This window comes from Comamonas odontotermitis (genome assembly GCF_040396735.1).
Taxonomy (GTDB): domain Bacteria; phylum Pseudomonadota; class Gammaproteobacteria; order Burkholderiales; family Burkholderiaceae_C; genus Comamonas; species Comamonas odontotermitis_C.
In genome coordinates this window covers 1-51807 of sequence record NZ_JBEBNZ010000025.1, presented here as the reverse complement: position 1 = coordinate 51807, position 51807 = coordinate 1, and the positions used below count along the sequence as shown (strand labels likewise).

At 63.8% G+C, this 51807-nt stretch carries 43 protein-coding genes and 1 pseudogene; 17 read left to right on the top strand and 27 right to left on the bottom strand.

All coding sequences use genetic code 11. From position 1 onward, the window contains the following. Positions 1-233 precede the first annotated feature (233 nt). On the bottom strand, positions 234-764 hold the full coding sequence (locus ACH2DG_RS17490; protein WP_395027674.1) for a DUF3617 domain-containing protein: 531 nt from the start codon (positions 762-764) through the stop codon (positions 234-236). A 173-nt stretch (positions 765-937) separates the two neighbouring features. Then, positions 938-1819, bottom strand: a complete 882-nt coding sequence (locus ACH2DG_RS17485) for a LysR family transcriptional regulator (protein WP_395027672.1) — start codon at positions 1817-1819, stop codon at positions 938-940. Positions 1820-1933: 114 nt separating this feature from the next. On the opposite strand from ACH2DG_RS17485, the gene bla reads away from it, so the two are divergent. Beyond that, positions 1934-2824 carry a class A beta-lactamase gene (bla, locus tag ACH2DG_RS17480; RefSeq protein ID WP_395027670.1) on the top strand — a complete coding sequence of 297 codons (891 nt, stop codon included), beginning with the start codon at positions 1934-1936 and terminating at the stop codon, positions 2822-2824. Between the two features lie 21 nt (positions 2825-2845). Here bla and argA read toward each other — a convergent pair whose 3' ends face one another. Continuing rightward, positions 2846-4192, bottom strand: coding sequence for an amino-acid N-acetyltransferase (gene argA, locus ACH2DG_RS17475; protein WP_224152066.1), 1347 nt, complete (start codon positions 4190-4192; stop codon positions 2846-2848). A gap of 285 nt (positions 4193-4477) precedes the next feature. On the opposite strand from argA, the gene ACH2DG_RS17470 reads away from it, so the two are divergent. Further along, the gene (locus ACH2DG_RS17470; RefSeq protein ID WP_395027668.1) at positions 4478-5458 is read left to right on the top strand and encodes a Bug family tripartite tricarboxylate transporter substrate binding protein; all 981 of its coding nucleotides are present in this window, start codon (positions 4478-4480) and stop codon (positions 5456-5458) included. A 78-nt stretch (positions 5459-5536) separates the two neighbouring features. Next, a complete protein-coding gene (locus ACH2DG_RS17465) occupies positions 5537-6154 on the top strand; it encodes a flavin reductase family protein (RefSeq protein ID WP_395027667.1) in 618 nt (205 codons plus the stop codon). Between the two features lie 90 nt (positions 6155-6244). Here the strand turns inward: ACH2DG_RS17465 and ACH2DG_RS17460 are convergent, their stop codons facing one another. From ACH2DG_RS17460 to ACH2DG_RS17450, 3 genes are all read right to left on the bottom strand, one after another. Next, positions 6245-6538, bottom strand: a complete 294-nt coding sequence (locus ACH2DG_RS17460) for a pentapeptide MXKDX repeat protein (RefSeq protein ID WP_395027665.1) — start codon at positions 6536-6538, stop codon at positions 6245-6247. A gap of 93 nt (positions 6539-6631) precedes the next feature. Then, positions 6632-7414, bottom strand: coding sequence for a molybdopterin-dependent oxidoreductase (locus ACH2DG_RS17455; protein WP_395027664.1), 783 nt, complete (start codon positions 7412-7414; stop codon positions 6632-6634). Then, complete coding sequence (locus tag ACH2DG_RS17450) at positions 7411-8073, bottom strand: cytochrome b/b6 domain-containing protein (RefSeq protein ID WP_395027663.1); 663 nt, start codon at positions 8071-8073, stop codon at positions 7411-7413. The genes ACH2DG_RS17455 and ACH2DG_RS17450 overlap by 4 nt, the downstream gene beginning before the upstream one ends. 95 nt (positions 8074-8168) lie before the next feature. Here ACH2DG_RS17450 and ACH2DG_RS17445 point away from each other — a divergent pair, with 95 nt between their 5' ends. The 3 genes from ACH2DG_RS17445 to ACH2DG_RS17435 all read left to right on the top strand — a co-directional run bounded on the left by ACH2DG_RS17445 (position 8169) and on the right by ACH2DG_RS17435 (position 11289). Next, the gene (locus ACH2DG_RS17445) at positions 8169-8879 is read left to right on the top strand and encodes a response regulator transcription factor (protein WP_395027661.1); all 711 of its coding nucleotides are present in this window, start codon (positions 8169-8171) and stop codon (positions 8877-8879) included. A 29-nt stretch (positions 8880-8908) separates the two neighbouring features. Then, complete coding sequence (locus ACH2DG_RS17440) at positions 8909-10372, top strand: sensor histidine kinase (protein ID WP_395027677.1); 1464 nt, start codon at positions 8909-8911, stop codon at positions 10370-10372. An 89-nt stretch (positions 10373-10461) separates the two neighbouring features. After that, complete coding sequence (locus tag ACH2DG_RS17435) at positions 10462-11289, top strand: glycine-rich domain-containing protein (RefSeq protein ID WP_395027660.1); 828 nt, start codon at positions 10462-10464, stop codon at positions 11287-11289. A 9-nt stretch (positions 11290-11298) separates the two neighbouring features. Here ACH2DG_RS17435 and ACH2DG_RS17430 read toward each other — a convergent pair whose 3' ends face one another. The 3 genes from ACH2DG_RS17430 to ACH2DG_RS17420 are packed head-to-tail and all read right to left on the bottom strand — an operon-like array spanning position 11299 to position 14242. Continuing rightward, on the bottom strand, positions 11299-11499 hold the full coding sequence (locus tag ACH2DG_RS17430; protein WP_395027658.1) for a DUF2783 domain-containing protein: 201 nt from the start codon (positions 11497-11499) through the stop codon (positions 11299-11301). 11 nt (positions 11500-11510) lie between these two features. Then, entirely contained in the window at positions 11511-13259 is a 1749-nt protein-coding gene (locus ACH2DG_RS17425; RefSeq protein ID WP_395027656.1) for an FAD-dependent oxidoreductase, read from the bottom strand. Between the two features lie 26 nt (positions 13260-13285). Next, positions 13286-14242, bottom strand: a complete 957-nt coding sequence (locus tag ACH2DG_RS17420) for an MBL fold metallo-hydrolase (protein ID WP_395027655.1) — start codon at positions 14240-14242, stop codon at positions 13286-13288. A 235-nt stretch (positions 14243-14477) separates the two neighbouring features. Here ACH2DG_RS17420 and ACH2DG_RS17415 point away from each other — a divergent pair, with 235 nt between their 5' ends. Together ACH2DG_RS17415 and hrpA are read left to right on the top strand one after the other, a co-directional pair. Further along, the gene (locus tag ACH2DG_RS17415) at positions 14478-15284 is read left to right on the top strand and encodes an IclR family transcriptional regulator (RefSeq protein ID WP_395027653.1); all 807 of its coding nucleotides are present in this window, start codon (positions 14478-14480) and stop codon (positions 15282-15284) included. A 171-nt stretch (positions 15285-15455) separates the two neighbouring features. Beyond that, complete coding sequence (hrpA, locus tag ACH2DG_RS17410) at positions 15456-19607, top strand: ATP-dependent RNA helicase HrpA (RefSeq protein WP_395027651.1); 4152 nt, start codon at positions 15456-15458, stop codon at positions 19605-19607. 76 nt (positions 19608-19683) lie between these two features. Here hrpA and ACH2DG_RS17405 read toward each other — a convergent pair whose 3' ends face one another. Beyond that, positions 19684-20607 carry a LysR family transcriptional regulator gene (locus tag ACH2DG_RS17405; RefSeq protein WP_395027649.1) on the bottom strand — a complete coding sequence of 308 codons (924 nt, stop codon included), beginning with the start codon at positions 20605-20607 and terminating at the stop codon, positions 19684-19686. 176 nt (positions 20608-20783) lie between these two features. Here ACH2DG_RS17405 and ACH2DG_RS17400 point away from each other — a divergent pair, with 176 nt between their 5' ends. The 4 genes from ACH2DG_RS17400 (at position 20784) to ACH2DG_RS17385 (ending at position 27791) form a co-directional block, all read left to right on the top strand. Next, on the top strand, positions 20784-21620 hold the full coding sequence (locus ACH2DG_RS17400; protein ID WP_395027648.1) for an alpha/beta hydrolase: 837 nt from the start codon (positions 20784-20786) through the stop codon (positions 21618-21620). Between the two features lie 192 nt (positions 21621-21812). Beyond that, positions 21813-23054: an efflux RND transporter periplasmic adaptor subunit gene (locus ACH2DG_RS17395; RefSeq protein WP_395027646.1), complete on the top strand. Its 1242-nt coding sequence runs from the start codon at positions 21813-21815 to the stop codon at positions 23052-23054. Positions 23055-23077: 23 nt separating this feature from the next. Continuing rightward, entirely contained in the window at positions 23078-26308 is a 3231-nt protein-coding gene (locus ACH2DG_RS17390; RefSeq protein ID WP_395027645.1) for an efflux RND transporter permease subunit, read from the top strand. 13 nt (positions 26309-26321) lie between these two features. Beyond that, positions 26322-27791 carry an efflux transporter outer membrane subunit gene (locus ACH2DG_RS17385; protein WP_395027644.1) on the top strand — a complete coding sequence of 490 codons (1470 nt, stop codon included), beginning with the start codon at positions 26322-26324 and terminating at the stop codon, positions 27789-27791. A 153-nt stretch (positions 27792-27944) separates the two neighbouring features. On the opposite strand, the gene ACH2DG_RS17380 is transcribed toward ACH2DG_RS17385, so the two are convergent. Beyond that, on the bottom strand, positions 27945-28955 hold the full coding sequence (locus ACH2DG_RS17380) for a pyridoxamine 5'-phosphate oxidase family protein (protein WP_395027642.1): 1011 nt from the start codon (positions 28953-28955) through the stop codon (positions 27945-27947). Continuing rightward, positions 28952-29581: a glutathione S-transferase family protein gene (locus tag ACH2DG_RS17375; RefSeq protein WP_395027641.1), complete on the bottom strand. Its 630-nt coding sequence runs from the start codon at positions 29579-29581 to the stop codon at positions 28952-28954. Before ACH2DG_RS17375 ends, ACH2DG_RS17380 begins: the two co-directional genes overlap by 4 nt. A gap of 107 nt (positions 29582-29688) precedes the next feature. Between ACH2DG_RS17375 and ACH2DG_RS17370 the strand changes: the two genes are divergently transcribed. Beyond that, a complete protein-coding gene (locus tag ACH2DG_RS17370) occupies positions 29689-30624 on the top strand; it encodes a LysR family transcriptional regulator (protein WP_395027640.1) in 936 nt (311 codons plus the stop codon). A gap of 31 nt (positions 30625-30655) precedes the next feature. Here ACH2DG_RS17370 and ACH2DG_RS17365 read toward each other — a convergent pair whose 3' ends face one another. Genes ACH2DG_RS17365 through ACH2DG_RS17350 form a run of 4 tightly spaced genes read right to left on the bottom strand, consistent with a single transcriptional unit; the run spans position 30656 to position 33999 of the window. Then, positions 30656-31321, bottom strand: coding sequence for an isochorismatase family protein (locus ACH2DG_RS17365; protein ID WP_395027639.1), 666 nt, complete (start codon positions 31319-31321; stop codon positions 30656-30658). Positions 31322-31344: 23 nt separating this feature from the next. Next, positions 31345-32187: an ABC transporter permease gene (locus ACH2DG_RS17360; RefSeq protein ID WP_395027638.1), complete on the bottom strand. Its 843-nt coding sequence runs from the start codon at positions 32185-32187 to the stop codon at positions 31345-31347. A gap of 2 nt (positions 32188-32189) precedes the next feature. Beyond that, complete coding sequence (locus ACH2DG_RS17355) at positions 32190-32978, bottom strand: ABC transporter ATP-binding protein (RefSeq protein WP_395027636.1); 789 nt, start codon at positions 32976-32978, stop codon at positions 32190-32192. Positions 32979-32988: 10 nt separating this feature from the next. Further along, entirely contained in the window at positions 32989-33999 is a 1011-nt protein-coding gene (locus tag ACH2DG_RS17350) for an ABC transporter substrate-binding protein (protein WP_395027634.1), read from the bottom strand. A 316-nt stretch (positions 34000-34315) separates the two neighbouring features. Between ACH2DG_RS17350 and ACH2DG_RS17345 the strand changes: the two genes are divergently transcribed. Further along, positions 34316-34909, top strand: a complete 594-nt coding sequence (locus ACH2DG_RS17345; protein WP_395027633.1) for a hypothetical protein — start codon at positions 34316-34318, stop codon at positions 34907-34909. A 102-nt stretch (positions 34910-35011) separates the two neighbouring features. Next, positions 35012-36760 (top strand): long-chain fatty acid--CoA ligase, encoded by a 1749-nt coding sequence (locus tag ACH2DG_RS17340; protein ID WP_395027631.1) that lies wholly within the window; start codon positions 35012-35014, stop codon positions 36758-36760. Positions 36761-36814: 54 nt separating this feature from the next. On the opposite strand, the gene ACH2DG_RS17335 is transcribed toward ACH2DG_RS17340, so the two are convergent. Together ACH2DG_RS17335 and ACH2DG_RS17330 are read right to left on the bottom strand one after the other, a co-directional pair. Next, positions 36815-37129: a cupin gene (locus tag ACH2DG_RS17335; protein ID WP_395027629.1), complete on the bottom strand. Its 315-nt coding sequence runs from the start codon at positions 37127-37129 to the stop codon at positions 36815-36817. Positions 37130-37177: 48 nt separating this feature from the next. Continuing rightward, positions 37178-39244 (bottom strand): ABC-F family ATP-binding cassette domain-containing protein, encoded by a 2067-nt coding sequence (locus ACH2DG_RS17330; protein ID WP_395027627.1) that lies wholly within the window; start codon positions 39242-39244, stop codon positions 37178-37180. A 332-nt stretch (positions 39245-39576) separates the two neighbouring features. Here ACH2DG_RS17330 and ACH2DG_RS17325 point away from each other — a divergent pair, with 332 nt between their 5' ends. Next, entirely contained in the window at positions 39577-40449 is an 873-nt protein-coding gene (locus ACH2DG_RS17325) for a ferritin-like domain-containing protein (protein ID WP_395027626.1), read from the top strand. Positions 40450-40575: 126 nt separating this feature from the next. Here ACH2DG_RS17325 and prmB read toward each other — a convergent pair whose 3' ends face one another. The 9 genes from prmB to ACH2DG_RS17280 form a co-directional block, all read right to left on the bottom strand. Then, complete coding sequence (gene prmB, locus ACH2DG_RS17320; RefSeq protein ID WP_395027624.1) at positions 40576-41487, bottom strand: 50S ribosomal protein L3 N(5)-glutamine methyltransferase; 912 nt, start codon at positions 41485-41487, stop codon at positions 40576-40578. Positions 41488-41592: 105 nt separating this feature from the next. Beyond that, positions 41593-42741, bottom strand: a complete 1149-nt coding sequence (dapE, locus tag ACH2DG_RS17315; protein ID WP_395027623.1) for a succinyl-diaminopimelate desuccinylase — start codon at positions 42739-42741, stop codon at positions 41593-41595. 115 nt (positions 42742-42856) lie between these two features. Then, the gene (locus ACH2DG_RS17310; protein ID WP_395027622.1) at positions 42857-44017 is read right to left on the bottom strand and encodes a PilT/PilU family type 4a pilus ATPase; all 1161 of its coding nucleotides are present in this window, start codon (positions 44015-44017) and stop codon (positions 42857-42859) included. A 192-nt stretch (positions 44018-44209) separates the two neighbouring features. Next, positions 44210-45034, bottom strand: a complete 825-nt coding sequence (gene dapD, locus ACH2DG_RS17305) for a 2,3,4,5-tetrahydropyridine-2,6-dicarboxylate N-succinyltransferase (RefSeq protein WP_224152097.1) — start codon at positions 45032-45034, stop codon at positions 44210-44212. A 3-nt stretch (positions 45035-45037) separates the two neighbouring features. Continuing rightward, positions 45038-46246, bottom strand: coding sequence for a succinyldiaminopimelate transaminase (gene dapC, locus ACH2DG_RS17300; RefSeq protein WP_395027620.1), 1209 nt, complete (start codon positions 46244-46246; stop codon positions 45038-45040). Between the two features lie 93 nt (positions 46247-46339). Beyond that, on the bottom strand, positions 46340-47089 hold the full coding sequence (gene rsxB / locus ACH2DG_RS17295) for an electron transport complex subunit RsxB (RefSeq protein WP_395027675.1): 750 nt from the start codon (positions 47087-47089) through the stop codon (positions 46340-46342). Positions 47090-47127: 38 nt separating this feature from the next. Further along, positions 47128-48456, bottom strand: a complete 1329-nt coding sequence (locus ACH2DG_RS17290; RefSeq protein WP_395027619.1) for a polyhydroxyalkanoate depolymerase — start codon at positions 48454-48456, stop codon at positions 47128-47130. Between the two features lie 184 nt (positions 48457-48640). Beyond that, positions 48641-49714, bottom strand: coding sequence for a GTP pyrophosphokinase family protein (locus tag ACH2DG_RS17285; RefSeq protein WP_395027617.1), 1074 nt, complete (start codon positions 49712-49714; stop codon positions 48641-48643). A 21-nt stretch (positions 49715-49735) separates the two neighbouring features. Further along, positions 49736-50827 carry an AI-2E family transporter gene (locus tag ACH2DG_RS17280; RefSeq protein WP_395027616.1) on the bottom strand — a complete coding sequence of 364 codons (1092 nt, stop codon included), beginning with the start codon at positions 50825-50827 and terminating at the stop codon, positions 49736-49738. A gap of 246 nt (positions 50828-51073) precedes the next feature. Here ACH2DG_RS17280 and sucA point away from each other — a divergent pair. Continuing rightward, positions 51074-51807: pseudogene (sucA, locus tag ACH2DG_RS17275) on the top strand (2-oxoglutarate dehydrogenase E1 component); the annotation flags it as partial.

Genomic DNA, 51807 nt, shown 5'->3' with positions numbered 1-51807 from the left:
ACTCTGGCAAATCGATGAACTGGTAAAGCGCGGCGGTAAGGTATTGCTGGGACATGGGGCCAAGATGATAGCGCCCGGGCCGTGCTGGGGTGGTTTGCATGGTTTAAAAGCCGCCCGGTCTGCCGCGCTATCTGCCACTGGTTTGCGCTGCATCGAACGGGCTTTCATTGCCAGTTGACGGCAACGAAAAAGCCCGGCAGGGCCGGGCTTGGGTGCGCGTGCGTACTGGCAGCTTATTTGGCCTGCAGCCCGGTGATATCGTAGAAGTTGATCTTGTTGCCATCCGGGAACATGCGGTCGCCGGGCTTCATGCCAGCGGGGCAGGCGCCCATGTATTCGCCCTTGATGTTGCGCGTGGTCTCGACGATCTGGCCGTCGGGCATCTGCTGCTTGGTGACCGAGAGCACATGGAAGTTGGTCTGGAAATCGCCGGTGATCTTGCGGCTGGTTTCGATGCGCTGTTCGGTCTGGCCGACCTTGCAGTTGGAGGTGAACTGCCAGCCATTGCTGTCCTTGTTGCTGCCGGTCTGGCATTGCTGGACGTCGTGCTTGGCCTTTTGCAGCTCGCGGGTCTTGTAGAAGGTGTCCTTGTCCATGCAGTCCTGGAACGTCACGGTGTCACCCGTCTGGTCGGTCGAACTGACCTGCCAGTGGCCGGACTTGGGACGGGGGAGGTCTTCGATACCGCCGGTGGAGGCGCAGCCTGCAGCCAGCAGGGCGGCGGCAATGACCGACAGGGAAGTGGTGTAGCGGATGGGTAGCATGTGATCCTCTCAATGTGAGCCATCCCGCAGGGGATGTTTTTGCTAGGGTGTTATGTCTTGATCCTAGGAGACCCGCTGGCAGCACTCTGTCTGACGAGTGCCGCCTCTCGTGTAGGAGAGGGGAGCGGGCTGAGCTGACTGTAACTGAATTTGCGGCGCTTTCCGGGGAGGTTTTAAGTGCCATGCGATTCATTGCCCTGCAGGCATTGCTGCTGCAGCCAGGTTTCGAAAGTCTGCAGGGCGAGCGACGGCGTGCGTGCCTTGGGCTGGGTCAGCCAGTAGCTGCCGGTGTCCAGCGTCTGCGGAAAAGGGGCGATCAGGCGGCCTGCCTGCACGTCGCGGGAGAACAGGCGCATGGGCAGCAGGGCCACGCCCAGCCCCTGGGCAGCGGCTTCGGCCAGGGTCAGCGACGAATCGAACACCGTGCCGCGCAGTGCCGGGCATTCCATGCCGGCATGGCGGAACCAGTCGTTCCACTCGCCCGCGCGGTACGAGCGCAGCAGGGTTTCGCGGGCCAGATCGGCGGGTTGGGAAAGGCGTGCGGCAATGGCCGGGGCGCACATGGGCGTGAGCGGGGCGTGCAGCAGCAAGGTGGCTGCAGTGCCATGCCAGGCACCATCGCCAAAGCGGATGGCGCAATCGAGCCCTTCACCGGCCAGGTCCACCCGGTTGTTGTGGGTGAAGATGCGCAGGTCGATGAAGGCGTGGGCTTCCTGCAGAGCGCGCAGGCGGGGCAGGAGCCAGCCGACGGCAAAGGTGCCGACCACGCCGACCGACAGCACCTCGCGCGGGCGCCTGTCGTGCACCTGCTCCAGTGCGCGGGCAAGGCTGCCGAATGCGCCGCTGACCACGGGCACCAGGGCCAGGCCCTCGTCGGTCAGCGCCAGGCCGCGCGGCAGGCGGCGAAACAGGGGCTTGCCCAGCTGTTCTTCCAGCTGGCGGATGTGCTGGCTCACCGCTGCCTGGGTGACGTGCAGCTCCAGCGCAGCCCGCGTGAGGTTGAGGTGGCGGGCGGCGGCTTCGAAGGCGCGCAATGCGTTCAGCGGTAAGTGCATTGGGTATAAGTTTTTCTATGGGTTCTTCTTGGTTTTCATCGTTGGTCAAAGCGGCACATTCCTTATAAATTCACGCCATCCACAACGAATGACTGATTTTAAGGATTGAAGATCATGAAAAGAAGAAAGTTTTTCTTGGCTATCGGCAGTGCCGGCATGGTGGCTGCAGCGCATGGAAAGTCTCCGGCGCCCAAGGCGGCAGTCAGTGAGGCGCAACGCAGTTTCACCAGCGCCATGCAGGCGATCGAGCAGCGCGTGGGTGGGCGCCTGGGCGTGGCGGTGCTGGACACGGGCTCAGGTCTATCCCTGGGCTGGCGGCAGGGTGAGCGGTTCCCGATGTGCAGCACCTTCAAGATGCTGCTGGCAGGGCAGGTGCTGTCCGAAGTCGATGTGCGGCGCGAGCGGCTCGACGCCGAGGTGCGGTTTGACCGCTCCATCCTGGTCGAGCATTCGCCGGTGACGGAAAAGCACGCCGGCATATCGCCGATGACGGTGGCGCAACTGTGCGATGCGGTGATGACCATCAGCGACAACGGGGCGGCCAACCTGCTGCTGGACCGTGTGGGCGGGCCGGCGGGTTTTACCCGCTACATGCGCAGCCTAGGCGATACGGTGACGAGGCTCGACCGGATTGAACCCGCCATGAGCGAGTCGCGCCCGGGCGACGTGCGCGACACCACCAGCCCGGAGGCCATGCTGACCAGCATGCGTGCGCTCACCCTGGGCCGCGCACTGGGCGTGGCCGGGCGCAAGCAGCTGGTGGACTGGATGCTGGCCAACAAGACCGGGGACAACTGCCTGCGCGCAGGCGCCAAGGGCTGGACGGTGGCCGACAAGACCGGCGCAGGCCCGGGCACCCGCAATGACGTGGGCCTGCTCTGGCCACCCGGCGGCGGCGCGCCCATACTGGTCGCCAGCTTTCTGACCGCCACCAAGGCACAACCCCCGGCCCGCGATGCGGCGCTGGCCAGCGTTGCGGCGCAGATCGTCCAGCAATGGGGCTGACACCGGGGAGCGTGGGCAGGTCTACAGGTACTTGACCAGCACCTGGCTCTTGCGGCTCCAGTTGTACTTGGCCTTGCGCTGCTCGGGCAGCCAGTCGGGGTCGACCGGCTGGAAGCCGCGCTTGATGAACCAGTGCATGGTGCGGGTGGTGAGCACGAAAATGCTCTTGAGGCCGATGGCGCGGGCGCGCTGCTCGATGCGCTTGAGCAGCTTTTCCCCATCGCCCGTGCCCTGGCTTTGCGGCGAAACGGTCACGGCTGCCATTTCGCCCGTCTGTGCCTCGGGGTAGGGGTAGAGCGCCGCGCAGCCGAAGATCACGCCATCGTGCTCGATGATGGTGTAGGCGGAAATGTCGCGCTCGATCTCGGTGCGGCTGCGCTTGACCAGCGTGCCATCCTTTTCAAAGGGCTCGATCAGCTGCAGGATGCCGCCCACGTCGTCGGGCTTGGCTTCGCGCAGCTCTTCGAGGCGCTCGTCAATGATCATGGTGCCGATGCCATCGTGCACATACACTTCCAGGAGCAGCGCGCCATCGGTGGAAAACGGCAGGATGTGGCTGCGCTCCACGCCGTCCTTGCAGGCCTTGACGCAGTGCTGCAGGTAAAAGCCCACATCGGTGGGCAGGGTGGCAGGCGGCAGTTCGGCCAGCAGCTTTTGCGCCACGTCCAGCGGCAGCTCGGTATCGATCGGGTTGTCTTCGCCCTCAGGCTCCAGCGGCTTGAGGCGGATGCCCGGCACCTCGGTCAGGAACATCAGCTTGTCGGCCTTGAGCTCGATGGCAATGCGGGTGGCGACTTCTTCCATGCTCAGGTTGAATGCCTCGCCGGTAGGCGAAAAGCCAAAGGGCGACACCAGCACCATGGCACCCATGTCGAGCGTGCGGTGGATGCCGCCGACATCGACCTTGCGCACCAGGCCCGAATGCATGAAATCCACGCCGTCCACAATGCCGACGGGGCGCGCGGTAACAAAATTGCCGGAGATGACGCGCACCGTGGCCCCGGCCATGGGCGTATTGGGCAGGCCCTGGCTGAAAGCGGCCTCGATCTCGAATCGCAGCTGGCCTGCGGCTTCCTGGGCACAGTCCAGTGCGACGGAATCGGTCACCCGTATGCCGTGTGAATAGCGGGGGGCATGGCCTTTGGCGGCCAGTTGTTCGTTCACCTGCGGGCGAAAACCATGCACCAGCACGATCTTGACCCCCAGGGCCTGGATCAGCGCCAGATCCTGCGCAATCGATTGCAGCTTGCCTGCCGCGATGGCTTCACCGGTGATCCCCACCACAAAGGTCTGGTTGCGGAACTTGTGGATATAGGGTGCCACTGAGCGGAACCAGGGCACGAAGGTGAAATTGAATACAGCGGACATTGGGTGGCGTGGAGTATCTCGGTGGCAAGTGACCTGGCCTGCACGGGAACCTGCAGGAATTCGTCAACACATTCGTTGGCCGCTATTGTTATACAAACCCAGGCCCCGCGTGCACAAGCGCCACGCTTTGTGCCACTGAAATGGCGGAAAAACTGTAGCCTATGCGATACGCCGTTTTCGCCCTGCGGAAGTGGAGGTTTGGCAAACGCAAACGGCACGGCGCACACAAAGCGCGGGCCTGCCCCGATGATGGCGGTTTTGAAAAACCAGAACCGGAGACAAACCATGGCTATCCTCAATCGCCGCCAGCTGCTGGCCCTTGGCGCCTCGCCCCTAGCTGCTGCGCTGCCCTGGCAGGCGGCGCACGCGGCGGATTACCCCAGCAAGCAGGTGAAATTCATCGTGCCGTTCCCGCCCGGTGGGCCGGTGGATACCACGGCGCGGGCGTTTGCCGTGCCGTTGGGGCAGTTGTGGGGCCAGGCCACCTTTGTTGACAACCGCGCAGGCGGCGGCGGGATCGTAGGTGCCGAAGTGGCCGCCAAGCAAGCGCCCGACGGTTACGGCCTGTTTGTGGGCGCCATCCACCATTCGGTCAATCCTTCGCTGCATGCCAAGCTGGGCTACGACATTCAGAAGGACTTTGCGCCCATCAGCTTTGCCGCCATGTTCCCGGTGTTCCTGGTCGTCAACCCCAGTGTGCCGGCCAAGAATGTGAAAGAGCTGATAGCCCTGGCCAAAAAGCCCGACAGCACCCTCAGCTTTGCCTCGTCCGGCAATGGTGGTGGCACGCACCTCGCGGGCGAGCTTTTCAACATGCACGCAGGCACCAAGCTATTGCATGTTCCGTACAAGGGCAGTGCGCCTGCCATGACCGATGTACTGGGTGGCCAGGTGGCGATGATGTTCAGCGACGCGCCGTCTGCCATTCCCCACATCAAGACCGGCAAGGTGCGGGTGCTGGGCGTGGCCAGCCCCCAGCGTTCGTCGCTGCTGCCCGATGTGCCAACCATTGCAGAGCAGGGCCTGCCCGGCTACGACGCGTACTCGTGGGCCGCCCTGTTTGCACCGGCAGGCACGCCCAAGGACGTGATTGCCAAAATCAACACCGATTTCAACAAGGTGATGCGGGACCCGGAGGTCAAGCAGCGCCTGTACGTGGCGGGCGCCGAGGCCGACCCCGGCTCACCCGAGGACATGGCCAGGCGCCTGCAGTCCGAAATGGACAAATGGGCCAAGGTGGTCAAGGCGGCGGATATCAAGATCTGACCCAGGGCGCCCCCAGGCCGGGTGAGGCCGGAGGGTTCTGCGCTGCACAATAGGGCGATCTGAAAGCAGTGTGAAACTATGAATTCAATAGCAGGTGCCGCACAACAGTCGGGCGCTGAGTCCTATTTTCAATCCGTTCCGCTGGAGAAGGCCTACCGGCTGCTCAACCACGGGCCGACGGTGCTGGTGTCTGCCCAGCACGCGGGCGAATGCAATGTGATGGCGGCCGCCTGGGCGTGCGCGCTGGATTTCAGCCCGCCCAAGGTGACCGTGGTGCTGGACAAGGCCACCAGAACCCGGGCGCTGGTGGAAGGCAGTGGGCGCTTTGCGCTGCAATTGCCCACGGTGCCGCAGGCTGCCATGACGGTGGAACTGGGTACAGTCAGCGCCCTGCAGCAACTGGGCAAGCTGGCGCAATCGGGCGTGCAGCTGTTCGCCGCGCCTGGGCATGGCACGCCCCTGGTTGCTGGTTGCGCAGCCTGGCTGGAATGCCGCCTGCTCCCCGAGCCCCACAACCAGCAGGCCTATGACCTGTTCATTGGCGAGGTGACGGGTGCCTGGGCCGATAGCCGTGTGTTTGCCAACGGCCACTGGATGTTCGAGACCGCTCCGCCCGAGCTGCGCACCCTGCATTACGTGGCAGGTGGGCACTTCTACGCGACGGGCGCAGCGGTGGTGGTGCCGTCGCAGCCGTGATGGGCCTTGAGCCCGGCCGAGGCGCGGCGGCGGTGTTGTTCAGCCAGAGCGGATCGCTGCGATAGCGCCGTTCTGGCCAAGGCCCCGGGGTTACTTGCTCATGCCGTCCTTGGACATGGCGTCTTTGCCCATGGCGTCCTTCTTCATGCCGTCCTTACCCATGGCATCCTTGCCCATGCCGTCCTTGGACATGGCGTCTTTGCCCATGGCATCCTTCTTCATGGCGTCCTTGCCCATGCCATCCTTGTGCTTGGCATCCTTTTCCATGGCCGATGGCTTGTCCATGCCCATGGTGTCCTTGGCCATCGGGTCGGCTGCGAAGGCGGAGGCAGCGCCCAAGGCGAGGCAAAAAGAGAGTGCAGTGGTGGTGAATGCGTTTTTCATGATGGAACTTTCAAAGTTGAGGTTGCAGGAAACGGCAGAAGCCGTGGGGAGAAAACGGCATGTGCCGTGGGGAAACGGAAACGCTGGCAGTCATTAGCTGCCGCCGAACCAGTTGTAGCCCTGGTCTTCCCAGTAGCCACGGTTGTAGGTGTTGCTCACGAAGATGGCCGTGATGTGCTTGGGGTTCTTGTAGCCCAGCTTGGTCGGCATGCGCAGCTTCATCGGAAAGCCATAACGGGGCGGCAGCGGCTGTCCGTCCCAGTCCAAGGCCAGCAGCGTCTGCGGATGCAGGGCCGTGGCCATGTCGATGCTGGTGTAGTAGTTGTCGGCGCATTGAAAGCCAACGTAGCGCGCGCTCAGATCGGCGCCCACGGCGCGCAGAAAATCGCCAAAACGCGGGCCGCCCCACTTGCCGATGGCGCTCCAGCCTTCCACGCAGATGTGGCGCGTCACCTGGCTGTGCTGGGGCAGGGCGCGCAGTTCGTGCAACTGCCAGCGGCGCTTGTCGGCGACGAGGCCGGTAACTTCCAGCCGGTAGCTGCCCGCATCCACGCGCGGTACCTCGCTTTCGGCATAGAAGGCGTTGAACGGGAAGGGGCGCGTGATCATCGATTCGGGGTAGGTCGGCGCAAGGCGCGAGCCGTCGAACAGCCAGCCCTGCACGGCATCGTTGACGCGGGAGATGCGCGTGAGCGCGGCTTCGGCCGTAGCGCTGTCGTCGATGCGGCAGCCGCTGAGCAAGGCAAGGCCGCCCAGCGTGAGCCCGCGCCTGAGGAACTGCCTGCGTGCATCCTGTGGCAGTTGCCTGGAGATCAGTTTGCCTGCCTCGGACACAACGGCGTTCGCGTTATTACGTTGCCAGATGAATGGGCTCATGCTGCACTCTCCTGCTGCGCCGTGCGCTGCCACGTGGAGCGGCCCAGCAGCATGGTGAGCAGCGAACGCGGCACCAGCACGACCATGGCGATGTGCACCGCGATGAAGCCGACCAGCAAGGCCATGGCTATGAAGTGAATGCGCCGCGCCATCTCGTAGCCGCCCAGCAGCTCGCGCAGCAGCGGAAACTGCACCGACTTCCAGATCACCAGGCCGCTCACCACCAGCAGCACCAGATCTGCCACGGCAAACAGATAGGCCGCGCGCTGCACCTGGTTGTAGTGACCCAGGTCCGCATGGGACAGCCGCGCCGTCAGTGCAAGCCATGCATCGCGCAGCACGCCGCGCGGCGAGACGGGAAACATGCGCCGCGCCCAGCGGCCGGTAAGCAGGTTGAGCAGCAGGTAGGCGAGGCCATTGAGGGCCAGCAGCCACATGCCGGCAAAATGCCATTGCAGCGCGCCGCCCAGCCAGCCTCCCAGGGTGATGCCTGCGGGAAAGCGGAAATCACCAAAAATGGGCGAGGCGTTGTAGATGCGCCATCCGCTCATCACCATGACCAACACGGCCACGGCATTGAGCCAGTGGGTGACGCGCAGCCACAGTGGCTGCAGTGGCCTGTGATGAGGGGGTGAGGCTGATGGGATGTGCTTTGGCATGGGCACATTGTTCGGCGCGCCTGTTCCCGAAGTCCTCACCAAAAGTTCAAAAAATCGTGATACTTGCCCGCGCCCTTCTGCGAGAGAATGGGCCGATGGACACCCCCAAACGCATTCTGATCGTCGAAGACGATGAACACATCGCCGAGCTGCTGCGCATGCACTTGAGCGACGAGGGCTTCGAGGTCGAGCATGTGGCAGATGGCCGCCTGGGCCTGGCCGCCGTCGAGCGAGGCGGCTGGCATGCGCTGGTGCTGGACCTGATGCTGCCCGGCGTGGATGGCCTCGAGATCTGCCGGCGCGCGCGGGCCATGGCCTATTACGTGCCCATCATCATCACGAGCGCGCGCTCCAGCGAGGTGCATCGCATCCTGGGGCTGGAGCTGGGCGCCGACGACTATCTGGCCAAGCCGTTTTCTGTCATGGAGCTGGTGGCCCGCGTGCGGGCGCTCTTGCGGCGCAGCGATGCGCTGGCACGCAACGCGCGGCTGGAAGCCGGCGTGCTGGCGCTGGGTGGTCTCAGCATCGACCCGATTGCGCGCGAGGCACGGGTGGATGGCAAAGCGGTCGAGCTCACGCCGCGCGAGTTTGATCTGCTGTACTTTTTTGCCCGCCAGCCTGGCAAGGTGTTTTCACGGCTCGATCTGCTCAACCAGGTCTGGGGTTACCAGCACGATGGCTACGAGCACACCGTGAACACGCATATCAACCGCCTGCGCACCAAGATCGAGAAGAACCCGGCCGATCCCCGGCGAATACTCACGGTCTGGGGCCGTGGCTACAAACTCGCGGAGGAAGCCCTGTGATTGCAAGCCTGTCGCGGCGCCTGCAGCGCATGTCGCTGTCGCAGCGCCTGTCTTTCGTATTCGTTGTGCTGCTGCTGGCCTGCTGCGCGGCGTCGGTTGCCCTGCAGATGCGCGGCAGCGAGCGCCATGAGCAGGAAGTCATCCAGCGCCTGTCGCTGGACCTTGCGCCTCAGATTGCGCTGTATCCGGAGCTGATGGAGCCGCAGGGCTTCAACCCCACCGCAGTGAGCGGGCTGTTCGACAAACTCATGGCGGTGAACCCGAGTGTCGAAGTCTATCTGCTCGATGCGGCGGGCCGCATCCAGTCGTATTCGGCGCCGGAAGGCGCCGTCAAGCGCCAGCAGGTCGATCTTGCACCGGTGCGCCGATTGCTGGCTGGCAATGCATTGCCGGTGTTTGGTGACGATCCACGCAGTCCCCAGGGCCACAAGGTGTTCAGCGCGGCGCCGCTGCAACTGGCGGGGCGGGACGCAGGCTATGTATACGTGATTTTGCAGGGCGAGAACCGCGAGACATTGGCCTCGCGTGTGAATGCGGGCAGCGCGGCAAACGCCATGCTGTGGTCGATGGCGCTGGTCGCCTTGCTCGGCACAGTCGCGGGGCTGGCGGCGTTCCGCCTCATCACGCGGCCCCTGCGCGCGCTCACCGATGGTGTGCGCGGGCTGGAGGCCAAGGGCCTGTCGTGGCTGCCGCAGGCCAGGCCCTTGTTGCACCGCGCGGCGCGTGGCGGCGGCGAGATGGCCTTGCTGAGCCAGAGTTTCGAGCGGCTCGCTGAGCGCACCGAAGAGCAATGGCAGGCACTGAGGCAGCAGGACGAGCAGCGCCGCGAACTCTTTGCCAATCTGTCGCATGATCTGCGCACGCCGCTGACGTCGTTGCACGGCTATCTGGAGACGCTGCGCATGAAATCCGAGGTGCTGGCGCCGCACGAGCAGGGCCGCTACCTTGACATTGCACTGGAGCAAAGCCGCAAGGTCGGGCGCCTTGCGCAGGAGATGTTCGAGCTCGCGCGGCTGGAGTACGGCGTGGCCAAGCCGGACATGGAGCAGTTCTTTCTCACCGATCTGCTGCAGGATGTGTTCCAGAAGTTCGAGTTGACCGTGCAGGCCAAGCAGCAGCGCCTGATGGCCGACATCGCACCCGATCTGCCCCCGGTGACAGCCGATCTTGCGATGATGGAGCGCGTGCTGGTGAACCTGATCGACAACGCGGTGCGTGCCACGCCAACCGGCGGCGAGATCACGGTCGGGCTACAGCCGCATGCGGCCGGAGGCATTGAAGTGACGGTGCGCGATACCGGCCCGGGGGTATCGTCCGCCTTGAAAAAGCATTTGTTCGAGCGCCCGGTCGCAATGGACGCCGCATCGCCGGGCGCACGTGCAGGGGGCTTTGGGCTGTTGATCGTGCACCGCATCCTGCAACTGCATGCCAGTAAGATACGGCTGGTGCCCGATGCCGGCAGCGGAGCGGTCTTTCACTTCGTGCTTCGGTGATTGCAGCCTGCACAGGGGCAATGGCGATGGCTGAAGGCCCCGCGTAAGGGCTTCAACAGGCTAAGAACCTGTTCAAAGAGGTGTTCGGGATGTATCTGGTCTGGCTGGCAGGTGCGGTGGCACTGGTCGTTGGGGTGTTGTGGCGCAGGCGCGTCGGGCGCTCTCGCCTGCGGCAGCAGCGTCTGCGCTATGTGCAGGCCTATGCATTTCAGCCGCGCTACCTCGATGCCCTGCGCGTCGCCTATCCGAGGCTGGACGCGGAGGGCTACAAGCACGCAGAGCATGCGCTGCGCCAGTTTTTCGTCATGCATCTGCTGGCACCTGGCGAGCGCTTGCTGATGCCTTCCAATCTGGCAGATGCGCTCTGGCATACCTTCATTCTGGATACGCGACGCTACCAGCTGTTCTGCCAGCAGGCGTTCGGGCAGATGTTTCACCATATTCCATCGCATGACATGCCCCCTTGGGCAGGTGCCGCAGGGGAGGCGGGCCGAGAGCGCATGCAGGCCACCTGGAATGCAGCAATGGCGTCGAAGCGCTGGTTGCCACTGGCCATGCTGGGAGGCATACCGCTTCTGTTTGCACTGGATGTCCACAGCGGCATTGAAGGAGGGCAGCGCTTTGCCGAAGCCGATCTGCGCTACTGGGCGGTGCAGTATGCAAGGATGGCATCTGCTGGCAATGCAGACGCATCAGGCGGCAGTACGGGCTCGGGTCAGTCAGACAGTCACAGCAGTGGGAACCCGGATTGGAACACCAGCGATCAGTCGTGTGCCAGGACGCGCAGCACGGGCGGTGATGATGGCGGCAGTAGCAGTGGCTCCAGCGCTGGCTCCTGTGACAGCAGCAGCAACAGCTCCAGTTGCAGTGGCAGCAGCTGTGGTGGCAGCGGCTGCGGCGGTGGCGGCAGCGACTGATGCGGATCTTCAGCGCGTAGCGCCCTGGGGCAGCCGTGCGGCTGCGAGGGCTGCTTGCAGCACCCCGCTGTCGCGTACATGCTGGGCCAGCAGCAGGATGAGGCGGGCGTTGAAGGCGTGGCTGTCTTCTTCGGTGAGGCCCTGGTGGGCTTCCAGCAGGGATTGGTAGAAGTCATCGCTGCCCGGCCAGGGCGTCTGGGTATCAAACATGGGCTTTTCCTTCATGCCGCGCAGGCCTGCGCTGCGGCTGTTGGCGTATCGCAGAGGTTGCGGCCCAGCGCCCGGGCCATGGCGGCGGTGATGGCTTGGGCGTCGGCGCTGTGCCAGCGGGCGCAGATATGCTGGTCCGGCCGCAGCAGGTACAGGGTGCCAGCCTGGGCACCCAGGCGCTGCGCCAGCAGGCCCTGGGTGTCGTGCAGCGCATGGCTTGCCTGGTGTGTCTGGGTGCTCGGTTGGTCGCAGATGCTGATGGTTTGCAGGCTGGCGATGCCTGCAGCCCAAGCGGGCGGGGGCCCAAAGCACAGCAGGTTGAAATCCGGCCCCAGCTCGCGCAGGATGAAGCTGTGGCGGCCGCTGCGTGCGCACTGTACGGGAGCGTCCGGCAGCACGGCGCCCAGTGGTGCGGCGCTGGCAAAGCCGGGCGTTGCATTGCCCGGCTGGTGCAGCGGGCTGTGCTGCAGCACTGCGGGCACGGACAGCCGCCCGCTGTTGACCATGCGGCGCGCAAATCCATGGTGCTGGGCCAGTTGCAGCACGGCCTTGCGAAAGAGGTGGCTGATGGCGCTCTTGGGGGTGATGAAATCGGTCGACCGGGTCGAGTTCAGAATGTTCTCGTCGGCCGCGTATTCGCGCTCGCTGCCATAGGTGTCGATCAGGCGGGCCGGTGCGTCGCCGCGCAATACGGCGTCGAGCTTCCAGCCCAGGTTGTCGGCATCCTGCACGCCGCTGTTGGCGCCGCGTGCGCCAAAGGGTGACACGCCATGGGCGCTGTCGCCGGCAAACACCACGCGGCCATGCACGAAGCGGTCCATGCGCTGGCAGGCAAAGGTGTAGACGCTGGCCCAGACCAGCTCTACCTCCACATCGGGCCCGAGCATGGCCTCGATGCGCGGAATGATGCGCGCGGGCTGCTTTTCCACCTCGGGGTCGGCATCCCAGCCCAGTTGGAAATCGATGCGCCACACGCCATCGGGCTGCATGTGCAGCAGCACGCTCTGGCCCGGGTGGAAGGGCGGGTTGAACCAGAACCAGCGCTCGCAGGGGAAGGGTGCGCTCAGGCGCACATCGGCAATCAGAAAGCGATCCTTGAAGACCTGGCCGTGCGTCTCCAGCCCCAGCGCGCGCCGCACGGTGGAGCGCGATCCGTCACAGGCCACCAGCCACTGCGCCTGCAGGTGGTAGCTGCCCTCGGGGGTCGATACGCCAATGGCCGCGCCACCCGCCGTGTGCTGCACCTGTTCCACCTTGTGCTGCCAACGAATGTCGATCAACGGCAACTGCAGCGCGCGCTCCACCAGAAAGGCCTCTGCATAGTACTGCTGCAGGTTGATGAAGGCCGGGCGCTCGTGGCCGGCTTCGGGCAGCAGGTCAAACTGGTAGACGGGATCGGCGGCAGCGCCTTCAAAGACCTTGCCCACCTTCCAGGCCACGCCTTTTTGCACGGCCCGCTCTCCCACGCCCAGGCGGTCCCAGATTTCCAGCGTGCGCTTGGCAAAGCACAGCGCGCGCGATCCGGTGGACAGGTGCCTGTCATTGTCCAGTACCACCACGGGCTGGCCGCGCTGGGCCAGATCAATCGCAAGGCTCAGGCCAACCGGGCCTGCCCCTACGATGACGACCGGGTGCTGGGTGGGCGCTGCTGCATCCTGATCAGGGCTGCGCAGGTACGGAAACTCCAGCGCCTGCAGGGCATCGCCGTCGGCGTGCTGCAGTCGATCGAGCAGGGATTGGCGGACAGCGGCATCTGGCATGGCGGCTCCTGGCGGTGGATGGGGAATCAGCCTTCCAGTGCCTGCCACATGGCCTGGTCACGCTCGGCAGTCCAGATACGCGGGTCCGGGTACTGGGTGGCCTCGTCGTAGGCGCGGGTCACGTCAAACGGCATGCAATGGTCAAAGATCACCCATTGGCCGTACTTGGGCTGCAGCGCGGCATAGGCTTCCTTGTAGGCCAGCTTCAGGTCTTTGCCGGCCTGGGCGCTGGCGGCAATGCTCTGGTACAGGTCCTGGATGAAGCTGCGCGTGCCTGCGAGGCCTGCGGCCACCTGCTCGGGGGTCTTGAGTGCCGCGCCGCGCCCGGGCACCAGGTTGGCGGGCTGCAGCGCAGCAATCGCGTCCAGCGTGTGCGGCCAGTCCTTGAAGTAGGCGTCGCCCGCATACGGCGTGGCGTCAAACTCCACCAAGTCGCCGCTGAAGAGCGTGCGTTCGCCCGGCAGCCAGACGACGGTGTCGCCCTTGGTGTGGCCACGGCCCAGTTGCAGGATCTGCACTTCCAGCTTGCCCAGCCAAAGGGTCATCTTGCCGGTGAAGGTGATGGTGGGCCAGGTCATGCCTGCGGGCACGCTCTCGACGTTCTGGAACAAGCGCGGAAAGCGGCCGATCTCGCTGGCCTTGTCCTGCTCGCCACGTTCCACGATGAGGTCGTAGGTGTCCTGGCTGGCAATGATGTGCTCGGCGCCATAGGCCGATGCCCCCAGCACGCGCACCGCATGGTAGTGGCTCAGTGTCACGTAGCGGATGGGCTTGTCGGTCACCTCGCGGATGCGGCGGATCACGTCCTGTGCCATCACGGGCGTGGCCTGGGTGTCGATCACCATCACCGCGTCATCACCGATGACGATGCCGGTGTTCGGATCGCCTTCGGCGGTGTAGGCCCAGCCATGCTCGGACAGTTGCTCGAACGTCACCTTCTTCACTTCGGTGTCGGCATGGGAGGCAAAGGTTTTGGTGTTCATGGTGGGTGATAAATTTGCTTTTGACAAATTAATTTGGTTTAGTTGAATAAATTGTCGATCAAATATTTGTTTTTGTGTAATGCATTTGATAATGGTTAATACCTAGTGCGCGGTCGGTGTTGCCTTGGCACGCTCTGACACAGGACGCTGGCATGGGCGTTGGTGCACTGCATTGCTGCACAATCTGCGCTGCTGCCCATCCTTACTCTTCTCTTCCCTCTTCTTGACGACTGCGATGTCCCTTCAAAATCCGTCCACACACTCCGCGCCCCTGCCTGCCAGCCGGCAACGGGGCATTCAGAGCGTCGAAGTGGGCGGCCAACTGCTGCTGGCGCTGGTGCGTGCGGGGAGCAGCCTGGCGCTCAAGGATCTGGCGGCGCAGGCCGGCATGACGCCTGCCAAGGCGCATCCGTATCTGGTCAGCTTTGGGCAACTGGGCCTTGTGGTGCAGGACGCTGCGGGTCTGTACGGCCTGGGGCCGCTCGCGTTGCAGATGGGAGCGATTGCACTGCAGCAGGCCGATCCGGTGCAGGTGGCGAGCAGCGCGTTGCCCGAGATTGCGCAGCAGTTCGGTTGTTCGGCATCGGTGGCGGTTTGGAGCAGCCAGGGGCCCATCATCGTGCACAGTGTGCAGGGGCCGCAGCAGGTGAATGTGACCATGCGGCTGGGCATGACTGCGGCGCTGTTCGAGACGGCCACGGGCCAGGTGTTCTCGGCCTTGCTGCCAGCGGCGGAGGTGGAGGCCGTAGTCAGGCACCAGGGCCTGCTGCGGCAGTGGCGCAGCGCGGCATTGGCGCAAACCTTGCAGGCCGTGCGAAAGGCGGGCGTTGCCGAGGTGCGCGATGTGCTGATCGAAGGGGTGACCGCGCTGGGCGTGCCGGTGTACAACGGCCTGGGCCAGCCGGTGGTGTGCATTGCGGTGATCGGCCCGCACGCACGCTGGCAGGCCTATGCCCAGCGTGCGGGCAACGCTCGGGCTGCTGACTGGCTGCGCGAGCGCGCAGCGCGCCTGTCGGCGCAGCTGGGCTTCTATCCGCGCTAGTTCTGCAAAAAATCGGCCTGCAGTGTACGTCCTGCGCGCGCATGGCTATCAAATTTCATAGCAATCACGGCTTGACGAGTTGGTGCTCCGGGCGCAAGACGCCTGCCCGCCGCAGGGCGTTGGCTGCACGCGCCTGCGGGCTGGGCCGCGGGCGCGGATAATACGCCGCTTATGTCTTTGCAGATCACGTTTCCCGAATCGCTCCCCGTCTCCGCCCGCCGTGAAGAAATCATGGAGGCCATGGAGCGCCACCAGGTCATCATTGTTTGCGGCGAAACGGGGTCGGGCAAGACCACACAGCTGCCCAAGATTGCGCTGGCGCTGGGGCGGGGAAAGCTCAATGCAACGCCTAGTGATAAATGGCCCCCACGCTCCTCCGCTGCGCGTGATTCGCTGCCCCCCGAGGGCGCGCCTTCCGTCTTGGGGCGGCCCGGCGAAGGAAAAGGTGAAGTGCGCGGCCACCTGATCGGCCACACGCAGCCGCGCCGCATTGCCGCCAGCAGCGTGGCCAAGCGCATTGCCGAAGAGCTGAACACGCCGCTGGGCGAAGTGGTGGGCTACAAGGTGCGCTTTCAGGACCGTCTGTCCAAGGATGCCTCCGTCAAGCTGATGACCGACGGCATCCTGCTCGCCGAGACACAAACCGATCCGCTGCTCAGGCAGTACGACACGCTGATCATCGACGAGGCGCATGAGCGCAGCCTGAACATCGATTTTCTGCTGGGCTACATCCGCCAGATCCTGCCCAAGCGCCCGGATCTGAAAGTGGTGGTGACCTCCGCCACCATCGATGCGGACCGCTTTGCCAAGCACTTCGAGTCCAAGAGCGGGCCCGCGCCGGTCATCATGGTGTCCGGCCGCACCTACCCGGTGGAGATGCGCTACCGCCCGTTTGAAGACGCCAAGGACTACGACCTGAACGACGCCATCGCAGATGGTGTCGATGAGCTGTGGCAGGGCGGTAGTGGGGGCGACATCCTGATCTTTCTGCCCGGCGAGCGCGAAATCCGCGAAGCGGCCGATCACCTGCGCAAGCACCTGCAGCACTCGCCGGTATTGCGCAACGCCGAAGTGTTGCCGTTGTTCTCGCGTCTGTCGCAGGCCGAGCAGGACCGCATTTTTGAAGGCCACACCGGCCGGCGCATCGTGCTGGCCACCAATGTGGCCGAGACCTCGCTCACGGTGCCGGGCATCCGCTATGTGATCGATGCAGGAACGGCGCGTGTCAAGCGCTATTCATTCCGTAGCAAAGTGGAGCAGCTGCTGGTCGAGCCCATCAGCCAGGCGGCGGCCAACCAGCGGGCGGGGCGTTGTGGCCGCGTAGCCAACGGCATCTGCATTCGTCTGTATGACGAGGCGGATTTCAACAGCCGCGCGCGCTTTACCGATCCGGAAATCCTGCGCTCGTCGCTCGCCGGCGTCATTTTGCGCATGAAAGCGCTGCGCCTGGGCGATGTGGTGCATTTCCCGTTTCTGGAGGCGCCTTCGGGCCGCGCCATTGCCGATGGCTACCAGCTGCTGCAGGAGCTGGGCGCGGTGGACGACCAGGGCGAGCTGCTGCCCATGGGCAAGGAGCTGTCGCGCCTGCCGCTGGACCCGCGCGTGGCGCGCATGATCGTGGAGGCGCGCGAGCGCGGTGCGCTGGCCGAGGTGCTGGTGATTGCGGCCGCATTGAGCGTGCAGGATGTGCGCGACCGCCCGCTGGAGGCGCAGCAGCAGGCCGACCAGCAGCACGCCAAGTTCGACGACGAGAAAAGCGAATTCAGCGGCTACCTGCGGCTGTGGAAATGGCTGGCGGATGCACGCGGCGGCAAGGTGGTGGCCAAGACCCGCAAGGAAATGGCTGCGCAGGCTGCGCCCGTCAAGGGCCTGGCCAACCTGCGCAATGCCGCCTTTTTGCCGGTGGCCCAGCGCAGCTCGGGCGCTGCTGCCGTGGCGCAAACCCAGCAGGCGCCGCTGGCGGCCTTCACCCCGCAGGATGCCGTGGCCGACGAAGCCACGCACAAGCTCAGCAACCGCCAGTGGGAGCAGTTGCTGCGCCAGAATTTCATCAACATCCGCCGTGTGCGCGAGTGGCGCGATATCCATTCGCAGCTGCTCACGGTGGTGAACGAGCAGCGCTGGCCGGTGAACCAGGACGCAGCGGGCTACGAGGCCGTGCACCTGTCCATGCTCTCGGGCCTGCTGGGCAACATCGGCTTCAAGACCGACGAGGGCGATGGCTACCTGGGTGCGCGCGGCATCCGCTTCCACCCGCACCCGGGGGCGCATTTGTCCAAAAAGCCGGGGCGCTGGATCGTGGCGGCAGAGCTGGTCGAGACCTCGCGCCTGTACGGCCGTGGCATTGCCGCCATCGAGCCGCAATGGCTGGAGCAGGTGGGCGCGCACCTGCTGCGAAAGCAATTACTCGATCCGCATTGGGAGAAGAAGCAGGGCGAGGTGGCTGCCTACGAGCGCGCCACGCTGTACGGCCTGGTGGTGTACAGCCAGCGCCGCATCAGCTATGGCAAGATTGATCCGCAGGGCGCGCGCGACATCTTCATCCGCCAGGCCCTGGTGGAAGGCGATTGGGAAACGCGCCTGCCGTTCCTCGCCGCGAACCAGAAGATGATTGCCAAGGTCGAGGAGCTGGAGCACAAGAGCCGCCGCCAGGACGTGCTGGTGGACGACCAGTTGATCTACGCCTTTTACGACCAGCAGATTCCGCAGGACGTGTGCACCGGCCGCGCGCTGGAGCGCTGGTTCAAGGACGCGAGCGCGCAGAACCCGGATCTGCTGCGCCTCTCGCGCGATGAGTTGATGCGCCACGAGGCTGCGGGCATCACCACGGCATCCTTTCCCAAGACCATCAAGCTGGGCGGCGTCGATTGCACGGCCAGCTACCTGCACCAGCCGGGCGATCCGCGCGATGGCGTGACGGTGACCGTACCGCTTTTTGTGCTGAACCAGGTGAGCGAAGAGCGTGCCGAGTGGCTGGTGCCGGGCATGCTCAAGGACAAGATCCAGGCCCTGCTCAAGAGCCTGCCGCAACGCCCGCGCAGCCGTTTTGTGCCGCTGGCCGAAAATGCGCAGCGCCTGGCCGAGCTGCTGGGCGCGGGCGAGCGCTTTGGCGACGGAAGTTTGACGGAGGTGCTGCTCAAGCAGGCGCGCGATGAGACCTCGCTCGACATCAAGCGGGCGGACTTCAAGCTCGACATGCTCAGTCCGCATTTGTTCATGAACTTCCGCATCACCGACGAGCACGGCCGCCAGTTGGGCCAGGGCCGCAACCTGGGTGCATTGAAGGCCCAGTGGGGTGCCAAGGCGCGTGGCGCCTTCCAGGCACTGGCTTCATTGAAGATAGCGGGCAGCGCCGGTGAGTTGGCGGGTTCAGATGAAAAACCAGCTGAATCGAGCGTGAAGAAACCGCAACCAGCTCCTGAAAAGGAAGCGACCCAATCGCGCAAAGCGCAGCAAGCCCCCAGCATGCCTGCGGAGGCGCGCCACACGGACTGGAGCTTTGGAGAGCTGCCTGAGTTGATGGAGATCAAGAAGGGCAGCCAGACCCTGATCGGTTTCCCTGCGCTGATCGACCATGGCAGCGCCGTCGGCATCGAGGTGTTCGACGAGCCCGAGGTGGCCGCGAGCCGCCATGCACTCGGCCTGCGGCGCCTGTTTGCGCTGCAGATCAAGGATGCGCTCAAGTACCTGGAAAAGAACATTCCGGATCTGCAGAAGATGGCCGTGGCCTACATGCCGCTGGGCACCCAGGAAGAGCTGCGCGAGCAGATCATCAACGTGGCCATCGACCGCGCCTTCCTGCAGGAGCCGCTGCCGATGAATGCCGAGCAGTTCAAGCAGCGCGTGCAGGACGGCCGGGGGCGCCTGACCCTGATCGCCAACGAGGTGGCGCGCATGGCCGCTGGCATTCTGCAGGAATACATGGCTGCGGTGCGCAAGATCAAGGACACCAAGAATGCGCCGGACGCCACGCAGGACGCGCAGCAGCAGTTGCAGAAACTGATGCCCAAGAACTTCATTGCCGTGGCGCCCTGGGCGCAACTGGGCCACTATGCGCGCTACCTCAAGGCGATCACCGCGCGCCTCGATAAGTACCGCGCAGACCCAGCCCGCGACGCCGCCAGGCAAAAGGAGTTGCAGCCACTGGAGCAGCGCTACTGGCGCCTGGTGGCCGAGCGCAAGGGGCAGGTGGATGCGCGCATGCAGGAATACCGCTGGATGCTGGAGGAGTTGCGCGTGAGCTTCTTCGCGCAGGAACTGCGCACACCGTACCCGGTCAGCACCAAGCGGCTGGACAAGGTGTGGGCACAGTTGCAGCAATGATGGGGCAACGCCGCGCCACCTGTGGCATGGCGGGCTCCAGCTGCGGCCGCGGCCCTGGATGGTTGGCAAATACGTTCTAAACGCTGCTCTGGCCCTGCAGCAGCGGGTTTCTTGCAAACAGATCGACCACCCAGTCCACAAAGGCGCGTACCTTGGCGCTGAGGTGGGAATTGGGCGGGTAGACCACGTAGACCGGCAAGAGCGGATGCTTCCAGTCTCCCAGCACCTGCTGCAGCTGGCCGTTTTTCAGGTGTTCGTTGATCTGGAAACGGCTCGCCTGGCCGATGCCCTGGCCCGCCAGCAGCGAGAAGATATAGGCATTGCTTTCGTTGACACACAAGTGCGCGGGACCTGCGATCTCGATCACTTCGCCGTTCTTGTGAAACTCCAGCGGATAGCGCCGCGCAGACACTGGCGAGAAATAGATCACGTTGCGATGGCCGGTCTCCAGGTCTCGGGGGTGCCGGGGAATGCCGTGGCGCTCCAGGTATTGGGGGGCGGCAACGGTGATGAAATCCAGGTTGCCGATACGGCGCGCCACAAGCGATTGGTCGGCCAGTTCTCCGCCGCGGATCACGCAGTCCACGCTGTCGCTGATGAGGTCCACCGTGCGATCGCTCACGCCCAGGTCTATCTGTATTTCGGGATAGCGCAACTGGAACTCGGCCAGGTGCGGAATGATGAGCAGGCGTGCTACCGAAGTTCCCACATCTACGCGCAGGCGGCCGCGCGGCGTGGTGCGGGCCTGGCTCACGCTGGCCTCCAGGTCGTCGAAGTCGGCCAGCAGGCGCACCGCGCGGTCATAGTAAGCCGCGCCATCGGCCGTGACGGTGACGCGGCGCGTGGTACGGTTGAGCAGTTTCACGCGCAGGCGCTCTTCCAGCGCCTGAACGTTCTTGGTCACGCTGGCTTTGGGCACCTGCAGCGAATCGGCTGCCCGCGTGAATGTGCCGGCTTCCACAACCCGCGCGAAAATACGCATGGCCTGAATCTGATCCATGGGATCTCCTTGTCCTCGCGAAATCTCGGGCTCGCCGAGGATTCGGGATTCTCACACACAGCTTGGCCTGTCATTATTCAAGAATTGGAAACAGTGTGGCCGCGTTTGCGGGGTTTATGCCGCCAATGCGTAACGCTACATTCTCATCTCATCGGCCGGACCCGTCCGGAAACCCCATGTTGAACACCAAAAAACCTGCACCAACCACCAACTCCCATACCGACACCACCATTGAGGTGGCAGGCGGCATGCAGGCCAGCGTGCGCATGTATGGCAGCAAGAAGCGGGGAGAGGTCTCTCCGCTGGTGGTGCATTTTCATGGTGGCGCTTTTGTGACGGGTGACCTGGACAACGGCTGCACCGTGGGCAATGCCCTGGCGGCTGCCGGGGCCTGCGTGGTGTCGGTGGCCTACCCGCTGGCGCCGGAGCATCCGTTTCCCCGCCCGCTGGAGCTGGGGTACGCAGTGCTTCAGTGGGCCCACAAACAGCGTGCCAGGCTGGCTGGCAAGGGGGCGCCGCTCTATCTGGCGGGCGAGGAGGCCGGCGCCAACCTGGCCGCCGGCGTCTGCATGATGGCGCGCGACCAGTTGCACCCGCCACTGGCGGGCCAGATTCTCATCTCGCCCATGCTCGACCCCTGTGCTGCCACGCCTTCGCAGCGTGCTGCACAGGGTGATTCCGTCAAATGCAAGTGGGCCTCGGGGTGGTGCCAGTACCTGGGCGGCTCGCACGATGCCGAGCATCCCTATGCCGTGCCTGCCAGGGCGCATCGGCTGGCGGGGCTGCCACCTTCGTTGATTCTGGTGGGCGGGGATGACCCGATGCGTGATGAGGCCCTGGGGTACGCCCAGCGCCTGGAAGCTGCCGGATTGACCGTTTTCCAGCATGTGTTCGAAGGCGCCGGCCAATGGCCCGATGCCCTGGTGGAGCCGCCGCCCGAGCCATGCCCCTGCGCAGTGCAGATGCAGGAGCAGTTGCACAAGTTCTTCGAGACAACACGATGTCGGCTGTGAGCTGACCGTGCCTTGCTGAGACCGCTGCCTTGATCCGGCCCCTGTATCCATAGGCCGGAGCAAGCAAAAGCGCGCTTTTTTCGTTTTTTTGGTCCTCATTCGATTCCTGGCCCGAGCGCTGGAAGGGGTGAGTTTTGCCTGCCGCAGGAAGGTTTTTTCCTGCATCCATTCATCAAACCTGAAGACACTGCCATGAACGACAACTCCCAACCCTCCCTCCGCCGCCGCTGGTGGGCCGCTGCTGGCGTTGCCGCAGCCATTGCCGCAACGGCTGGTGCCGTCCTGGGCCTGCAGCCATCGCACGCAGAGGCGCCCGCGCAACAGGCAGCGCCGCCAGCCGTGCCGGTTTCGGTGGCGCAGGTTCTGCAGCAGGATGTGACGCTGTGGAATGAATTTTCCGGCCGCCTTGAAGCGGTGCAGCGCGTCGATGTGCGCCCGCGCGTCTCCGGCGCCGTGCAGGCCGTGCACTTCAAGGAAGGCGCGCTGGTAAAGACGGGCGATCTGCTCTTCACCGTCGACCCTGCGCCCTATGCGGCCGAAGTTGACCGCGCCGAGGCGCAGGTCGTTGCCGCCAGGGCGCGCATGGCCTATACACAAAGCGAATCAGAGCGGGCCACGCGCCTGTGGGATGAGCGCGCCATTGCGCAGAAGGAATACGACGAACGCGTGAATGCCCAGCGCGAAGCCGATGCGAACCTGCGCGCTGCCCAGGCAGCGCTGCAGACGGCCAGGCTGAACCTGGGCTACACGCAGGTCAAGGCACCCGTCAGCGGGCGGGTGGGCCGCATCGAGATCACCGTCGGCAACCTCGTGAGCTCGGGTGCCGGAGCGCCGGTGCTGACCACCCTGGTGTCGGTGGATCCGATGTATGCCAGCTTCGATGTGGATGAGCAGATCGTGGCCAATGCCCTGCAGGGCCTGGAAGACACCCGCAAGGGCCGCAGTGCCCGCGCGATGATCGAGACCATTCCCGTGCAGATGGGCGTGGGCGTGAACGGCGCCACACCCTATGCCGGCCACCTGCAGCTGATTGACAACCAGGTCGATGCGAAAAGCGGCACGGTGCGCGTGCGCGCCGTGTTCGGCAATGCCGATGGCACTTTGATGGCCGGGCAGTTTGCCCGCATCCGCATGGGCCAGCCGCAAAGCACCCAGGCCGTGCTCATCAACGAGCGCGCCGTGGGCACGGACCAAAGCAAGAAGTTCGTGCTGGTGATCGGCGACGGCAACAAGGCCGAGTACCGCGAAGTGCAACTGGGCGCGCCGGTCGATGGCCTGCGCGTGGTCACCACCGGCCTCAAGTCGGGTGAGCGCATCGTCGTCAACGGCCTGCAGCGCGTGCGCCCGGGCGTTGTCGTCGCGCCGCAGGACGTGCCCATGGACGCCAAGGCCGAACTGGCTGACAGCCGCCCTGCGAAGCAGCCCGCGGCCTGAGAACCCCTAGATCCCCCGACATCATGAACCTTTCCCGATTTTTCATCGACCGCCCGATCTTTGCGGGCGTGCTGTCGGTGCTCATCTTTCTCGCGGGCCTCATCGCCATGCGAACGCTGCCGATCTCGGAGTACCCTGAAGTCGCGCCGCCGTCCGTGGTGGTGCGCGCGCAGTACCCGGGTGCCAGCCCCAAGGTGATCGCCGAAACCGTGGCCACGCCACTGGAAGAATCCATCAACGGCGTGGAAGGCATGCTCTACATGGGCAGCCAGGCCACGACCGACGGTGTGATGACGCTCACTGTTACCTTCAAGCTCGGCACCGACCCCGACAAGGCCCAGCAACTGGTGCAGAACCGCGTCTCGCAGGCCGAGCCGCGCCTGCCCGAGGAAGTGCGCCGCCTGGGCGTGACCACGGTCAAGAGCGCACCTGATCTCACCATGGTGGTGCACATGGTCTCGCCCAATGGCCGCTACGACATTGACTATCTGCGCAATTACGCAGTGCTCAATGTGAAGGATCGGCTGGCCCGCATTCCCGGCGTGGGACAGGTGCAGATCTTTGGCGGCGGCGATTACTCGATGCGCGCCTGGCTCGACCCGCAGAAGGTGGCGCAGCGCGGCCTGTCCGCCAGCGATGTGGTGGCGGCCATCCGCAAGCAGAACGTGCAGGCAGCCGCTGGTGTGGTGGGCGCATCGCCCGGGCTGCCGGGCGTGGACACGCAGATGTCGATCAACGCGCAGGGGCGCCTCTCCAGCCCCGAAGAGTTCGGCGACATCATCGTCAAGACCGGTGCGGACGGCGCTGTGACGCGGCTGCGCGATATCGCCCGGCTGGAGCTGGGGGCTGCCGACTACTCGCTGCGCTCGCTGCTCAACAACGACCCAGCCGTGGGCATGGGTGTGTTCCAGGCGCCCGGATCGAACGCGCTGGAAATCTCGGACAACGTGCGCAAGACCATGGCCGAGCTGGCCCAGCTCATGCCCGAGGGCGTGGAGTACCGCATTGCGTATGACCCGACGCAGTTCGTGCGTGCATCCATCGAGTCAGTGATTCATACGCTGCTCGAAGCGATTGCGCTCGTGGTGATCGTGGTGATCCTGTTCCTGCAGACCTGGCGCGCCTCCATCATTCCGTTGCTGGCAGTGCCAGTGTCGGTGGTGGGCACATTTGCCGTGTTGCACCTGCTGGGATTCTCGATCAATGCACTCTCGCTGTTCGGCCTCGTGCTGGCCATCGGTATCGTGGTGGATGACGCCATCGTGGTGGTGGAAAACGTGGAGCGCAACATCGAAGCGGGGCTGACGCCGCGCGAAGCCACCTACCGCGCCATGCGCGAGGTGTCGGGCCCCATCATCGCCATTGCGCTGGTGCTGGTGGCGGTGTTTGTGCCGCTTGCCTTCATCAGCGGCCTCACGGGGCAGTTCTACCGCCAGTTTGCGGTCACCATCGCCATCTCCACGGTGATCTCTGCCATCAACTCGCTGACGCTGTCGCCCGCGCTGAGTGCATTGCTGCTCAAGGGCCACCATGAGCCCAAGGATGCACTCACGCGCGGCATGGACCGTGTGCTGGGCGGCTTCTTCAAGCGCTTCAACGCGGTGTTCCACCGGGGCTCGGAAGCCTACAGTGGCGGCGTGCGCCGCGTGATCGGGCACAAGGCTGGCATGCTGGCCGTGTACCTGGCGCTGGTGGGCGCGACCTGGGGCCTGTTCCATCTGGTGCCCGGCGGCTTCGTGCCGATGCAGGACAAGCAGTACCTCGTCGGCTTTGCGCAGTTGCCCGATGGCGCGACGCTGGACCGCACCGACAACGTGATCCGCCGCATGGGCGAGATCGTCAAGAAGAACCCGAACGTGGAGGACGCGATTGCCTTCCCGGGCCTGTCGATCAACGGCTTCACCAACAGCTCCAACGCAGGCATCGTGTTCGTGACGCTCAAGCCCTTTGCCGAGCGCACGCGCGCTGACCAGAGCGGCGGCGCAGTCGCGGGGCAGCTCAACCAGGCCTTTGGCGAGATTCAGGACGCCTTCATTGCCATGTTCCCGCCGCCACCAGTTGCGGGCCTGGGCACCACGGGGGGCTTCAAGCTGCAGATCGAAGACCGTGGCTCGCTGGGCTACGCAGGCATGGATGCCGCCGTGAAGGCCTTCATGGCCAAGGCGTACCAGACGCCGGAACTGGCAGGCCTTTTCACCAGCTGGCAGGTCAACGTGCCCCAGCTCTACGCTGATATCGACCGCACCAAGGCGCGCCAACTGGGCGTGCCGGTGACGGACATTTTCGAGACGCTGCAGATTTACCTGGGCAGCCTGTATGCGAACGATTTCAACGAGTTTGGCCGCACCTACAGCGTGCGCGTGCAGGCCGATGCGGCATTCCGCGCGCGGCCTGAAGACGTGGGCCAGCTCAAGGTGCGTTCGATGACGGGCGAGATGGTGCCGTTGTCGGCACTGATGAAGCTGGACGCCAGCTTCGGCCCCGAGCGCACCATGCGCTACAACGGCTTTCTGGCCGCCGATGTGAATGGCGGGCCTGCGCCGGGCTTCTCGTCGGGGCAGGCGCGTGCGGCGGTCGAGCGGGTGGCCGCCGAGACGCTGCCGCCAGGCATCGGCTTTGAGTGGACGGAGCTGACCTACCAGGAAATCCTGGCAGGCAATTCGGCGGTGCTGGTGTTCCCGATCGCCATTTTGCTGGTGTTCCTGGTGCTGGCTGCGCAGTACGAAAGCCTGACGCTGCCGATTGCCATCATTCTCATCGTGCCCATGGGGCTGCTGGCGGCAATGACCGGCGTATGGCTCTCGCATGGCGACAACAACGTGTTCACGCAGATCGGGCTCATCGTGCTGGTGGGGCTGTCTGCCAAGAACGCGATCCTGATCGTCGAGTTCGCCCGGGAGCTGGAGTTTTCAGGGCGCACGCCGGTGCAGGCCGCCATTGAGGCGAGCCGCCTGCGCTTGCGGCCGATCCTGATGACCTCGATGGCGTTCATCATGGGTGTGTTGCCCCTGGTGCTGTCCACCGGCGCCGGTTCTGAAATGCGCAGCGCCATGGGCATTGCCGTGTTCAGCGGAATGATTGGCGTGACCGCGTTCGGTCTGTTTCTGACTCCCGTGTTCTACGTGGTGTTGCGTCGCCTCGCGGGCAACCGGCCACTGCAGCAGCACGGCAGCCATGTGGCGCCGATCAGCGAACCCGGCCACGGCGCATCGGCGCTGCCCGTGCTTGCCGCAGCGCGTGGTCATGACGAATGAACGCAATTGACGAATGGATAACGATATGAAATCAATGCAACGCATCCGATCCCTGGCTGTGCCCATGAGCGCGTTGATGGTAGCCCTCGTGCTGGCGGGCTGCGCAAGTGTGCCTCCCACCGTGGCAGAGCACGCTGGCGTGGCTGTGCCCGCCAGCTTCAGCGAGCAGAAAAGCGCTGCCGCAGCAGGCTGGACGACGGCTGCACCGGCAGAGGCACAACCGCGCGGCGCATGGTGGCTGGCGTTTGCCGACCCCGCACTCAGCGCCCTGGTGGAGCGCGCAGGCGAGGCCAACACCGATGTGCAGACTGCAGCGGCCCGCCTGGCGGAGGCCCGCGCACTGTTGCGCTCGGCCGATGCGCAGCGCCAGCCCCAGGTGGGCGCATCGGGCGGCGCGGTGCGCCAGGCCGGCGCCAACACTGCCAATGGCATGCAGCCTGCCACGCTGGTCACTGCCGGGTTGAACTTCTCGTATGAAGCTGATCTGTTTGGCCGCCTCTCGGGCGCAAGCGATGCAGCACGCGCAGATGCCACTGCGCGCGAGGCGCTGCTGCAGAGCACGCGCCTCATGGTGCAGGCCGATGTGGCGCAGACCTATCTGCAACTGCGTTCGCTGCAGAGCGAGCGCCAGTTGGTGGAACAGAGCCTGACAGCCTACCGCGAGACGCTGAACCTGATCGAGCGGCGCTTTCGAGCGGGCGATGCGGCCGAACTGGATGTGGCGCGCATGAAGACCGAAGTTTCTGCCACCGAGGCCGAAACGTTGGCACTGGAGCGCCAGCAGGCCACGCTGACGCATGCACTGGCCGTGCTGGTGGGCGATGTGGCCACGGGCTTCACGCTGGCATCGCAGCAGGGTGAAGCGACACTGCCGGTGATTCCGGCGGGTGTGCCCGCCACGGTGCTGGCACGCCGCCCTGACGTATCGGCAGCCCAGGCATCGGTGCTGGCGGCACAGGCGCGGGTGGGGGTGGCGCAGGCGGCATGGTTCCCGGCCATCACGCTCACGGGCAACGGCGGTTACGCATCGCCAGAACTGGGCGATCTGTTCAAGTGGTCGGCACGGTCATGGGGCATTGGCGCCTTGCTTTCGCTGCCCATTTTCGATGGCGGCCAGCGCGCTGCGCAGGAAGAGGGTGCCCGTGCGCGGCTGGAGGCTGCGGTGGCTGCCCAGCGCGGACAGGTGCTTGCCGCTTTCCGGGAGGTGGAGGACCAGCTCAGTGCGTTGCGCCTGCTTGCTGGCCAATCACAGGTGCTGGGGCAGGCCGTGCAATCGTCCGAGCGGGCCACGCATCTGTCGGATGTGCGCTACCGCAATGGCCTGGTGAGCCAGCTGGAGCTGCTGGATGCGCGCCGTAACGAGCTGCGCAACCGGCGCCAGGCGCTGCAGGTGCGCACTGCCCAGTACACCGCCACGGTGGCGCTCATCCGCGCGCTGGGCGGGGGCTGGGAGAGCGGCGCGCAGCTTGCTGCCCACAGCTGACCGCCCGTAGCTAACCGCATGTAGCTAACCGCCCGCAGCTGACCGCATGTAATTGACCCTACCCTAGTTCGCCGCCAATTGCTGGCTGCCGAATGTAAAAGCCTGGGAGTGTTCTGCTCTCAGGCTTTGTTTTTACTTTTTCCAGGCCGGTCGTTAGAGCGCAGTCACGGCAGTCCGCTCGCGCATCACCCGAAACTGGGGCGCGGCTACCGGTGCCGTCCAGCGCAGGGGCAGGGCATGCGGGCGCCACAGCCCCTCCAACACCTTGAAGCGGAGCGCCCGCAGGGCGCCAGGCCAGGGCGCACAGGCGGCAGCATCCCACAGCAGCTCTGCCTCGGCCGCCACATGCAGCAGGCCGCCGCTGTCATAGTCCACAAACAGCAGGCCCGCCAGCGGGTGCTGTGCGAGGTTGCCCAGGGTGTTGAAGAACTGGTTGCCAGGGTAGTCCGGCATGCTGAGTGTGATGCCCTGTTCGGTTTGCGCTACCTGCACAAAGCCGGGCTCGCCCCCGCGGTGCGACATGTCTACGCCGTCGGAGCGCGCGAGGCCGGGCTGGGCGGCCGAGGCGCTGGCGATGAACAAGGTGTCGCTGCGTGCCAGCAGTGCCAGGGTGGCAGCGTCAAGCGCGGGGCCCAGGGGCTGTGGTGCGGAAGGGTGCGGTGGCAGTGCTTGCGATGGCGCAAGCGCAAGCGGCTCGCGGGCCTGGATGTACTTGGGGCAGTTGCCAAAGCTTTGCACCACGTCGATGGCGAGCCCTTCGTTGTTGAACGCCGCAACCCGGCCATTCATCCGATTGCGTCTGCGTGTGTGCGGCTCCAGTCCTAGCACGCCCACCGGGCTGCCTGGGGCCAGACGCGCGAGCACCGGATCGGCGGCGTCAGGCTGGACGCTGACCTGCATGCGGCGCATGTCAGGGGTCTGTACCAAGCCGGGCGCACCGGCCACCATCGTGGCCCAGGGCTGGCCCGTGGCATCGAGCGCTGCCAGCAGCAGCGTGGGCAGTTTCTCGAACAGCTCGCGGTGCTGGTCGGGCATGTGGTCGCGCAGCAGCATGGGGCCAGCAGCCGCCATGCGCTCGCGCACACCCACACGGGCCTGCAAGGCCTGCTCGCCCGCGTGAAAGGCATCAGGGGCCATGTCCAGGGGCTGGGTGGCTGCAGTCATGCGGCCTCCGCAAGCCGGTCGGACAGCGGCACATAGCCGCGCAAGGCCTGCACGCGGGCCACCCAGGCGGTAATGCGCGGGTAGGTGGTGAGCGGCAGCCCGCCGATGGCGGCCTGCGAGGTGTAACCCACCAGGGCAAGGTCTGCGAGGCTGGGCTCGGCGCCGCCCAGCAGCCAGTCGCGGCCCTGCAATTCGCCCTCCATAAAATCCAGCAGTCGCCGTCCGGTGGTCTGCGCCGCTTCGCTCACCGGCTTGCCGGTGATGGCTGCAAACCGTGGCCCGGCAATGCCCGGGCCGAGCATGCCTGCCGCCAGACTGAACCAGCGCTGCAACCTCGCCTGGCCCGACGGGTCTTGCGGCATCCAGTGGCTGCCGGGGGCATAGCGCTGCGCCAGGTAAACCAGGATGGCATTGCTGTCGGACAGCACAAGCTCACCATCCACCAGCACGGGTACCTGCCCGAGTGGATTGAGTGCCAGAAAACCGGGGCTCCGGTTCTCGCGCTGGAGCAGATCGACGTTCAGCGTTTCATAGGGCAGGCCCAGCATGGACAGCAGCAGTTCCACGCGGTGGCAATGGCCCGACAGGGCGAGGCGATAGAGTTTGAAGGGCTGGGTGGGTGCCATGGCAAAGCTTCTTTCCTGAGGGGATGGACAAGGTCTTCACCTTAGCTATTGCATGAATTGGCGTAAATGGAGATATTGAGAACTTCAAAATTGCAAATGGCGAAATAATGGATCACCTCGATACCCTGCGTTGCTTCGTGGCCGTTGCCGAGGCCGGGGGCTTTGCGCCTGCTGCGCGCAGCCTGGGGCGCTCGCCTGCGGCCATCACGCGGGCCATTGCCGCGCTGGAGGCACGGCTGGGCGTGCTGCTGTTGCAGCGCAGCACGCGGGTGGTACGGCTGACCGAGGCGGGCGAGCGCTTCCTGGGCGATTGCCGCCCGGTTCTGGCCGATCTGCACGAAGCCGAGCAGGCAGCGCGTGGTGCGCAGGCCCAGGTGCAGGGGCAACTGTCCATCACCGCGCCGCAGATGTTTGGTATCTGCCATGTGGCACCCATCGTGCAAGATTTTCTGGCGGCGCATCCGCGTGTTCAGGCACGTACGTTGTTCGTCAACTGGCTGGTCAACCTGCTCGATGAAGGCATGGACGTGGCCGTGCGTATCGCCCATCTGCCCGATTCGGGGCTCACGGCGCTACCTGTTGGGGCGCTGCGCAGGCTGATGGTGGCGTCGCCCGCCTATCTGGCGCGGTACGGGGAGCCGCGCCATCCGGGTGAGCTGTCCAGCCACCGGGCCATCGGCATTTCGCGCGATGCGCGGGCCGTGGCGCCTTGGGCGTTCAAGGATGGCGTGAGCGCCCAGCCGCAGATCTGCTGGATCAGCAACAGCAACGAGGTGGATATTGCCGCGGCCGAGGCGGGCCTGGGCCTCACGCGCTGCCTGGCCTACCAAGCGGCGGCCGGTCTGCAGGCGGGCCGCCTGCGCATTGTGCTGGCTGCGCATGAGCCGCCGCCAGTGCCGGTGCACATCGTCTACCCCGCCGGGCGCCGCGCCCCTGCCAAGGTGCGGGCCTTCGTGGCGTTTGCGCGCGAGCGGCTCGCCCAGGTGCCCGTGTTGCAGGGCAGGGGGCTGGAGCCGGAATCGGAAGGCCGGAAAACGGACTGATTTTGGTCGCCCAGGCGCATACCCCCAGGGATCAACGCAGTCGCTCTACCACTTCGTCCACGGTGAGCACATCGCCAAAGAAGAGCATCCAGTTGTTGAGCGAGTGCTCGTGCTCATACGGGGTGACGGCGGCCAGCGCATCATCGACCATGATGGTGGCGTAGTCGAGCATCATGGCATCGCGCGCGGTGGATTCGCAGCACACGTTGGTGACGGTGCCGCCAATCAGCACGGTGCGGATGCCATGGGCCTTGAGCACCGCGTCCAGCTCCGAGGCCCCCGGTGCCAGTGCGCTGTAGCAGCGCTTGACGACGGTGAGGTCGTTTTCCTGCACATCCAGCGTGTCCGGCATCTCGAAGCCTTCGTGGCTGGCACTCAGCTCCAGCAGGCGGCGGGCGCTGCGCTCGGGGGTGAGCATGTGCCTGTGGTGGTGCGACCAGAACTGGTCGGCGCCATCTGCATTGGTCTTGATCCACACCACCTTGCCGCCGTGTGCGCGCATGGCGGCGGCCAGTTGGTTGACGTTGTCAAAAATGCCGCGCGCCGGCGCGCATTCGCCCTGAAAGCCGGGCTGCGTATAGTATTTCTGCAGGTCGACCACGACAAAGGCGGTGGTGGCGGCATCGAGCGTGTCGTAGGGATGGAGCACGCCCTGGCGTGCCTTTACGCGCTCCACGATCCATGGTTCAAATTGCATAGGTCCTCGCGGTTTCTGTGTCTTTATGCGTAGCGGTGCTGCACGGCCTTTTCCAGGCGGGTGACGGCCAGGTACATGACGGCGGACAGCATGGCCAGCACCACGATGGCGGCCATCACGATGTTGAGCTTGAACACCTGGCTGCCGTTGACGATGAGAAAGCCCAGGCCGGCGCTGGAGGACTGGAATTCGCCCACGATCACACCGATCAGGGACAGGCCGATGTTCATCTTGATGGCCGCAATCACGGCAGGCACGCTGCCGGGGAAGACGACATAGCGCATCACTTGCATCTTGCTGGCGCCCAGGGTGGTGGCCAGCTTGATCTTGTTGGGGTCGATAGCCTGGAAGCCTTCATACACCACCATGATGGTGATGAAGAGCGAGATGGCGACGGCCATGCCGTACACCGAGTATTCGGAGCCCAGCCAGATGTAGAAGATGGGCACGAAGGCGATCTTGGGCATGGCGTTGGCAATCACGAGGAAAGGGTCGAGCACCTTTTTCAGAAAGCCGCTCCACCACAGCAGGGCTGCGATCAGCACACCCAGCACCATGCTGACGGCAAAGCCGATGATGGTGGCCTTGAAGGTGATCCAGGTATGCCCTGTCAGGTCGCCGGTCTTGAACAGTTCGACTAGCGTGGGAAGCACGGCCGAGGGGTAGCTGGTCAGCATGGGGTTGATGACCTGGGTGCGCGCCAGAATCTCCCACACAGCCAGAAAGACGGCCAGCACGCCGATGCGGCTGGCCGTGATTAGCAGCTTGCGGCGCTGGATCTGTGCGAGCCACTGCACATATTCGGGGCTGCGGGCATCGGGCGGGCTTGCGGCCTGTGTGTTGGTGGTGTTCATCACGGTGCTCATGTTCAGCCTTCCACGTGGGCGTCGATTTCATCCCACAGTACGTTGAAGTAATCGTTGAACTCGGGGCAGCCGCGTGCCTCGAATGGGGTCGGGCGCTTGCCGCCGGTCGACGGAAAATCCATGTGGTGCACCGATTTGATGCGGCCGGGGCGGCGCGACAGAACGATGACGCGGTCGGTCATCGCGATGGCCTCGCCAATGTCGTGGGTGACCAGAATCACGGACTTGCCCTCGTCGCGCAGCACATCCACCACCTCGTCGGCAATCGACAGGCGGGTCTGCGAGTCGAGTGCGGAAAACGGCTCGTCCAGCAGCACCACATCCGGGTTGGTGACCAGGGTGCGCGCCAGGGCCACGCGCTGGCGCATGCCGCCCGAGAGCTGGCGCGGGTAGTGGTGCAGGTAGTCGCCCATGCCGCACTTCTGCAGCAGGGCGATGGCGCGTTTTTCTGCAGCAGCCATGTCCTGGTTCTGGATCTGCGCGCCCAGCAAGGTGTTTTCCAGGATGGTGCGCCATTCAAACAGGTAATCCTGCTGCAGCATGTAGCCGATGCGCGGGTTGGGGCCGACGATGGCGCTGCCATCGACGAACACGTTGCCGCTGGATGGGGGCAGAATGCCCGCCAGAATGGACAGCAGCGTGCTCTTGCCGCAGCCCGATTGGCCGATCAGGCTGATGAATTCCCCCGGTTTGACCGAGAGGTTGATGTTCTGCAGCGCCTGCGTTTCGCCCTGCAGGGTGAAGTAGCGCAGCGACACATTGTCGACATGGATGCGGTAAGGGCTGTTCATGGCGCCGTCCTCACTTCTGCACCAGGCTCATGTCCACGAACCGGGCGTAGTCGACTTTCTTCGACGCCTCCAGCACGCCGCCTTGCACCAGCATGTCCTGCAGCTTGTCCATGGCTTCCTTTTCAACGAGAGGCGTCTTCTTCCAGAGGTTCAGCGTCTGGTAGCGCTCGATGGCGCTGGTCAGCTCGGGCTTGCTCACGCCGGTGAAGTACTCGCCCACCAGATCGGCCAGTTCGGCAGCCGGTGCGGCGGCGGTAAATTTTTGCGCCTTGGCCACGGCCTGGGTCCAGGCCTGAACGGCGGCGCGGTTCTTCTTCAGGTAGGCATCGGTGGTGGTGAAGACCGTGTAGTCGACCATGCCGGCTTCCTTGCCAACGGACCCAAGCGGGAAGGCCTTGCCTTCTTTCTCCAGCGTGCTGGCCTCGGGCTCCAGAAAGGTGGCGTAGTCATTCTGCCCGGCGAGCCAGGCGCCCGTGCGGGCAGCGGGGCCGATGTTGTTGACGAGCTTCACGTCCTTTTTCGGATCGAGCCCTTTCTTGCGCAACGCGGCTTCCAGAAAGATGTCGGGATTGGAGCCGGGACGGAAGGACATGATCTTGCTGCCCTTGAGCTTGTTCCAGTCAAAGGCTGGATCGGGCTTGCGGCCCATCAGCAGGAAGCCGTCGGTGGCCGTGAGCCCCGCAAACACCACAGGCTTGACCGGCGATTCGCTGTTGGCGACATAGATGGAGGCCTCGGGCCCGATCAGGACGATATCGGCGCTGCCCGAGAGCAGGGCCGCCATGCCTTTGTCGGTGCCTTGCGAGGTTTTCATTGTCAGCTCGATCCCCTCGTCCTTGAACATGCCTTTTTTCAGACCGGCATACATGGGTACATACAGAACGGATCGCACCACTTCCTCGTAGCGCACCTTGTGCACGGTTTGCGCTTGTGCCGCGCTCAGCTGGAGCAGACTGCAGGCGGCCAGCGTGGCCGCAAGCAGCTTTTTGTGAAAGCGGCGGCGGGGGGAACTCAAGCTCATGTCACACTCCTTGTATACAAATATTGGGATGCGGAAGGAATAACTGGCTGGTAATACGCAAATATCGTGCCTGAATAGCGGATGTGTAAATAGATGTTTTGTTATTTATGTATTCAGTATCCAATTTATTGAAGCAAACGAAATCGGTGTTAACCAGCAAGAACATGCACCAGGGCAGAGCGATGAAGTGCTGCCGTGCACCATGACGCGGCGCTGGCCAGCGTTGCGGCGGCCGATGGGGTCAGGCACGCGGCGTGTATCTGCGGGCAGAAGGCATTGCAAGGCCGCTGGCGATGCCACAATCACCGGCGTGAAGATGACATCTCTCGTGGCGGGCTGCCGCCGGGCGCTGTTCTGGTCGCGCCCTCTGTGCGCGGCGGAATGGGCTTTGCTCGCGCAATATTTTGGCGAGCCGGCCGATCCCCGCTGGCGCCGCATGCGCGTGCATTTGCGGCGGCTGGGTGATACGCGGCGCGCCTTGTCCTTCAATGGCGGCTTTCTGTCGTTTCCGAGGTATTGCTTTGCGGGCGACGATCCACGCCAGCCCTTGCGGCTGAACCATCCGATGATCACCGGCTGGTTGATGCACGAGGCCTTTCACCATTGGCAGCGGCTGCAGGGCCGGGCGGTGACGCGCGATGCGCTGCGGCTGCAATGGCGTTTTTGGCGCCATGGAAGCAATCCTTACCACTACACCCTGTGCGAATCATCCGGGAGTTTGCTGGCGCAGTTTCAGCAAGCACAGGTGGAGCAGCAGGCGCAGATGTGGCAGGACGCGGTGATGGCTGACCGGGCATACCGCGAGGCGGACGACAGCCATCCGCAGTTTGCTGCGCTGCAATGCGCGGCGCAGCAATGGCAGCCCGTGCTGCACTGGGTGCGGTCACAGGCTGGAGCCATCGGGTTTTGACCTGGCAGGGGTGGCGGCACGCAGCCGTCCCGTACGCGACCCCTGCCGGGCAGGGCGGTTGGCGATACTGGCGCAGATATATTGATTGCACCGGATCGCGCCATGACTGCTTCCTTCGCCGCCCCGTCCCCTGCACCTGCTTCGCCGCCGCCCGTGCCCACGCGCTACTGGCCAGGGCGCGTGCCCATGCGGCTGACGGTGCCGCAGACTTCGGTATGGGACAACCTGGCGGTCAATGCGCGGCGCTACCCCGATCATGCGGCCCTGGTGTTCTTCGAGCAGGTCATCACCTACCGGCAGATGGAACACATCACTGAGCGGCTGGCGGCGCACTTGCATGCACAGGGTGTGCAGCGGGGCGACCGCGTGATCCTGCTGATGCAGAACTGCCCGCAACTGGTGCTGGCGCACTATGCCATTCTGCGCGCCAATGCGGTGGTGGTGCCCGTCAATCCCATGAACACGGCCGATGAGCTGGCGCACTACATCACCGATGCGGATGCGCGTGTGGCCATCACCACTGCCGATCTGGCGGGCGCACTGGCACAGGCCAACCACCAGGTGAGCCAGATGCCTGGGGCGGAGCCGCTGCGCCACCTGCTCGTCACCCGCTTTGCCGATGCCATGCCGCCCCAGGTGCAGCAGCAGGCCGATTTTCCGCAGGCCTGGGCGGCCTGGCTGCTGGGTGAGCATGCGTTGCCGGATGCCAGCCTGATGCCCGGAGCTTCGGTGGCATCGTGGCAGCAGGCGTTGCAGTGCACCAAGGCCCCGCCACCCCACAGCGTGGGCGCTGCCGACATGGCAATCCTGCCCTATACCAGCGGCACCACGGGCAAGCCCAAGGGGTGCATCCATGCGCACAGCCACATCCAGCACGCGGTGCAGGCGGGCCTGCTGTGGGGGCGGCAAAGCAGCGAAAGCGTCAATCTGGTGGTGGCGCCCATGTTCCACATCACCGGCATGGTCTCGGTCATGCATGTGCTGATTGGCGCGGGGGCAACCCTGGTCATCATGCCGCGCTGGGATCGCAACCTGGCTGCGGGCCTGATGCTGCGCTGGCGTGTGACGCACTGGGCCAATATTCCGACCATGGTGGTGGATCTGCTGGCCAGCCCCCAGTTGGCGCAGGTGGATATGCGCAGCCTTGTCTACATCGGTGGTGGCGGTGCCGCCATGCCGCAGCCCGTGGCCCAGCGCATCAAGGATCTGTGGGGGCTCGATTACATCGAAGGCTATGGCATGACCGAGACCTGCGGGGCCTCGCACGCCAATCCTTACGAGCATCCCAAGCAGCAATGCCTGGGCGTGCCGCACATCGGCATGCAGTCCAAGGTGATCGACCCTGACACGCTACAGGAACTGCCAGCCGGTGAGGTGGGCGAGATTGTGGTGCGTGGCCCGCAGGTGCTGCAAGGCTACTGGAAGCAGCCCGGCGCAACGCAGACCAGTTTTGTGCAGGTGGGCGGTGAGCGCTTTTTTCGCACCGGAGACCTGGGGTACCGCGATGAGGATGGCTACTTTTTCCTGACCGACCGCTTGAAGCGCATGATCAACGCCAGCGGCTACAAGGTATGGCCTGCCGAGGTGGAGAGCCTGATGTACCGCCACCCCGCCATTCTGGAGGCCTGTGTGATCTCCGCCAGCGACCCGTACCGGGGCGAGACGGTGAAGGCCGTGGTGGTGCTGCGCCCTTCACACCAGGGGCAGGTGAGCGAGCAGGACATCATCGCCTGGTGCCACGAACACATGGCGGTGTACAAGGCGCCGCGCATTGTGCAGCTGGTCGATCAGCTGCCCAAGAGTGGCAGCGGCAAGGTGATGTGGCGTTTGCTGCAGGAAAAGGAGCGGTAGGTGCAAGCAGGGTGCGCGCTTGGGCCTGTTTTGGCTTGAGGTGGCGTTGCGGGCCTAGACGCTGCCCGCCTTCTCGAACACCAGAATTCGCGCTGCGCCCTGCGGGTGCGCCACATGCTCGCAGCCGATACCGGCATGGAAAATGTCGCCGCTGTGCAAGGTGACATGTTTTTCAACACCGGCTTCGCGGTAGTGCATGACCACCGTGCCGTCCATGACTGCAAAAACTTCCTCGCCATCGTTGACGTGCCAGATATAGGGCTGGTCCGTCCAGTGCAGGCGCACGCTGGTGCCGCCCAGGTGGGCGATGTCCAGCGCGCCCCAGGCGCGCTCGGCGGTGAATTCCTTGCTGCGAATCGTGCGTTGCATGCGGTGGTCCTGGGGGCGGGTTGACGCTTTGGGCGGTGGTGCTGGCAATCAGGCCGTCGCGCCCAGCTCCTGGGCAATCGCTTCGATCTGCTCGGACAGCTCCAGCCAGCGCTCTTCCAGTTGCTCGATGCTGTTGTTGACGGCAGCAAGCTGCTTGCCGGCTTCCACCACGTCGGGGCCGGACAGGCCGGGCGTGGCCAGCTTTTCTTCCAGCGCGCTGCGCTCAGTGGCAAGCTGCGGGAGCTTCTTGTCGATCTGTTCCAGCTCTTTCTTGAAGGGCTTGGTCTTGTCGGCCAGTTGCTGGCGCGCGGCTGCGGCCTGGCGGCGGGCTTCCTTGGGATCGAATGCGGCTTCTGTCTTAGGCGCGGCCTGCTTAGGCGCGGCAGGTTCTGATACTACTAATTCAGGAGCATCTGGTGCTTGCTGCGTGGGCGTGAGAGGCTGATTTCCCTCCGCATTCTGGCCGCGTGCGTCCTGCTCTGCCTGCCGGGCCTCTTCGCGCAGGCGCTTGGATTCGTCGAGCAGGTAGCGCTGGTAGTCGTCCAGATCGCCGTCAAACGGGCCGACCTTGCCACGGCCCACCAGCCAGAAGTCTTCGCAGACGGCACGCAGCAGGTGCCGGTCGTGGGAGACGAGCATGACGGTGCCATCGAAATCGTTGATGGCCATGGCCAGGGCTTCGCGGGTTGCCAGATCCAGGTGGTTGGTCGGCTCGTCGAGCAGCAGCAGGTTGGGGCGTTGCCACACGATCATGGCCAGCACGAGGCGGGCTTTTTCTCCGCCGCTCATGCTGCCCACAGCCTGCTTGACCATGTCGCCGCTGAAATTGAAGGTGCCCAGGTAGCTGCGCAGGTCCTGCTCGCGCGCACTGTTGCCTGCTGCGCCGATTTCCTTGGCCAGGCGGATCATGTGCTCGAGCGGGTTTTCTTCCGGGCGCAGCACGTCCAGCTCCTGCTGGGCAAAGTAGCCGATGTTCAGTCCCTTGCCCTCGGTCACCTTGCCGGCGAGCGCCTTCATTTCCCGGGCGATGGTCTTGACCAGGGTGGATTTACCCTGGCCATTGGCACCCAGGATGCCGATGCGCTGGCCTGCGAGCACGGAGCGGCTCACGTCCCGCAGGATCACGGTTTCCTGATCCTGCTCGTCGGTATAGCCGAAAGCAGCATCGGTGATGGCCAGCATGGGGTTGGGCAGGTTGGCGGGCTCCTTGAATTCGAAGGTGAATTCTGCGGCGGCCAGCACCGGAGCCACTTTTTCCATGCGCTCGATCTGCTTCATGCGGCTTTGTGCCTGCTTGGCCTTGCTGGCCTTGGCCTTGAAGCGGTCGATGAACTTCTGCAGGTGGGCAATCTTGTCCTGCTGGCGCTCGAACGATGATTGCTGCAGCTCCAACTGCTGGGCCTGCAGTTCTTCGAACTTGCTGTAGTTGCCCCCGTAGCGGGTCAGCCGCGCATTTTCGATATGCAGGGTGACATTGGTGATGGCGTCGAGAAACTCGCGGTCGTGGCTGATGGTGATCAGCGTGCCGGGATAGCGCTTGAGCCAGGCTTCCAGCCAGACGAGGGCGTCCAGGTCCAGGTGGTTGGTGGGTTCGTCAAGCAGCAGCAGGTCGCTGGGGCACATCAGCGCGCGGGCCAGCTGCAGGCGCATGCGCCAGCCGCCCGAGAAGCTGTTGACGGGCTGGTCCAGCTCCGACACCTTGAAACCCAGGCCCAGGATCAGGGCCTGTGCGCGGGCCGTGGCGTCATGCGCCCCGGCATCGTGCAGATCGGCATGGGCCTGGGCGATGGCCATGCCGTCGCCCGTTTCTTCGGCGGCCAGCAGCTGCGCATTCACCTCTACCAGGCGCGTATCACCGTCCAGCACGAACTGGGTGGCCGATTCGGTGGTCTCGGGCATGTGCTGGGCCACCTGGGCCATGCGCCATTGCGCAGGAATGTAGAAATCGCCTCCGTCTTCGGACAGCGAACCGTTCAGCAGCGCAAACAGGGTGGATTTGCCCGCTCCGTTGCGGCCCACAAGTCCGACAGACTCTCCGGGGTTGATGGTGGCGTTCACCTGGTCGAGCAGAACCTTGGTGCCGCGGCGCAGCGTAATGTTTTTCAGCGTAATCATGACTGGGGGGATTATCGCCGCGAGGCCCTCTCCAGCAGGTTGCGGGGGCTCTATGAAGGCGCAGGCCTGCATCGCCCCATCTGTGGCAAATCGCTACGGCTGCAAGTGCATGTTGGGTGGAGTGGGCCTGCGAGCGGCATGCAGGCCGCTGAATTTGTAGGCCATTGCCGCCATCGAGTGGCAGATGGATTGTTGCGTGGAGATGCAATCGTTAAGATGATTCACAGCATTGCCGTCATTCAATGGACACGCACTGGTCATACTGCAGTCACACACGGGCTGTGGCTTGACAGACAGGGACTGCAGCCCTGGGTCAAGACAAGGAAAGCGCCATGACAGCGACAACATCGCAAAACCGGGTTCCGCAAGGCAACACCGGGCCCGACACTGCGCAGCCGCGCGGTCACTGGAAGATCGACGATATTCCCTACCACCGCATAGACCGCGCCGCCATCGAAGGCGACGAGGATCTGTTCTATCTGCTGATGAGTGCTTCATTTGTGGAGACGGGCTCGGACACCTATGCCGCCAACCTGGGCGAGCACTACGCGCAGTACCCGCAGATCAGCGACTGGCTGGTGCAGGAGTGGGAGCATGAGGAACTGCAGCACGGCGCATCGCTGCGCCGCTATGTGGAAACCGTGTGGCCCGGCTTTCCGTGGCAGCAGGCCTACGACAGTTTTTTTGCCGAATATTCGCAACTGTGCACCGTGGAAGAGCTGTTCAGCGACCGGCGGCTGGAGATGGTGGCGCGCTGCGTGGTGGAAACAGGCACCACGGCCTACTACCATACCCTGCGCGAGCTCAGCCACGAGCCGGTGCTGACGCAACTGCTGGGCCACATCCGCAACGATGAGGTGGGACATTTCAAGCACTTTCTGGCCTACTTCAAGAAGCTGCAGCAGGAAGCGCCGATTGGCCGCACCCGCATTGCCGGGGCCCTGTACAGCCGCTTGAAGGAATTGCGCGAGAGTGACTCGGATGTGGCACTGCGCCACGTGTTTGCGCACAAGGGGCCGCTTTTCTGCACGCCGGAGCGTCGGTTCGAGGACGTGGCCCAGCGCATCTACCACCTGGTGAGCACCGGCCTGCCAGCCGATATGGCGGTACGCATGTTGCTCAAGCCCTTGCTGCTGCCGCCCAGGCTGGAAGGCTATCTGCACGGGCCCATCAGCAAGCTGGCGTGCAAGGTGATGGCGTACTAGCCGCCCATCCGTTGCGCTGGATGCGCTGGTGAATTTGGATGAAAAGAACCTTTGGTGCTTAATGGGTAAGCGCTATATGCTATTTAATATATAGCAATTTGACGGGGCGGCGTCCTCAGAACTGTTTCAGAACTGTGTCGGCTGCTCATGCATCCAGTGCACGAGTGCGTCGCGCGTCAGCAGCAGCACCTGGTCGTCGCCGGCGCTGGTATTCATCCAGAACACGGGCAGGCCGCGGAAGGCGGCTTCAAAATGCTCGCGCTCATTGCCGATCTCCAGCACCAGCACGCCATCTTCGGTCAGGCGCTGGGGCAGGTCGCGCACCAGCAGGCGCACAAAATCCATGCCGTCCTTGCCGCCAGCCAGCGCCATTACAGGCTCGGCACGGTATTCCAGGGGCAGGCGCGCCATGCTGTCGGCGTTCACATAGGGCGGGTTGCACAGAATCAGATCCCAGGGGCCGCGCGCCTGTGCCATGCCGTTGGACTGCACGAGCGTGACGCGGTCCTGCAGGCCGTGCTTTTCGACATTGATGCGGGCAACCGCCAGCGCATCGGGGGAGAGGTCGGCGCCGGTCACGGCCACGTCGGGGTAGGCCATGGCCGCCAGGCAGGCCAGGCTGCCATTGCCGGTGCACAGATCGAGCACCTGGTGGGTGGTGGTGCTCAGCCATTCGTCAATGCTGCCGTCGGCCAGCAGCTCGGCAATCAGGCTACGCGGCACGATGGAGCGCTCGTCAATATAGAAGGGCACGCCTTGCAGCCAGGCCTGCTGCGTCAGGTAGGCGGCGGGTTTGCGCGTGGTGATGCGCTGCTCTACGAGGGCTTGCACCCGGGCGCGGTCGGCGTCGCTGACCGGGCGGGCGCCCACGGCATCTTCGCCTTCCGTGCTGCTGTCCACATCCATCGGCAGGCCCAGGGCCCACAGCACCAGCCAGGCGGCTTCATCCTGGGCGTTGGTGGTGCCATGGCCAAAGTGCACCACGGCGGCGGTGAGTGCAGCTGCGCTGTCGTCGATCAAGGTGCGGATGGTGGTCATGGCAGAAACGGGGTGAACAAATGTAAAGGCGATTGTAGGCGCGGCAGGGCCAGCCGACGGCAAGCTGCAGCTATCGGCCACGATCTGTTCATGCGGCAAAACGATTTACTTGCCCAGATTTTCCAGAATGCGGCGGTAGATGTTCTTGAGGGGCTCAATGTCTGCCAGCGCCACATGCTCATCGATCTTGTGGATGGATGCATTGGGCGGGCCGATTTCGATGATTTCGGGGCAGATTTCGGCGATGAAGCGGCCATCACTGGTGCCGCCGGTGGTCGAGAGTTCGGTCTCAATGCCGACTTCGTCGCGCACCGCCTGCTGCACAGCAGCCACCAAGGGGCCGGGTGTGGTCAGGAAAGGTTTGCCGCCCAACGTCCACTTCAGGTCGTATTCGAGGGCATGGCGCTCCAGGGTGGATTTGACGCGCGCCTTGAGGCTTTCGGCCGTGGATTCGGTGCAGAAGCGGAAATTGAAATCTACCACCATCTGGCCAGGAATGACGTTGCCCGCGCCGGTGCCGGCGTGGATATTGCTCATCTGAAAGCTCGTGGGTGGGAAGAAGGCATTGCCCTCGTCCCATACCGTTTTGGCCAGCTCGTCGAGCGCGGCCAGCGCCTGGTGGATGGGGTTGCGCGCCAGTTGTGGGTAGGCGATATGGCCCTGGACGCCATGCACCGTGAGCTTGCCTGTCAGGCTGCCACGGCGGCCGTTCTTGATCATGTCGCCCAGCCTGCTGACCGCCGTGGGCTCGCCCACCACGCAGTAATCGAGCTTCTGGCCACGCTTCTTGAGCGCTTCCACCACGATGGCGGTGCCGTCCACGCTGGGGCCTTCTTCATCGCTGGTGAGCAAAATGGCGATGTTCAGCGGTGCATCGGGGTGTTGTGCGACGAACTCCTCGGCAGCCACCACAAAGGCGGCAACAGAGGTTTTCATATCGCTGGCGCCTCGGCCATACAGCTTGCCGTCCCGGTGCGAAGGGGTGAAGGGGTGCGAGTTCCACTGCTCCATCGGGCCTGTTGGCACCACATCGGTATGGCCCACGAGGACCACCGTCCTGGCACCCACCACGCTGCTGTTGCGCAAGGCCCAGAGGTTGCTCACGCGGAAGTCGGCAGGGCCGCTGTCCAGGCGCTCGCACACAAAGCCAAGCGGCGATAGCAGGCTGGCGATCATTTCCAGGCAGCCTTCGTCTTGGGGCGTTACCGAGGGGCGGGCGATCAGTTGCTCGGTCAATTGCAGGGTACGGGACATATCGGAAAGTGCAATGCAGCAGGGCGGAGAAGGATAAAACAATGCGGCCCGCAGGCCGCATGGTCAGAGATGGGGAGCGGCGCCGGCATGCCCAGGGCTGCCAGCGGTCGCTATCTTACTCTTGGTTCACATCCAGCACGATTTCGGTGAACGAGGCAGAGTCATCGGGCTCCTGCTGCGCCGCTACCTGTGCCTTGGCTGCATTGGCGGCCATCTGGAAGTCGTTCTGCAGGCGCCACATCAGGTTGGTGGGCGAGTCGGAGTTGGCCAGGCCTTCTTCGCGGCTGATCTTGCCGCTGTTGATGAGGGTCGCCAGCGCGCCTTCGAAGGTGACCGAGCCTTCGGCCATCGATTTTTCCATGGCCTCGCGCACGCCGGAGAAATCGCCTTGCTCGATCATCTCGCTTACCAGCTGGGTGTTGAGCATCACCTCGATGGCTGCAGTGCGCTTGCCGGAGACCGCCTTGACGAGGCGCTGCGAGATGACGGCGCGCAAGGCGGATGCCAGGTCGCCCAACATGGTGGGGCGTACCTCCACGGGGTAGAAGCTCAGAATCCGGTTGAGTGCATGGTAGCTGTTGTTGCCGTGCAGGGTGGCTAGGCACAGGTGGCCCGACTGTGCGTAGGCAATGGCGGCCGACATGGTTTCACGGTCACGGATTTCGCCGATCATGATCACATCGGGCGCCTGGCGCAGCGCATTCTTGAGCGCGGTCTGCAGCGACGCGGTGTCGCTGCCGACTTCTCGCTGGTTGATGATGGAGCGCTGGTTGGAGAACAGGTATTCGACCGGGTCTTCCACGGTCAGGATATGGCCGGTCTGCTTGGCATTGCGATGGTCGATCATGGAGGCGAGCGACGTGCTCTTGCCCGAGCCTGTGGCACCCACGAACAGCACCAGGCCGCGCTTGGCCATGATCAGGTCCTGAAAGATGTCCGGCAGCTCCAGCTCTTCGAGCGTGGGAATGTCCTTGGGTACATAGCGGATCACCACGGCGCAGGTGCCGCGCTGGTGCATGGCGCTGACGCGGAAGCGTCCCACGCCTTCGAGCGGCACGCCCATGTTCAACTCGCCCGTCTCGTCCAGCTCCTCGATGCGCTCGGGCGGCACGATCTCGGCCAGCAGGGTGCGCGGCGCATCAGGTGTGAGGATCTGGTTGTTGAGGGGAATGCAGTCGCCCTGGATCTTGACCAGCGCTGGCGCATTGGCAGACAGGTAGACGTCCGATGCCTTGTTTTCAGCCATCAGACGCAAGATTCGCTCCATGGTTCCCATATCTGTTCCCTCCGGTGTTTATCGGCCCGATTGTAGGCGTTGCAGCGGTAACGGCTTGTTCCAAGATGACCCAATGTGGCGCGCATGCCGCATCCCGATCCTGACTGCGCCTGCGAGATGGCTCGCGCGCTGACAGCAGCCATGAAAAAGCCCTGCAGGGCAGGGCTTGGGAGATACGGGGGCAGGGGGCTGTCAGTCGCGCAGCAGATCGTTGATGCTGGTCTTGGCGCGGGTCTCGGCCGTCACCTGCTTGACGATCACGGCGCAGTACAGGCTGTGGCTGCCGTCCTTCGATGGCATGGAGCCGCTCACCACCACCGAGCCCGAAGGGATGCGGCCGTAGGTGACTTCGCCAGTCATGCGGTTGTAGATCTTGGTGGATTGGCTGATATACACGCCCATCGACACCACGGAGTTCTCCTCGACGATCACGCCTTCCACGATTTCGGAGCGGGCGCCGATGAAGCAGTTGTCCTCAATGATCGTGGGGTTGGCCTGCAGGGGTTCGAGCACGCCGCCCAGGCCCACGCCGCCGGAGAGGTGGACGTTCTTGCCCACTTGTGCGCAGGAGCCCACGGTCGCCCAGGTGTCCACCATGGTGCCTTCGCCCACGTAGGCGCCAATGTTCACATACGAAGGCATCAGGATGGCGCCCTTGGCCACGAAGCTGCCGCGACGCGCCACTGCAGGCGGCACCACGCGCACGCCGGTGGCGGCGATGTCCATGTCATTCATGTTGGCGAACTTGGTGGGCACCTTGTCGTAGAAGTTCAGGGCGCCTGCCTGCATCAGCACGTTGTCGTTCAGGCGGAAGGACAGCAGCACGGCCTTCTTGATCCACTGGTGCACGGTCCACTGGCCCACGCCTTCACGCGTGGCCACGCGCAACTCACCCTTGTCGAGGGCGTTGATGACGTACTCGACGGCGTCCACGATTTCCTTGGGGGCCGAGGCGGACGACAAGGTGGTACGGTTTTCCCAGGCGGATTCGATGATGGTTTGCAGTTGTTGCGTCATGGTTTAACGTTGTTTCCAGGATTGAATGAATTGCACGATGCGCTGGGCTGCCTGCAGGCATTCGGCGGTTTCTGCCACCAATGCCATGCGCACACGCCCTGCACCAGGGTTGGTACCGTTGAAGTCGCGGGCCAGATAGCTGCCCGGCAGAACCGTCACATTGTATTGAGCATACAGCTCGCGGGCGAACTCGGTATCCGACAGGCCCATGTGCGCGGGCACGCCAGCCCACAGGTAGAAGCTGGCGTCGGGCAGCTGCACATCCATCACGCTGGACAGCAGCGGCGTCACCTCGGCAAACTTTCTGCGGTATTGCTCGCGGTTGTCCCGCACATGGGATTCATCGCTCCAGGCCGCAATGCTGGCTGCCTGCACCGATGGGCACATGGCGCCGCCCTGGTAGGTGCGGTACAGCGCAAAAGACTTGATCAAATCGGCGTCGCCTGCGACAAAGCCGCTGCGCAGGCCGGGCACATTGCTGCGCTTGGAGAGGCTGGTGAACGACATCAGCCGCTTGAAGTCTGTGCGGCCCAGCTTGGCTGCTGCCTCCATGCCGCCCAGCGGTGGCTCGTCACGGAAGTAGATTTCGCTGTAGCACTCGTCCGACGCAATCACGAAACCGTAGCGGTCCGACAGCGCGAACAGCTTCTTCCATTCCTCCAGTGGCATCACCGCACCGGTGGGGTTGCCCGGAGAGCAGACAAAGATCAATTGCGTGCGCTGCCAGATGGCTTCGGGCACGCTGTCCCAATCCACCGCAAAGTTTTTGGCGGCAATGCTGGGCACATAGTAGGGCGTGGCACCCGCAAGCAGGGCGGCGCCTTCATAGATCTGGTAGAACGGATTGGGGCACAGCACGGTGGGATCGGGCTGGCTTGCATCCACCACGGTCTGGGTGAACGCAAACAGGGCCTCGCGGCTGCCGTTGACTGGCAGGGTGTGCTTCTGGCCGTCCACCTGCAGTCCGTAACGGGTGTTCAGCCAGGCCGCGAACGCGTCGCGCAGCGCAGGGGTGCCAGCGGTGGCGGGGTAGCTCGCCAGCCCGGCCAGATTGTCGGCCAGGGCTTGCTTGATAAAGGCTGGCGTGGGATGGCGCGGCTCGCCGATACCCAGGCTGATGGGGGGAATGTCAGCCGGCGGAGTGACACTGGCAAACAGCTGACGCAGCCGCTCGAACGGATAGGGCTGCAGTTTCTGGAGCAAGGGGTTCATAAGCGAACCATTATCACGCAGCCGCAATGGCTTTGGCGCAGGACGTGGGCAAGCCTGGGTCGCTTTGTGTGCCGCCTGTGCGACGTTTGGCCGCTATGCCTGGTTCGAGCCGCCGCGCTGTTGCCTGGCCTTGGCCAGAATGGCGGCAATCATCGCCTTTTTGTCGGAAGGCGCGGCCGTCGTTGCTGGTGTTGTGTCCCCATTCGTAACCTTGCTCGGCATAGGGATTGCAGCCGATGTGCTGCTTGCCGCGCTGGTGTCCAAGGCGGCGGGCAGACTGCTGGCGGCCAAGCGGTCTTCGTCTGCAGCCGGTGTGGCTTGATGGCCTTTTGCGGGTCTGCGCATGCTGGATGCGCGCCTGTTACTATGCTTTTGATAGCGACTGCGTGCCTGGACAGCCTGTTCCTGGCTCCATGCCTCCCAGCCGGTGGCCTCTCCGCTGGCATTGTCCAGTTCGATGCAGTCCACCGGGCACACGGGCAGGCACAACTCGCAGCCCGTACAGGCCTCGGCAATGATGGTGTGCATGCGCTTGTTGGCGCCCAGAATGGCATCCGTGGGGCAGACCTTGATGCAAAGTGTGCAGCCGATGCACCAGTTTTCATCGATGCGGGCGAGCACGCGTGGAGCTTCTACGCCATGGTCCGGATTCAACGGCAGCGTGGCGCGGCTTGTAATGGCAGCCAGGCGCGCGATGCCTTCCTCTCCGCCGGGAGGGCATTGGTTGATGGCTGCTGCGCCCGTCGCCACGGCCTCGGCGTAGCCTCGGCAGTCAGGGTAGCCGCAGCGCGTGCATTGGGTCTGAGGCAGCGCCTCATCAATGGCATCAATGAAAACAGCCAGCGCTGAGGCTGGCTGCTGCTCGGAGGAAAGGGGATGGGTCACACCGTTTGCAAGTTGCTCTGCTTGGAAACCGTGGATTTTACCGTGCTGGCCTTGGCGGGGAGCTCGCTGTGGGCCAGGATGAAGTCCTTGAGCACGGGGTAGACCATGTTGCGCCAGCGCTTGCCGCTGAAGATGCCATAGTGCCCGGCACCCTTGACTTCGAAGTGGCGGTTTCCCGATCCCTTGAGGCCGGTGCACAGATCGTGCGCAGCCTGGGTCTGGCCGGAGCCGGAGATATCGTCCAGTTCACCTTCCACCGTCAGCAGGGCGGTGTGCTGGATATCCTGGGGCCGCACCAGTTCTGCCACACCTTCGGGCGAGCGTACCTGCCAGGTGCCCTTGACGAGTGCAAAGTCCTGGAACACTGTCTTGAGCGTTTCCAGGTAGTAGGCGGCATCCATGTCGAGCACGGCGTTGTACTCGTCATAGAACTGGCGGTGGTGTTCTGCACTTTCCTCATCGCCCTTGAGCAGGTCCTTGAAGTAGTCGTAGTGGCTCATCGCATGGCGGTCCGGGTTCATGCTGACAAAGCCCATATGCTGCAGGAAACCGGGGTAGACCTTGCGGCCGGCACCGGGGAAGTTGGCTGGCACCGGGTAGATCACATTGTTTTCGAACCACTGGATATCGTGCGTGGTTGCGAGGTTGTTAACGGCCGTGGGGGAGCGGCGCGCATCGATCGGGCCGCCCATCATCGTCATCGACAACGGTGTCTGCTCTCCGCGGCTGGCCATCAGCGATACGGCGGCCAGCACGGGCACCGTGGGCTGGCAGACGCTCACCACGTGGCAAGCGCCATAGATTTCCTGAATATGGCGGATGAAATCCTGCACATAGTTCACATAGTCATCCAGATGGAACTCTCCAGACGACTGGGGCACCAGCCGGGCATTGGTCCAGTCGGTGATGTAGACCTTGTGGCCTTCGAGCATGGTGCGCACGGTCTCGCGCAGCAAGGTGGCGTAGTGGCCGGACAGCGGCGCCACGATCAGTACGGCAGGCTGCCCCTTCATGGCGGTGAGGGTGGCCGGATCGTCCGAAAAGCGCTTGAAACGGCGCAGTTCGCAAAAGGCCTTGGTCAGCTCCACACGCTCGTGCACGGCAATGTCGTGGTCGCCAGCGGTGATAGTGTTGATATTGAATGCGGGTTTCTCGTAATCCTTGCCCAGGCGGTAGAGCAGGTCGAAGCCCGCCGAAGCGCGCTGGACAGCGGTGGTCTGACTGACAGGCCACAGTGGATTGCTCAACATCTTGGATGTGGCGTGCGCGTATTCGGCAAACGGCTCCATCAGGGCGCGCTGGGTTTCGTAGAGTTGGTACAGCATCAAAACTCCGTTAATGTTGCATTGCAATATAACAGCACCGTGTTACGCCGAGAATCAAAATTTCTCAGCGTAAACACGGGTGGGGCGGCGCTTCTTGTGTAAACAAATGTTGTTACCCGCTAAGGAGCGGCACGAGAGTAGGTGCCAACCCTGGGGCGCCAGGATGGCATTCGACCTCGTGCTTTCAGACGGCAGTGCGCCGCGCGGGCTGGTGGTTCTCGAGCCATTCCTCAAACGCTTCCCGGGCGGAATTGCGCAGGCTGCGGCGGAAGCGCTGCCTGTCCTCCAGGTAGAGGCAGTGGCGCATCACCGTGAATGGATTGAAGCTGCTGCTGGGGTAGCGGTGCTGAAAATCGGCCTTGTAGTGGCGGGCTGTGGAAATGTGCTTTTGCACCACGGCAAACAGCCAGGACGCCTGGCGCACGCCAAAATCATTGACCAGTTCGTCAATGAAGAACTCCACCTTTTGCGGATCGAAATCGTAGCCAGGGAAGTGGCGTTGCCCAAAGGCCACAAATCCAAAGGCGTCCAGTGGCTCGCTGTCATCCGCATAGGGCTGCGGCGCAGCATCGGCTTCATCGTCCGTATCGACGCGCGACAGGGCCAACGCCTGGTTGGTCTCGTTGCGGATCTGCAAGAACTCGCGATCGGCCAGCTCGAACAGGGCCGACAGGATGTTGATGCGCCGCTTGAGGTTGGTGGGGATCGACTTCTTGTATTTGATCTTGTGGTCCAACTCGCTCCATGAATCCTGGATGATGGTGCGAATCTGCAATTCGAATGCCTGCTGGGCATACGCCATGTGCTCCGAGAGCTGCGCCTGCTCGTTGTTGAAGCGCAGATCCATGTGGATGCCCTTGTAGCCGAAGTCGGATTCGGAATCCTCCATCGGGGCCGTCTTGTCGGTGATCTCGATCACATCGAAATACTCGCGCACCTTGGCCATGATGGCCGGCGGCTCGTCCTCGTACAGGCACACCACGCGCACACCGATCAGGTCGGTGATGTAGTCGCCGATGGCATAGCTTTCGGTGCGATCCTCCAGCGCATTGCGGTACTTGCGCTTGAACTTGCGCACCGCTTCTTCAGGGTTCTTGACGCGGCACTCGATCTTGGCGATGTTGACGCCGGGCAGGCCCTGAAGAATCGCCTCGATCAGGGCGTTGAAGGAGGCTGCTGCGGCCTTGAGGGTGGGCAGGCGCTGGGCGTATTCCGCCAGGAACTCTTGTTTGCGAAGTTCAAAATCGTGAAATGGCATGCCAGGCTTTCAGGCGGCGTATCAGTTCTGGTTGTCGGGGGGTAGGCTGTCTGCGGGCACGCCAATCTGTGCCTGTGGCGCAAACAGATCCCACACTGCGATGAACAGGGCTGCAATCAGCGGGCCGATGACAAATCCGGTCAGGCCAAAGAGGGACAGGCCGCCCAGCGTCGAGATCAGGATCAGGTAATCGGGCATCTTGGTGTCCTTGCCCACCAGCAGGGGACGCAGGATATTGTCCACCATGCCCATGACACCGGCGCCATACGCGGTCAGCACGATACCTTGCCAGGTGGCACCCGTTGCCAGAAAGTAAATGGCGACCGGTGCCCATACGATGGCCGCACCGACTGCAGGAAGCAGCGACAGGAAGGCCATCACCACGCCCCACAGCAGGGCGCCGTCAATGCCGAGAATCCAGAAGATGATGCCGCCCAGTGCGCCCTGGGTTGCCGCAACGGCCAGATTGCCCTTTACCGTGGCGCGCACCACAGTGATGAACTTTGCGCCCAGCTTTTGCTTGTGCGAATCGTCCAGCGGTACAGCGGCATAGATCTTGCGCACCAGCACCTTGCCATCGCGCAGGAAGAAGAACAGCAGGTACAGCATGATGCAGAAGCTCACCAGGAAACCCATGGTGTTCTGGCCGATGGCGAGCACCTTGGTGGCCACGTACTGGCTGGCCTGCACCGAAATGCCCGAGATCTTTTCCTGGATGACCTTGGGGTCATTGAGGTTGAAGCGGGCCAACAGGTCGATCAGCCACTGGGGCAGGGCGGTGTAGATTTGCTGAAAGTACTGGCCAAAATTCATCTGGCCGGTATGCACGCGCTCATAGATCGCGGCGGACTCCTTGGCCAGCGAGATGGACAGCAAAATCAATGGCAGGATCACCAGCACCAGACACAGCGACAGCGTAATCAGGGCCGCAACAGTCGGGTATTTGGGGAATTTGCTACTGATCTTTTTGTGTAAAGGTGTAAACACCACGGCAAAGATCACACCCCAGAATACGGCGCCCTGAAACGGGAACAACACTGCAAAAAACGCAATGGTGACGGCAATTAACAGCAAGATAAATGCTTTGTCGTGAAGAGATCGGGTGTTGAGCATTGCCATTCAGCCAAAATTAGATAGCGCAAATGTATCTGACTTGGCGGGTCTGTAGCGTCATCCAAAACAGACGTTTGGCGCGCCAGACCCCTGGCCGGACGATATGGGCCGAAAGTGGCACAATAGCCCCCGTTCGGCCCTTCCCAGCCACAGTCGCATCCGCCAACCGGTTCAGCCGTGTCGCGGAAGGTTGTTTATATGCACCAGCTAATGCTTTCCAGAGGAAAGCGGAGGTCAGCGGAGAAAATGAGCGATACAAATTCTGTGTATCAAGCCTACCAAGGCAATACCTATCTTTTCGGTGGCAATGCCCCCTACGTAGAAGAGATGTACGAAAACTACCTGGCCAATCCAGGCAGCGTACCCGATACGTGGCGTGCATACTTTGACGCACTGCAAAATGTCCCCGCAACGGACGGCAGCAACCACAAAGACGTTCCTCATCTCCCTGTCATCAACGCCTTTGCCGAACGTGCCAAACAAGGTGGCACCAAGGTGGTCGTTGCCTCCGGTGCCGATTCGGAACTGGGCCGCAAGCGCACCGCCGTGCAGCAGCTGATTGCTGCCTACCGCAATGTGGGCACCCGCTGGGCCGATCTCGATCCGCTCAAGCGCCAGGAGCGCCCCGAGATCCCCGAGCTTGATCCAGCGTTCTACGGCTTCACCGACGCCGACCAGGAAACCGTGTTCAACACGAGCAACACGTTCTTTGGCAAGGAGTCGATGACTCTGCGCGATCTGCTCAACGCACTGCGCGAAACCTATTGCGGCACCCTGGGCGCCGAATACATGTATGCCACCGACCAGAACCAGAAACGCTGGTGGCAGCAACGCCTGGAAGCCATTCGCAGCAAGCCTGCATTCAATGCCGACCAGAAAAAGCGCATTCTCGACCGCCTGACGGCGGCCGAAGGCCTGGAGCGTTTCCTGCATACCAAGTATGTGGGCCAGAAGCGCTTCTCGCTGGAAGGCGGCGAATC

Bases quoted from the DNA above. Each gene is read 5' to 3' on its own strand.
- argA (WP_224152066.1), bottom strand. From the start codon at position 4,192: ATGTCCGCTGTATTCAATTTCACCTTCGTGCCCTGGTTCCGCTCAGTG.
- ACH2DG_RS17470 (WP_395027668.1), top strand. From the start codon at position 4,478: ATGGCTATCCTCAATCGCCGCCAGCTGCTGGCCCTTGGCGCCTCGCCC.
- ACH2DG_RS17425 (WP_395027656.1), bottom strand. From the start codon at position 13,259: ATGCCAGATGCCGCTGTCCGCCAATCCCTGCTCGATCGACTGCAGCAC.
- ACH2DG_RS17380 (WP_395027642.1), bottom strand. From the start codon at position 28,955: ATGACTGCAGCCACCCAGCCCCTGGACATGGCCCCTGATGCCTTTCAC.
- ACH2DG_RS17285 (WP_395027617.1), bottom strand. From the start codon at position 49,714: ATGCCATTTCACGATTTTGAACTTCGCAAACAAGAGTTCCTGGCGGAA.
- ACH2DG_RS17485 (WP_395027672.1), bottom strand. From the start codon at position 1,819: ATGCACTTACCGCTGAACGCATTGCGCGCCTTCGAAGCCGCCGCCCGC.
- prmB (WP_395027624.1), bottom strand. From the start codon at position 41,487: ATGACCACCATCCGCACCTTGATCGACGACAGCGCAGCTGCACTCACC.
- ACH2DG_RS17370 (WP_395027640.1), top strand. From the start codon at position 29,689: ATGGATCACCTCGATACCCTGCGTTGCTTCGTGGCCGTTGCCGAGGCC.
- ACH2DG_RS17405 (WP_395027649.1), bottom strand. From the start codon at position 20,607: ATGGATCAGATTCAGGCCATGCGTATTTTCGCGCGGGTTGTGGAAGCC.
- ACH2DG_RS17490 (WP_395027674.1), bottom strand. From the start codon at position 764: ATGCTACCCATCCGCTACACCACTTCCCTGTCGGTCATTGCCGCCGCC.
- ACH2DG_RS17335 (WP_395027629.1), bottom strand. From the start codon at position 37,129: ATGCAACGCACGATTCGCAGCAAGGAATTCACCGCCGAGCGCGCCTGG.
- dapD (WP_224152097.1), bottom strand. From the start codon at position 45,034: ATGACGCAACAACTGCAAACCATCATCGAATCCGCCTGGGAAAACCGT.
- ACH2DG_RS17350 (WP_395027634.1), bottom strand. From the start codon at position 33,999: ATGAGCTTGAGTTCCCCCCGCCGCCGCTTTCACAAAAAGCTGCTTGCG.
- ACH2DG_RS17325 (WP_395027626.1), top strand. From the start codon at position 39,577: ATGACAGCGACAACATCGCAAAACCGGGTTCCGCAAGGCAACACCGGG.
- ACH2DG_RS17330 (WP_395027627.1), bottom strand. From the start codon at position 39,244: ATGATTACGCTGAAAAACATTACGCTGCGCCGCGGCACCAAGGTTCTG.
- hrpA (WP_395027651.1), top strand. From the start codon at position 15,456: ATGTCTTTGCAGATCACGTTTCCCGAATCGCTCCCCGTCTCCGCCCGC.
- ACH2DG_RS17420 (WP_395027655.1), bottom strand. From the start codon at position 14,242: ATGAACACCAAAACCTTTGCCTCCCATGCCGACACCGAAGTGAAGAAG.
- ACH2DG_RS17465 (WP_395027667.1), top strand. From the start codon at position 5,537: ATGAATTCAATAGCAGGTGCCGCACAACAGTCGGGCGCTGAGTCCTAT.
- ACH2DG_RS17450 (WP_395027663.1), bottom strand. From the start codon at position 8,073: ATGCCAAAGCACATCCCATCAGCCTCACCCCCTCATCACAGGCCACTG.
- ACH2DG_RS17385 (WP_395027644.1), top strand. From the start codon at position 26,322: ATGGATAACGATATGAAATCAATGCAACGCATCCGATCCCTGGCTGTG.
- dapE (WP_395027623.1), bottom strand. From the start codon at position 42,741: ATGTCCCGTACCCTGCAATTGACCGAGCAACTGATCGCCCGCCCCTCG.
- ACH2DG_RS17430 (WP_395027658.1), bottom strand. From the start codon at position 11,499: ATGTTTGATACCCAGACGCCCTGGCCGGGCAGCGATGACTTCTACCAA.
- ACH2DG_RS17460 (WP_395027665.1), bottom strand. From the start codon at position 6,538: ATGAAAAACGCATTCACCACCACTGCACTCTCTTTTTGCCTCGCCTTG.
- ACH2DG_RS17455 (WP_395027664.1), bottom strand. From the start codon at position 7,414: ATGAGCCCATTCATCTGGCAACGTAATAACGCGAACGCCGTTGTGTCC.
- ACH2DG_RS17365 (WP_395027639.1), bottom strand. From the start codon at position 31,321: ATGCAATTTGAACCATGGATCGTGGAGCGCGTAAAGGCACGCCAGGGC.
- ACH2DG_RS17415 (WP_395027653.1), top strand. From the start codon at position 14,478: ATGTCCCTTCAAAATCCGTCCACACACTCCGCGCCCCTGCCTGCCAGC.
- dapC (WP_395027620.1), bottom strand. From the start codon at position 46,246: ATGAACCCCTTGCTCCAGAAACTGCAGCCCTATCCGTTCGAGCGGCTG.
- bla (WP_395027670.1), top strand. From the start codon at position 1,934: ATGAAAAGAAGAAAGTTTTTCTTGGCTATCGGCAGTGCCGGCATGGTG.
- ACH2DG_RS17280 (WP_395027616.1), bottom strand. From the start codon at position 50,827: ATGCTCAACACCCGATCTCTTCACGACAAAGCATTTATCTTGCTGTTA.
- ACH2DG_RS17400 (WP_395027648.1), top strand. From the start codon at position 20,784: ATGTTGAACACCAAAAAACCTGCACCAACCACCAACTCCCATACCGAC.
- ACH2DG_RS17340 (WP_395027631.1), top strand. From the start codon at position 35,012: ATGACTGCTTCCTTCGCCGCCCCGTCCCCTGCACCTGCTTCGCCGCCG.
- ACH2DG_RS17390 (WP_395027645.1), top strand. From the start codon at position 23,078: ATGAACCTTTCCCGATTTTTCATCGACCGCCCGATCTTTGCGGGCGTG.
- ACH2DG_RS17395 (WP_395027646.1), top strand. From the start codon at position 21,813: ATGAACGACAACTCCCAACCCTCCCTCCGCCGCCGCTGGTGGGCCGCT.
- ACH2DG_RS17440 (WP_395027677.1), top strand. From the start codon at position 8,909: ATGTCGCTGTCGCAGCGCCTGTCTTTCGTATTCGTTGTGCTGCTGCTG.
- ACH2DG_RS17360 (WP_395027638.1), bottom strand. From the start codon at position 32,187: ATGAGCACCGTGATGAACACCACCAACACACAGGCCGCAAGCCCGCCC.
- ACH2DG_RS17310 (WP_395027622.1), bottom strand. From the start codon at position 44,017: ATGGGAACCATGGAGCGAATCTTGCGTCTGATGGCTGAAAACAAGGCA.
- ACH2DG_RS17290 (WP_395027619.1), bottom strand. From the start codon at position 48,456: ATGCTGTACCAACTCTACGAAACCCAGCGCGCCCTGATGGAGCCGTTT.
- ACH2DG_RS17435 (WP_395027660.1), top strand. From the start codon at position 10,462: ATGTATCTGGTCTGGCTGGCAGGTGCGGTGGCACTGGTCGTTGGGGTG.
- ACH2DG_RS17375 (WP_395027641.1), bottom strand. From the start codon at position 29,581: ATGGCACCCACCCAGCCCTTCAAACTCTATCGCCTCGCCCTGTCGGGC.
- ACH2DG_RS17345 (WP_395027633.1), top strand. From the start codon at position 34,316: ATGACATCTCTCGTGGCGGGCTGCCGCCGGGCGCTGTTCTGGTCGCGC.
- ACH2DG_RS17355 (WP_395027636.1), bottom strand. From the start codon at position 32,978: ATGAACAGCCCTTACCGCATCCATGTCGACAATGTGTCGCTGCGCTAC.
- ACH2DG_RS17445 (WP_395027661.1), top strand. From the start codon at position 8,169: ATGGACACCCCCAAACGCATTCTGATCGTCGAAGACGATGAACACATC.